Origin of the sequence: Stenotrophomonas maltophilia, assembly GCF_004920835.1 — a bacterium.
Lineage (GTDB): Bacteria > Pseudomonadota > Gammaproteobacteria > Xanthomonadales > Xanthomonadaceae > Stenotrophomonas > Stenotrophomonas maltophilia_AQ.
Genome location: NZ_QFHO01000010.1, coordinates 1 through 55415, shown reverse-complemented (window position 1 = coordinate 55415; position 55415 = coordinate 1). Strand labels below are relative to the sequence as shown.

At 64.5% G+C, this 55415-nt stretch carries 56 protein-coding genes and 1 pseudogene (1 of these 57 running past the window's edge); 24 read left to right on the top strand and 33 right to left on the bottom strand.

All coding sequences use genetic code 11. From position 1 onward, the window contains the following. Positions 1 to 190, bottom strand: the 5' end (the start) of a protein-coding gene (locus tag DI041_RS09410; RefSeq protein ID WP_046984491.1) for a GTP-binding protein. It extends 1136 nt beyond the left edge of the window; only the first 190 of its 1326 coding nucleotides appear in the window; the start codon lies at positions 188 to 190; its stop codon lies off the left edge, out of view. A 69-nt stretch (positions 191 to 259) separates the two neighbouring features. Between DI041_RS09410 and DI041_RS09405 the strand changes: the two genes are divergently transcribed. Beyond that, the gene (locus tag DI041_RS09405) at positions 260 to 631 is read left to right on the top strand and encodes a MerC domain-containing protein (RefSeq protein WP_046984490.1); all 372 of its coding nucleotides are present in this window, start codon (positions 260 to 262) and stop codon (positions 629 to 631) included. A gap of 28 nt (positions 632 to 659) precedes the next feature. Here the strand turns inward: DI041_RS09405 and DI041_RS09400 are convergent, their stop codons facing one another. After that, positions 660 to 944: a metal/formaldehyde-sensitive transcriptional repressor gene (locus DI041_RS09400; protein WP_136639946.1), complete on the bottom strand. Its 285-nt coding sequence runs from the start codon at positions 942 to 944 to the stop codon at positions 660 to 662. Positions 945 to 992: 48 nt separating this feature from the next. Between DI041_RS09400 and dmeF the strand changes: the two genes are divergently transcribed. Further along, complete coding sequence (gene dmeF / locus DI041_RS09395) at positions 993 to 1967, top strand: CDF family Co(II)/Ni(II) efflux transporter DmeF (protein ID WP_136639945.1); 975 nt, start codon at positions 993 to 995, stop codon at positions 1965 to 1967. Between the two features lie 88 nt (positions 1968 to 2055). Here dmeF and DI041_RS09390 read toward each other — a convergent pair whose 3' ends face one another. Continuing rightward, positions 2056 to 2331 carry a hypothetical protein gene (locus DI041_RS09390; protein ID WP_136639944.1) on the bottom strand — a complete coding sequence of 92 codons (276 nt, stop codon included), beginning with the start codon at positions 2329 to 2331 and terminating at the stop codon, positions 2056 to 2058. A 90-nt stretch (positions 2332 to 2421) separates the two neighbouring features. Here DI041_RS09390 and DI041_RS09385 point away from each other — a divergent pair, with 90 nt between their 5' ends. The 3 genes from DI041_RS09385 to DI041_RS09375 all read left to right on the top strand — a co-directional run bounded on the left by DI041_RS09385 (position 2422) and on the right by DI041_RS09375 (position 4195). Further along, positions 2422 to 2838, top strand: coding sequence for a hypothetical protein (locus DI041_RS09385; protein ID WP_136639943.1), 417 nt, complete (start codon positions 2422 to 2424; stop codon positions 2836 to 2838). 69 nt (positions 2839 to 2907) lie between these two features. Next, positions 2908 to 3288, top strand: coding sequence for a hypothetical protein (locus DI041_RS09380; RefSeq protein WP_046984485.1), 381 nt, complete (start codon positions 2908 to 2910; stop codon positions 3286 to 3288). Beyond that, positions 3269 to 4195, top strand: a complete 927-nt coding sequence (locus tag DI041_RS09375) for a class I SAM-dependent methyltransferase (RefSeq protein ID WP_440862129.1) — start codon at positions 3269 to 3271, stop codon at positions 4193 to 4195. The genes DI041_RS09380 and DI041_RS09375 overlap by 20 nt, the downstream gene beginning before the upstream one ends. A 3-nt stretch (positions 4196 to 4198) precedes the next feature. Here DI041_RS09375 and DI041_RS09370 read toward each other — a convergent pair whose 3' ends face one another. Then, a complete protein-coding gene (locus DI041_RS09370; RefSeq protein ID WP_136639560.1) occupies positions 4199 to 5167 on the bottom strand; it encodes a polysaccharide deacetylase family protein in 969 nt (322 codons plus the stop codon). A 70-nt stretch (positions 5168 to 5237) separates the two neighbouring features. Then, positions 5238 to 5897, bottom strand: a complete 660-nt coding sequence (locus tag DI041_RS09365; protein WP_136639559.1) for a hypothetical protein — start codon at positions 5895 to 5897, stop codon at positions 5238 to 5240. 133 nt (positions 5898 to 6030) lie between these two features. Between DI041_RS09365 and DI041_RS09360 the strand changes: the two genes are divergently transcribed. Then, positions 6031 to 6711, top strand: a complete 681-nt coding sequence (locus DI041_RS09360) for a hypothetical protein (RefSeq protein ID WP_136639558.1) — start codon at positions 6031 to 6033, stop codon at positions 6709 to 6711. Between the two features lie 91 nt (positions 6712 to 6802). Here DI041_RS09360 and DI041_RS21225 read toward each other — a convergent pair whose 3' ends face one another. Both DI041_RS21225 and DI041_RS09355 read right to left on the bottom strand, forming a co-directional pair. After that, positions 6803 to 6976, bottom strand: a complete 174-nt coding sequence (locus DI041_RS21225; protein ID WP_004139657.1) for a hypothetical protein — start codon at positions 6974 to 6976, stop codon at positions 6803 to 6805. A gap of 9 nt (positions 6977 to 6985) precedes the next feature. Next, the gene (locus tag DI041_RS09355; protein WP_136639557.1) at positions 6986 to 7798 is read right to left on the bottom strand and encodes an alpha/beta fold hydrolase; all 813 of its coding nucleotides are present in this window, start codon (positions 7796 to 7798) and stop codon (positions 6986 to 6988) included. 222 nt (positions 7799 to 8020) lie between these two features. Here DI041_RS09355 and DI041_RS09350 point away from each other — a divergent pair, with 222 nt between their 5' ends. Next, positions 8021 to 8500 (top strand): nuclear transport factor 2 family protein, encoded by a 480-nt coding sequence (locus DI041_RS09350; protein ID WP_136639556.1) that lies wholly within the window; start codon positions 8021 to 8023, stop codon positions 8498 to 8500. A 75-nt stretch (positions 8501 to 8575) separates the two neighbouring features. Next, the gene (locus DI041_RS09345; protein ID WP_136639555.1) at positions 8576 to 8968 is read left to right on the top strand and encodes an XVIPCD domain-containing protein; all 393 of its coding nucleotides are present in this window, start codon (positions 8576 to 8578) and stop codon (positions 8966 to 8968) included. Between the two features lie 28 nt (positions 8969 to 8996). Here the strand turns inward: DI041_RS09345 and DI041_RS09340 are convergent, their stop codons facing one another. The 9 genes and pseudogenes from DI041_RS09340 to DI041_RS09300 all read right to left on the bottom strand — a co-directional run bounded on the left by DI041_RS09340 (position 8997) and on the right by DI041_RS09300 (position 19321). Further along, positions 8997 to 9692: a hypothetical protein gene (locus DI041_RS09340; RefSeq protein ID WP_046987003.1), complete on the bottom strand. Its 696-nt coding sequence runs from the start codon at positions 9690 to 9692 to the stop codon at positions 8997 to 8999. Between the two features lie 204 nt (positions 9693 to 9896). After that, positions 9897 to 11042, bottom strand: a complete 1146-nt coding sequence (locus DI041_RS09335; protein WP_136639554.1) for a YncE family protein — start codon at positions 11040 to 11042, stop codon at positions 9897 to 9899. A gap of 165 nt (positions 11043 to 11207) precedes the next feature. Next, positions 11208 to 12134: an XVIPCD domain-containing protein gene (locus DI041_RS09330; protein ID WP_136639553.1), complete on the bottom strand. Its 927-nt coding sequence runs from the start codon at positions 12132 to 12134 to the stop codon at positions 11208 to 11210. A 196-nt stretch (positions 12135 to 12330) separates the two neighbouring features. Beyond that, positions 12331 to 13011: a helix-turn-helix domain-containing protein gene (locus DI041_RS09325; RefSeq protein WP_136639552.1), complete on the bottom strand. Its 681-nt coding sequence runs from the start codon at positions 13009 to 13011 to the stop codon at positions 12331 to 12333. A gap of 125 nt (positions 13012 to 13136) precedes the next feature. Then, complete coding sequence (locus tag DI041_RS21220) at positions 13137 to 16490, bottom strand: XVIPCD domain-containing protein (RefSeq protein WP_169050360.1); 3354 nt, start codon at positions 16488 to 16490, stop codon at positions 13137 to 13139. Positions 16491 to 16521: 31 nt separating this feature from the next. Further along, positions 16522 to 17163, bottom strand: coding sequence for a DUF1629 domain-containing protein (locus DI041_RS09315; RefSeq protein ID WP_136639551.1), 642 nt, complete (start codon positions 17161 to 17163; stop codon positions 16522 to 16524). Between the two features lie 93 nt (positions 17164 to 17256). Next, positions 17257 to 17901 (bottom strand): imm11 family protein, encoded by a 645-nt coding sequence (locus tag DI041_RS09310; RefSeq protein ID WP_136639550.1) that lies wholly within the window; start codon positions 17899 to 17901, stop codon positions 17257 to 17259. Positions 17902 to 17988: 87 nt separating this feature from the next. Next, positions 17989 to 18630 carry a DUF1629 domain-containing protein gene (locus tag DI041_RS09305; protein WP_136639562.1) on the bottom strand — a complete coding sequence of 214 codons (642 nt, stop codon included), beginning with the start codon at positions 18628 to 18630 and terminating at the stop codon, positions 17989 to 17991. Positions 18631 to 18728: 98 nt separating this feature from the next. After that, positions 18729 to 19321, bottom strand: a pseudogene (locus DI041_RS09300) (imm11 family protein). Positions 19322 to 19542: 221 nt separating this feature from the next. On the opposite strand from DI041_RS09300, the gene DI041_RS09295 reads away from it, so the two are divergent. The 4 genes from DI041_RS09295 to DI041_RS09280 all read left to right on the top strand — a co-directional run bounded on the left by DI041_RS09295 (position 19543) and on the right by DI041_RS09280 (position 21439). Then, on the top strand, positions 19543 to 19752 hold the full coding sequence (locus tag DI041_RS09295; protein WP_136639549.1) for a hypothetical protein: 210 nt from the start codon (positions 19543 to 19545) through the stop codon (positions 19750 to 19752). 91 nt (positions 19753 to 19843) lie between these two features. Further along, the gene (locus DI041_RS09290) at positions 19844 to 20269 is read left to right on the top strand and encodes an energy transducer TonB family protein (RefSeq protein WP_136639548.1); all 426 of its coding nucleotides are present in this window, start codon (positions 19844 to 19846) and stop codon (positions 20267 to 20269) included. A gap of 452 nt (positions 20270 to 20721) precedes the next feature. Further along, positions 20722 to 21090, top strand: coding sequence for a hypothetical protein (locus DI041_RS09285; RefSeq protein WP_136639547.1), 369 nt, complete (start codon positions 20722 to 20724; stop codon positions 21088 to 21090). Between the two features lie 22 nt (positions 21091 to 21112). Continuing rightward, complete coding sequence (locus DI041_RS09280; RefSeq protein WP_136639546.1) at positions 21113 to 21439, top strand: hypothetical protein; 327 nt, start codon at positions 21113 to 21115, stop codon at positions 21437 to 21439. 419 nt (positions 21440 to 21858) lie between these two features. On the opposite strand, the gene DI041_RS09275 is transcribed toward DI041_RS09280, so the two are convergent. The 4 genes from DI041_RS09275 to aceE all read right to left on the bottom strand — a co-directional run bounded on the left by DI041_RS09275 (position 21859) and on the right by aceE (position 27389). After that, entirely contained in the window at positions 21859 to 22272 is a 414-nt protein-coding gene (locus tag DI041_RS09275; RefSeq protein WP_136639545.1) for a hypothetical protein, read from the bottom strand. A 12-nt stretch (positions 22273 to 22284) separates the two neighbouring features. After that, positions 22285 to 23103, bottom strand: a complete 819-nt coding sequence (locus DI041_RS09270) for a TdeIII family type II restriction endonuclease (RefSeq protein WP_136639544.1) — start codon at positions 23101 to 23103, stop codon at positions 22285 to 22287. Then, positions 23103 to 24368 carry a DNA cytosine methyltransferase gene (locus DI041_RS09265; protein ID WP_136639543.1) on the bottom strand — a complete coding sequence of 422 codons (1266 nt, stop codon included), beginning with the start codon at positions 24366 to 24368 and terminating at the stop codon, positions 23103 to 23105. The genes DI041_RS09270 and DI041_RS09265 overlap by 1 nt, the downstream gene beginning before the upstream one ends. A 333-nt stretch (positions 24369 to 24701) precedes the next feature. Then, positions 24702 to 27389 carry a pyruvate dehydrogenase (acetyl-transferring), homodimeric type gene (gene aceE / locus DI041_RS09260; protein WP_136639542.1) on the bottom strand — a complete coding sequence of 896 codons (2688 nt, stop codon included), beginning with the start codon at positions 27387 to 27389 and terminating at the stop codon, positions 24702 to 24704. 545 nt (positions 27390 to 27934) lie between these two features. Between aceE and DI041_RS09255 the strand changes: the two genes are divergently transcribed. Beyond that, complete coding sequence (locus DI041_RS09255; RefSeq protein WP_136639541.1) at positions 27935 to 28495, top strand: PadR family transcriptional regulator; 561 nt, start codon at positions 27935 to 27937, stop codon at positions 28493 to 28495. A gap of 59 nt (positions 28496 to 28554) precedes the next feature. After that, positions 28555 to 29352 (top strand): siderophore-interacting protein, encoded by a 798-nt coding sequence (locus DI041_RS09250; protein WP_136639540.1) that lies wholly within the window; start codon positions 28555 to 28557, stop codon positions 29350 to 29352. 73 nt (positions 29353 to 29425) lie between these two features. On the opposite strand, the gene DI041_RS09245 is transcribed toward DI041_RS09250, so the two are convergent. Then, positions 29426 to 30259 carry a hypothetical protein gene (locus tag DI041_RS09245; RefSeq protein ID WP_136639539.1) on the bottom strand — a complete coding sequence of 278 codons (834 nt, stop codon included), beginning with the start codon at positions 30257 to 30259 and terminating at the stop codon, positions 29426 to 29428. 206 nt (positions 30260 to 30465) lie between these two features. Here DI041_RS09245 and DI041_RS09240 point away from each other — a divergent pair, with 206 nt between their 5' ends. After that, positions 30466 to 30867, top strand: coding sequence for a hypothetical protein (locus tag DI041_RS09240; protein WP_136639538.1), 402 nt, complete (start codon positions 30466 to 30468; stop codon positions 30865 to 30867). Positions 30868 to 31005: 138 nt separating this feature from the next. On the opposite strand, the gene DI041_RS09235 is transcribed toward DI041_RS09240, so the two are convergent. Together DI041_RS09235 and DI041_RS09230 are read right to left on the bottom strand one after the other, a co-directional pair. Then, on the bottom strand, positions 31006 to 31713 hold the full coding sequence (locus DI041_RS09235) for a YceI family protein (protein WP_136639537.1): 708 nt from the start codon (positions 31711 to 31713) through the stop codon (positions 31006 to 31008). A gap of 86 nt (positions 31714 to 31799) precedes the next feature. Next, positions 31800 to 32390: a malonic semialdehyde reductase gene (locus DI041_RS09230; protein ID WP_136639536.1), complete on the bottom strand. Its 591-nt coding sequence runs from the start codon at positions 32388 to 32390 to the stop codon at positions 31800 to 31802. Positions 32391 to 32517: 127 nt separating this feature from the next. Here DI041_RS09230 and DI041_RS09225 point away from each other — a divergent pair, with 127 nt between their 5' ends. The 6 genes from DI041_RS09225 (at position 32518) to DI041_RS09200 (ending at position 36467) form a co-directional block, all read left to right on the top strand. Further along, a complete protein-coding gene (locus tag DI041_RS09225; protein ID WP_136639535.1) occupies positions 32518 to 33477 on the top strand; it encodes a mitochondrial fission ELM1 family protein in 960 nt (319 codons plus the stop codon). Positions 33478 to 33632: 155 nt separating this feature from the next. Further along, positions 33633 to 33863: a hypothetical protein gene (locus tag DI041_RS09220; RefSeq protein ID WP_046984459.1), complete on the top strand. Its 231-nt coding sequence runs from the start codon at positions 33633 to 33635 to the stop codon at positions 33861 to 33863. Positions 33864 to 33911: 48 nt separating this feature from the next. Beyond that, positions 33912 to 34763: a DUF2145 domain-containing protein gene (locus DI041_RS09215; protein WP_046984460.1), complete on the top strand. Its 852-nt coding sequence runs from the start codon at positions 33912 to 33914 to the stop codon at positions 34761 to 34763. 19 nt (positions 34764 to 34782) lie between these two features. After that, on the top strand, positions 34783 to 35286 hold the full coding sequence (locus DI041_RS09210) for a hypothetical protein (RefSeq protein WP_046984475.1): 504 nt from the start codon (positions 34783 to 34785) through the stop codon (positions 35284 to 35286). A gap of 32 nt (positions 35287 to 35318) precedes the next feature. Continuing rightward, positions 35319 to 35831, top strand: coding sequence for a hypothetical protein (locus DI041_RS09205; protein WP_046984461.1), 513 nt, complete (start codon positions 35319 to 35321; stop codon positions 35829 to 35831). A 75-nt stretch (positions 35832 to 35906) separates the two neighbouring features. Then, complete coding sequence (locus DI041_RS09200; protein ID WP_136639534.1) at positions 35907 to 36467, top strand: queuosine precursor transporter; 561 nt, start codon at positions 35907 to 35909, stop codon at positions 36465 to 36467. Between the two features lie 98 nt (positions 36468 to 36565). Here DI041_RS09200 and glnE read toward each other — a convergent pair whose 3' ends face one another. Continuing rightward, a complete protein-coding gene (gene glnE / locus DI041_RS09195; protein WP_136639533.1) occupies positions 36566 to 39361 on the bottom strand; it encodes a bifunctional [glutamate--ammonia ligase]-adenylyl-L-tyrosine phosphorylase/[glutamate--ammonia-ligase] adenylyltransferase in 2796 nt (931 codons plus the stop codon). A gap of 387 nt (positions 39362 to 39748) precedes the next feature. Here glnE and DI041_RS09190 point away from each other — a divergent pair, with 387 nt between their 5' ends. Further along, positions 39749 to 41263: a succinyl-CoA:acetate CoA-transferase ScpC gene (locus tag DI041_RS09190; RefSeq protein WP_046984464.1), complete on the top strand. Its 1515-nt coding sequence runs from the start codon at positions 39749 to 39751 to the stop codon at positions 41261 to 41263. 119 nt (positions 41264 to 41382) lie between these two features. Here the strand turns inward: DI041_RS09190 and hglS are convergent, their stop codons facing one another. From hglS to DI041_RS09140, 9 genes are all read right to left on the bottom strand, one after another. Continuing rightward, positions 41383 to 42747: a 2-oxoadipate dioxygenase/decarboxylase HglS gene (gene hglS / locus DI041_RS09185; RefSeq protein ID WP_136639532.1), complete on the bottom strand. Its 1365-nt coding sequence runs from the start codon at positions 42745 to 42747 to the stop codon at positions 41383 to 41385. A gap of 205 nt (positions 42748 to 42952) precedes the next feature. Then, positions 42953 to 43441, bottom strand: a complete 489-nt coding sequence (locus DI041_RS09180) for a hypothetical protein (protein WP_136639531.1) — start codon at positions 43439 to 43441, stop codon at positions 42953 to 42955. Between the two features lie 31 nt (positions 43442 to 43472). Beyond that, positions 43473 to 44225, bottom strand: a complete 753-nt coding sequence (locus DI041_RS09175; RefSeq protein ID WP_004139358.1) for an HAD family hydrolase — start codon at positions 44223 to 44225, stop codon at positions 43473 to 43475. A gap of 95 nt (positions 44226 to 44320) precedes the next feature. After that, entirely contained in the window at positions 44321 to 44731 is a 411-nt protein-coding gene (locus DI041_RS09170) for an EF-hand domain-containing protein (protein WP_004139214.1), read from the bottom strand. Between the two features lie 232 nt (positions 44732 to 44963). Continuing rightward, entirely contained in the window at positions 44964 to 45335 is a 372-nt protein-coding gene (locus DI041_RS09165; RefSeq protein WP_046984467.1) for a hypothetical protein, read from the bottom strand. Between the two features lie 296 nt (positions 45336 to 45631). Continuing rightward, complete coding sequence (locus DI041_RS09155) at positions 45632 to 46345, bottom strand: M15 family metallopeptidase (protein WP_046984468.1); 714 nt, start codon at positions 46343 to 46345, stop codon at positions 45632 to 45634. Further along, a complete protein-coding gene (locus DI041_RS09150; RefSeq protein WP_136639530.1) occupies positions 46278 to 47828 on the bottom strand; it encodes a serine hydrolase domain-containing protein in 1551 nt (516 codons plus the stop codon). The genes DI041_RS09155 and DI041_RS09150 overlap by 68 nt, the downstream gene beginning before the upstream one ends. A gap of 27 nt (positions 47829 to 47855) precedes the next feature. Continuing rightward, positions 47856 to 50855: a TonB-dependent receptor gene (locus DI041_RS09145; protein ID WP_136639529.1), complete on the bottom strand. Its 3000-nt coding sequence runs from the start codon at positions 50853 to 50855 to the stop codon at positions 47856 to 47858. 51 nt (positions 50856 to 50906) lie between these two features. After that, positions 50907 to 52397 (bottom strand): transglutaminase-like domain-containing protein, encoded by a 1491-nt coding sequence (locus DI041_RS09140; RefSeq protein WP_136639528.1) that lies wholly within the window; start codon positions 52395 to 52397, stop codon positions 50907 to 50909. 132 nt (positions 52398 to 52529) lie between these two features. Between DI041_RS09140 and DI041_RS09135 the strand changes: the two genes are divergently transcribed. Together DI041_RS09135 and DI041_RS09130 are read left to right on the top strand one after the other, a co-directional pair. After that, positions 52530 to 53966 (top strand): C40 family peptidase, encoded by a 1437-nt coding sequence (locus DI041_RS09135; protein WP_136639527.1) that lies wholly within the window; start codon positions 52530 to 52532, stop codon positions 53964 to 53966. Next, positions 53967 to 55061: a dipeptide epimerase gene (locus DI041_RS09130; protein WP_004139139.1), complete on the top strand. Its 1095-nt coding sequence runs from the start codon at positions 53967 to 53969 to the stop codon at positions 55059 to 55061. The last annotated feature ends 354 nt before the right edge of the window (positions 55062 to 55415 follow it).

Genomic DNA, 55415 nt, shown 5'->3' with positions numbered 1-55415 from the left:
GCTCGGCGCCACCTTCGCGCACCAGCTGCGCATCGATGTTGACCTCGCTCATGTCGTTGACGATGACCGCCACGCGCAGGCCCTCGCGGTTGCGCAGGATCTGGTTGAGCAGGGTGGTCTTGCCGGCCCCCAGGAAGCCGGACAGCACGGTGACCGGAAGGCGACGGTCGGCGCGGGAAACAGTGTTCATGTCGGAGCGGGTTGGCTGCGGAACGGAAATGTTACTGTATAACAATTGTCGCGCAAGGAACCTCCCCCGATGAAGTCGCCTTCTGCCGCCCTGCTTGATGCCGGCGCGGTCGCCCTGTCCAGCCTGTGCCTGCTGCATTGCCTGGCGCTGCCCCTGCTTGCCGCCGCGCTGCCGCTGTTCGGCACCTGGGCCGAAGCGGAATGGGTGCACCTGCTGTTCGTGGCCATCGCCCTGCCGCTGACCGGCTACGCGCTGTGGCGGGCCGAGCGCCGTCACCCGCTGCCGGTACTGGCCTGGGCCACCGCCGGCGTGGGTCTAGGCCTGCTGCTGGCCGGCGCGCTCGCGCTGCCAACGCATGCCTGGGAAACACCGATGACCGTCACCGGCAGCCTGCTGCTGGCCGCCACCCATATCTGGAACGCGCGGCACCGGCACGGGTAGTGCCGGCCGCTGGCCGGCACTACCCCTGCTATTTGCCGTAGCGGCGCAGCAGTTCCACCAGCACTTCGGCCTCGTCCGCCCGCTTCTGCGGGTCGTCGGCACCCACTACGTGTTCCTGCAGGTGCTCGTGCAGCAGCTCCATCAGCAGGCTGTGGGCTGCACCGCGCACGGCGGCGACCTGCACCAGCACGTCCGCGCAGTCACCCGCTTCCCCCTCGGGGGTGTCCAGCGCCTGCTCCAACGCCGCCACCTGACCCGCGATACGGCGTACCCGTGTCAGCAGCTGCTTTCGATTCTTGTGTACATGGGCCATGGCGGGATCATATACCCTATGGGGGTATCCACTCCAGCTCCCACCGCCATGCAATTGGACGCCCTCGCCGCCGCCCGCCGCCACGAACACCGCTTCGACGATGGCAACCCGCTGGCCGAACGCAATACCCGCCGCGCCCTGTGGCTCACCGTCGCCATGATGCTGGTAGAGATCGTCGGCGGCTGGTGGTTCAACTCCATGGCCGTGCTCGCCGACGGCTGGCACATGAGTTCGCACGCGCTGGCGCTGGGCCTCTCGGTGTTCGCCTACCGCTGTGCGCGGCGCTACGCACACGATCCGCGCTTCGCCTTCGGCACCTGGAAGATCGAGATCCTGGCCGGCTACACCAGCGCCATCGCCCTGCTTGGCGTCGCCGCATTGATGGCCGTGCAATCGCTGGAACGGCTGTGGGTGCCCGCCCCCATCCACTACAACGAAGCCATCGCCATCGCTGCGGTGGGCCTGGGCGTGAACCTGCTCTGCGCATGGTGGCTGCACAACAGCCCGGGCCACGCGCATCATCACCACGGGCATGACCATGGCCATCATCACGGGCATGACCACGAACACCACGATCACGGCCATGCACACGGTCACGACCTCAACCTGCGCTCGGCCTACGTGCACGTGCTGGCCGACGCCGCCACCTCGGTACTGGCCATCGTCGCCCTGCTCGGCGGCAAGCTGCTCGGCCTGACCTGGCTGGACCCGGTGATGGGCCTGGTCGGCGCCGTGCTGGTTACTGTCTGGGCGATCGGCCTGCTGCGTGACAGTGGTCGTATCCTGCTCGACGCGCAGATGGATGCACCGGTGGTGGCCGAAGTCCGCCAAGTGATCGAACAGGGTCCGTGGCCGGCACGTCTAGCGGACCTGCACGTCTGGCAAGTGGGTCGCGGCAAGTACGCGGTCAGCGCCAGCGTGGTCACCAGCGACGTCAGTCTGGATGCCGATACCGTGCGCAACGCGCTGGCGATTCATGAGGAGCTGGTGCACGTGACGGTGGAGATTCACCGCAGCGCATGATCCACGCCGGGTAGTGCCGGTCGCTGGCCGGCAACCTCATGAACGACGGATGCACCCGGTTGGTGCCGGCCAGCGGCCGGCACTACCGCTAGAGCTTCAACATCATCCGCAGCAGGTACATCAGCAGCGGCAGCGCGCTCAGCACCACGCCGGCAATGCCGATCCACGGCCAGCGCTCACCGCGCACGCGCGAAGCTACTGCCAAGCCACCGCCCACCAGTGCCGCGCCCAGCACGCCCACGCCCAGCCCCGCCGCCAGGCTGTTGTCTCCCGCCGCCTGCGCCGCCAACGTGCCCGCGCCCCAGCCCACCACGATCCCCAGCCAACTGGCCACGCCGCACCACGGTGCCTTGCCCTGCGCCATCCGAAAACCCCTTTGCGCTTGCCGAATTTCTGTACGGACCGTGCCCGTGTGCTGCCTACACTAGCCGCACCTGCCCCGTCGGGACATCCCATGCGCACGCTCCGCCTGCTGCTGCCCGGTGCACTCCTGCTGCTCACTGCCTGTAACGGTGACGCCGGGCTTCCCTTCTCCGCCGACCCACTGCAGGGCTGCTTCGCCACCAGCGCGCGCAAACCGGCCGACTTCCGCATCGAGAAGGAAGGCGGCCAGTACTTCGTCTCCTTCAGCCGCGGCGACCAGTGGCAGCGCGAGCCGAATGCCCTGCACAAGGCCACCCGCAGTGAAATCAGCCGCTACTTCCGCGACGACGCCGAACAGATCGACAGCGCCTTGATCCGCATGGCCGGCGGCTTCGGCATCTTCCACTTCAACAAGGGCGCGACGCTGAAGGGCAAAGCCAGCGACAGTGACTACATGGCGTTGATGCTGATCGGGGCCGGGCCGGTGTATGCAGTGAAGTGCCTGTAAGACGCAATGATTCTGATGGCGGCGCAGGGCACTATGGGTACAACCTGTCTTCTTTGAGGAGCGATGCCAATGCTGCTGTTTCTGCTGCTTGCGGTAAGCGCGCCGAAGACCCAGGGCGCCTATGACGAAGTCCGGCAACTGCCCGATGGCCAGACCCTGATCATGCGCACACTTGACTGGGATCTCGGTGATGGTCGCCATGAGCGCGTTACCGTGCATTGGCTGCTGCAGGAAGACGGCAGCCTGCGCTATGACTTTGATCGGCAGCCACCGGAAACCCAGGAGGTCCATCGTCGGTCGTGCGCGCTGCAGGGCATGCAGCCATCGCGTGGCGTCGGCATGATCTCAGGGGAAGGAGCCACGCACGGCTTCAGCTGTACCAGCGGTAGCGTCGGGCCTACGCTCGACTCCTCCCTGCCTGCATCCACGCATGGCGTGGATCTACTTTGACATCGGCTTGGCTCTACAACAGCTGCGGTACCATGCCCTCCCCCGAACCGCCCCGGTACCCGCCGTGCCCCATTACACCGGCCCCCTGCTGACCCGCGACAGCGCTGACACCCTGCGCCGTGCCCATGACAAGGGCGCTGCCGACTGGCAGGGATCGCTCGACCTGGGCCGGAGCCAGGACACCGTGGCCCTGAACACCGACGGCTTCCACTTCCGTGGCCAGGCCTACCCGTGGCCGGGCAAGCTGAAGGACCGCACGCTGTACTACTGGGACGGCGAGGACTTCGCGCCGATCTCGCGCTACAGCGGTTCGCTGATCAAGCTGGTGCCGACCGAATGGGGCGCACCGACCTTCGAGATCGACGGTATCAAGATGCTGCCCACCTCGAAGCTGTCACCGTTCGAGGACGCGCGCCGCAAGGTGGAGCTGGTCGCCCCGGCCGGGAAGGTCATCCTCGATACCTGCGGTGGCCTGGGCTACTTCGCCGCCTGCGCGCTGGAGGCCGGTGTCGGCCAGATCCGCTCGTTCGAAAAGAACGCCGACGTGATGTGGCTGCGCACGCTCAACCCGTGGTCCCCGGATCCGGATTCGGCTGCCACCGGTGGCCGCCTGCAGTTCAGCCATGGCGATGTCTCACAGCAGATTGAACAGGTGGCCAGCAGCAGCGTCGACGCGATCCTGCACGACCCGCCGCGCTTCGGCATCGCCGGCGAACTGTACTCACAGGTGTTCTACGACCACCTCGCCCGCGTCATCCGCAAAGGCGGGCGCTTGTTCCACTACACCGGCGCGCCGAACAAGCTGACCAGCGGCCGCGACGTGCCGCGTGAAGTGGCCAAACGCCTGGAAAAGGCCGGCTTCAAGGCCGAACTGGCGCTGGACGGTGTGCTGGCCGTCAAGCGCTGAGCCTCACTCCGAATCCACCTTCGCCAGCTTCATCACCCACGTCGGCACCTCGGGTTCACCAGCGTAGAAGTCCTTCGGCTTCTTCTCCGCCATCGCCCAACGGTGCAGCCAGCTCGGTCCGTAGCGACCGCTGTAGCCCTCGGCACCACGCGCGTAAGCAGGATCGCGCATCGCGTCCTCCAGCGAGATGAAGCGGTACCCGCGGCGCTTCGTCGCCGCCACCAGTTCGGCAAACGTGGCTGCATTGAGTTCGTTGGCATGCATCAGCCACACCTGCGGCAGCGCATAGCCCAGCAGCGCCTGCGACTGCTTCTCGTAGTAGTCCAACTTGTTCAGCATGTAGGGCACATAGCCCTTGCGCAGCTGCGCCAGCGTTGCCTCGCGTTCGGGTGAGTCAGGCTGTTCGTTCATCACGTTGGCATAAGCGAACGCCCACACCCACTCACCGTTGTCCACCGTCACCGGCGCCACGCGGTAGCCATGTGCGTTGAAGAACACATCCATCTCCGCGCGTTGTTCCGGCGTGCGCCCGGCACGCAGATAGGGGTGACGCATCCACTGCGGTTTCAGCCCGCGCTCGGCCAGCAACGGCCGCAGCACCGTTTCACCACGCAGGAAGTCCTGCTGGAACGCAGGTACGCCCTTGGCATTCAGATCCATGTGTGAGTACGTGTGGTTGCCCAGCGCGTAGCCGGCGTCCAGCCAGTCGCGCAGCATCTGCACCCGCGCCGGCTGCACCTGCCCGTCGATCTCGAGCTTGTTCTCGTTGACGAAGCCGACCACCGGCACGCCCGCCTGGCGCAGCTGCGCCATCAGCGCTTCATGACGTGCCTGCAGGTCCGGCGGCACGATCTCATCCACCCGTGCCCACGGCAGGTCGTCGATGGTCACCGCAATCCGGCGGTCCACTTCGGCGGCGTGTACCCCCAACGAACACAGCAGCAACGGCACAGCACGCAGCAACCAACGCATCAGCACATCCTTGCAGGAGCGAAGTGCTGACTTTAGCGCGATTGCGGGCGCGTGGTTGGTCACACACCCGCTATGGGCTGGGCGACGGCACCTGACGTTCGCGCACGATCGCCCGCCACAGCATGAATCCTGCAGTCATCGCCATCAGCATCAACGCGACCAGCACCAGGGCAAGGTCATCAGGGTTGCGCAGCAGCGGCGCATGCTCATGGGTGAGGATCTCGAACACCACCTGCTGCGCCTGCGCCAGCGGCAACCTGCCCTGCTCACCCAGCTCAACCATGCACGCCGCAGGAGACAGTGTGGCTACGCTGGTCCATGCCGTGTCGTACAGACGCAGCGCCCAACTGGCCAACGCCAGTATCACGCCATGCAGTGCCATCATTCCCCAGTTGGCCAGGCGCAGTCTCCCCGGCAGGCGCCCGAGCCGATAGAGACTGATCGACATCGCGCCCAGCATGGCCAGTGTCACGCCGGCCAGCGGAATCCAATGCAGCGGCTGCCAAGGCTCAAGCGCCAGCGAACGGGCCATCAACTGCTCCGCCACCTGCATGCGTGCCACCGGATCCGGGCCGCCGCAGGTTTCATCCACCGGCTCCAGCAGCAGATCCACGCGGTAATGGAAGAAGCCGGCTGCCAGCGCCATCGACAGCAGCGCCACCACCTGCAGCACCATCAGGATCGGGCCGGGACCACAGATACGACAGAAGCGGGTAGCAGCAGAGACCATCGGTTCATCCGTGACAACAAAGGATCATCCTAACCAAGCGCCCTGTGCCTGTCGGCTGGCGGATACGACAACCGCCGCGCGGTCCCGGTAGGATGTGGATGAGCATGGATGGTCGTCTGTAGAGGTGTTGTGGATGGTCACGCTGTATCTGTGGGTGCGAACGCTGCTTCCGCTGTTGGCGTTCGTGATCGCGTGGATGCTGCTGTCGCGCCTGATCAAGGCCCGCGCAGCGCGCCTTCCACGGGTTCCGTTGAACCTGCCCGAGCACAGCAGCAGCCCGCGCCGGAAGGACCGGCGCACCTACGCGCGCAAGCTGCGACGCAAACCGGGCCTGCGCACCGCAACTCGCCCGGCCACCGCGCCGCACAGCTGGAACCTCGCGGCAGTGCTCGTTTCGCTCTCCGCATTGATCGCCGCCGTGCTCGTCATGCCGGATGGTGCGCGCTTCCAGGTCATGGTCGAGAGCATCACCGGCTACACGGCCACGATTGCTGAAGTACATGTACCCGCTGCCAGACAGCCTCTCGTGCTGCAGGCGTGGCAGCCAGCACTGGCGCAGCTGTCACGGCCGGTAACGATGCGCTACCCGATCGGACGCACCGGCGGCGAGCATGACGCGCACGCTACGCTGCCGGTACAGGTGAGGCATCAGGGTGATCGGCTGCAGGTGGCTACGGCCGTGCCGGTGGACGCCGAATGGCTGCGTGCTGAGCTTGCGCGCTTGGCTGGGGTACCGGTTGAGGCAATCACCGTCCGTCAGGGCAAGATCTCACCCTGGTGGAAACCCGGCTGGATGCCGCTGGCCGACCTGTAGAGCCGAGCCCATGCTCGGCTGCTGTTGCAGTAGATCCACGCCATGCGTGGATGGATGCAGAGCGGAGTCGAGCATGGCTCGACTCCACAGATCAGGATCCGCGTGGCAGCTTCGCCGCCCACATGTTGTCCACCAGATTCGGATAACGCCGCCCGTTCTCTTCCGCACGCTGCCGCGCCGCCTCCTTCTGGGCGGCCGACAGCGGTTGCGATGTCTGGCCCTTGGGATTGGGCTTCTTCCAAGGCGGTGTCTTCGGTTCGCGCATCGCGGCAGCTTACCGTTTCAGGAAGTTCAGCAGTGCCAGATTGAAGTGATCAGCATGGCTGGTGTTGCAGCCGTGCGGCGCACCTTCCAGGATCACCACTTCGCTGCCCGGAATGGCTCGGTGTGTGCGCTCGCCAGAACCTTCAAACGGCACGATGGCATCGCTGTCACCGTGCAGGATCAAGGTTGGTAACGCGATCTTCTTCAAGTCTTCGCGGAAGTCGGTGGTAGCAAACGCCTTCATGCACCCCAGCGCCGCCGTCTGATCGGACTGATGGCACAGCGCGATCGCCGCCTGACGCGTCTCTTCGGTCACCATCAGCTGGCCATTGGCACTGAAGAAATCGCGGGTAAAGCCATCGAAGAACGCCTCGCGATCCTTCTCCAGACCGCTGCGCATTTCATCGGCCTTTTCCTGGGTGAGCGGCCCTTCCGGATTGTCGTCACTGCGCAGCAGATACGGCGGCACCGCAGCAGCAAACACCACGCTGTGCAGGCGATCCTGCCCGTGATTGGCCACATAGCGCGCCACCTCACCGCCGCCCATCGAGAAACCGACCAGGGTGACGTCGCGCAGGTCACGCTCCTCGATCAACCCGGCCAGGTCCGCCGCCAGCGTGTCGTAGCCGTAGCCCTCGGCCGGCTTGTCGGAGCGGCCGAAGCCGCGGCGGTCGTAGCTGATCACCCGATACTGGGCATCGCGCAGGATCGACACCTGCGTCTTCCAGGCATCGGCGGACAGCGGCCAGCCGTGGATCAGGATGACCGGGCGACCGTCGCCACCGGTGTCTTCAACGTGCAGGCGGATGCGGGAAGCAGGCATGGGAGCTCCTGTGGAAGGGGAGGCTTTCAGGCTATTGGCCGCCGCCTATCGCGACCGTGATGGAATCGTCGGTCGCCATGACATCGCCTGCACAGGCGACGCCGCCTCGGCCGGGCCGCCAATGCGGGCATTCGCTCCGCGGAAAGCCCGTTTCGTCGCAGACCTGCTGCAGCGGCCCAGATGCCATGCGAGCTTGCGCGAACCATCCTTGGAGCTTCCGCCATGCTGCTGCTCACCCTGCCCCTGCTGGCTGCCGGCCTCGTCGCCACAGCGCCGTCCACCGATGACCTGCGCGAACAGATCCGCCAGGCGGATACACAGTTGTTCGCAGTGGCGTTCGAGGCCTGCGACGCCGACAAGGCCGCCGCGATGACCACCGAAGACATGGAGTTCTTCCATGACAAGGACGGCAAGTCGGCCAGCAGCCGCGAGGACTTCCGCCGCAGCGTGGCCAACATGTGCAGCAATGCGCGCAAGGGCGGCTGGAGCCTGCGCCGTGAACTGGTGGAACCTTCGTTGCAAGTGTTCCCGCTGCACGACGAACGGGCGCTGGAGATCGGCGACCACCGCTTCCATGAACGCGGCAAGGACGGCGTGGAGCGCTGGGTAGGCCAGGCCCGCTTCATCCAGGTCTGGCGCCGCGTGGATGGGCGTTGGCTGGCCGAGCGGGTGATCAGCTACGACCATCGGCCGGCGGACTGACCCCTCGGGCGCGCTACACGGGCCGGATCTATACTGACCGGGCCCACCACGACCCACCGCTACCGTTCGATCGCCATGGCAGACATCACCCCCAATCACCCCGACTATGGCCTCAACCAGCAGGTCCGCCAAGGCGTGGCCGCACTGGACGCCCAGCACGGCCGTCCGTTCGACCAGACCAGCGAGCGCCTGACTGCCAGCCTGACCGTGCTCGCCCGCGAACAGGGCCTGCAGCAGGTCGACCATGTGCTGGTCAGCAATGCCACGGCCAACCAGCCGGCCGGGCACAACATCTTTGTGGTGCAGGGCGACCCGGCCAACCCCGCGCATCTGCGGGCGATGATGCCGACCGCTGTGGCGGCGCAGACGCCGGTGGAGCAGTCGATGCAGAAGCTGGGGCTGGCGGCGCAGCAGCAGGTCGAGCCGGAGGCCCAAGAAATGCAGAATCCCGCGCCGCGGATGGGGTAAGCAGGCGCGGAGGCGGTTGCTCTCTCTGCTACTTGAACTCCGGAACGAACAGCCCTTCCCGCTTCAGGATGTCTCTGGCCTGCGTGACATAGCTGCTCACCGTCAGTCGATCCAACGGAAACATCTCGCCCTTCTTCCTTGCCGGCAACAACCTGCCTGCCTCGGCAAGACGGCGTGCTTCGTGGTCCTTTCTGGCCTTGTCCCCGCTCACATCGCCGTGGACCTTCAGCAACTGCAGCGAACAGGCATAGAACATCTGTACCTTGCAGTCGGCAATGAACGCATCCAGTGACATTGCCTTATCCTGTCCCACAAAGAACGGCCGGAACTTGTTGTAAAGCGCCTTTGCATCGCGCGGCTCCTGCGCCCGGATGTAGTCCGCCAACGTCCTGTCAACATTGGATACGTTGTGGATGTACTGATTCCTGATCTCGGCAACGGCCAGAAACAGAGTCTTCTGTTTCGTGTCGACGTATCCAAGATCGCGCAGCAGCTCGATCCTTGATGCCTGCGTCATGTTGCTGACCACTCGCCGGGCCTTCGGCTCTCCCAGCGCTTCAACGATGGCGTGGGTGAAGGTGCCTTCAACCAGCTGCGCCAGCTTCGAGGTGAAGCTCCACGAGTTCTCTTCAGCGTAGAGGTCTACGACGAACTTCTTCGAGATCCCAAGCTCTTTGCTCAGCCTCTCAAATGCCAGTTCAATGAACTTCCTGTTGTCGCTCATAACGCCCCCGTTTCAGAAGCAGTGAAGCTACAGCCGCAAGACGATTACAACAAGCGGCCACCCCCTGCTTTTGCAACACTTCCTAATCCAACGCTCTACGAGCTACAACACTAGAAAGGGACCCGCTCCACGACCGAACTAGAAAGGGACCCGCTCCACGACCGACGGCCGAGGATGCGGGCCCCATCAATCCAGCGCGAACGCTTACAGCTGAATCCGCGCCACGCTCTCGTCAGCGCCCTTGTTGTCCTTCTCGCCGTTCTTGATGCTCACGAACAGCACGTTGTTCTTCGCATCCAGCGCCAGGCTGTTCGGGTGGGTCGGCACCGTGTACGTGGCCACCTTCTGATAGCTGTCACTGTTGTAGGCGGTCACCGTGCCGGCTTCGCGGTTGGTCACGTACAGGCGCTTGCGCGGTGCATCCAGCAGGATGCCCAGCGGGCCGGCATCGGTCGGAATGCTGGCCAGTTCCTTGCCGGTGCTGCGGTCCAGCACCAGTACGCGCTGGCCCGGATGCTTGCTGACCAGGCCGCTGCTCTTGGCCTGGTAGCCGCGCAGGAATTCCGAGCCCTGGTCGGTCACGAACAGGCGCTTGCCGGCCGGGTCCAGCGCGATGTTCATCGGCTGCTCGGCGGCGATCTTGTGCTGCGCCACCACCTTGTTCGAATCGGTGCCCACCACCACCAGATCGGCCAGCAGGTTGCTGGTGTAGACGCGCTTGTTGGCCGCATCCAGCGCCAGGCCCGGCGCCTTGGCATTGCCCAGGCCGTCGATGGTGTTGATCACCTTCAGCGTGTTGGTATCGATCACGAACAGCACGCTGCTCACGTCCGGCTGGCTGCTGTGGCCGGTCACGTACAGGCGGTTGGCGGCGCTGTCGACCACCAGCTCGCGCAGGTCGTGGGTGTAGGCGGCCTTGCCGTCCTTGCCGGTCTTCTTCTCCATCAACTGGATGGTGCCGACAGCCTTGTTCTGCGCGGTGTCGACCACGGTCACCGACAGGTCCACGGTGTTGCCCACGTACAGGCGGTTGTGGGCGTCATCCAGCACCACGCCGAACGCCTTGCGCTCCAGCGGGATGCGGGTTTCCACGGCCAGCGTGGTCGGGTTCAGGCGCAGCACCTGGGCCGGGCCGGCGTCATCGCCGAAACCGCCGGACGAGGCCACGAACACGGCGTTCTGCTTCGGGCTGTAGGCCAGTTCGTACAGGCCCTTGGCCACGGCCTGGCGCTGCACAGAGGCGGTGGCACTGGCGGCGGGTGCGTTGTCGGCGAACGCGGAGGGCGCGCCGAGGCTGAGCGAAACGGCAACGGCCAAGGCGGCCGAGCGGAAGAGAGGATTACGGAACATGCGAGCGTCCTTGAATGGGCACGGGAGGGTGTCCTGGCTCGCTGGGCCGTTCTACGACGGCCCGACCTGCATCTGTCTGCGCGGGGTGGGCTGGCTGGGTAGCGGGGGAATGGTAGCAGGTGGGGGGCGTGGCGTGCGCCGGCGCGCGTATGGCAGGCGCGCGGATTACTGCTCTTTCAAGCGCAGCGAATCGGCCACATCGGTCTTGGCCGCCACTTCGGTGGCGATGCTGGCACGGCGGTGCGCCGGGTCGTTGCGGTCGCCCTGCACGATGAAGATGCTTTCGGCGACATGGCTGTTCCTGGTCGGCTGGCTGAGCAGCACGTGGTCCACACGCGAGAGATTGTTCTGCTTGGCCAGCACCAGCAGGCTGGCACTGATGCGCTGGCTGGCCGCATCGAACGGGCGGCCATGCGCGGCGTCCAGCTCGGCCACTTTCTGGATCAGCTGCGCGAACAGGCGATGGTCCGGATGCGAGGGGTCCAGCAGCGTGCCGGCCACTTCAATCGGCGTCGGCGGCGGCTCATCGCTGGCGCGGTCGCCCTGGCGATGATGTTCGGCCTCGCGCTCGGGCATCGCATGATGGGTTTCGGCATTCAGATCGCTGCCCGGGAACGGTGCGGCAATGCACTGGATTTCCGGCAGGTTGAACAGCACCGCGAACTCGCCAAGATTGCTGCCGCCATCCAGCGGCGCCGGCAGCGGATGCAGACCAGCGTAATGCAACGCCGCCCAGACGAAATCGCTGCAGCGGTTGATGGTGGCCGGGCGATCCACATCGAATTCGAACTCGGCCGGTTCCTCAGCGAAGTCACGCAGACAGCCGTAATGCTCCTCGGTGATTTCCAGGGTGCGGCTGTAGTACGGGTCCAGATGCTCGTCGGCATCGTCGTGGCGCACCTGCGCGTACTGCACACCGGTGCGGGTTTCGCCTGGCGCATGGCGCCGTGGTGCGAAGCCGTAGCTGTGGGCCTCGTCGTCTGCGGCTACCTGCAGGTACATATGGCCGCGCGGCGAGATGCCCCCGCTCTTCAGTGGGGTGCCGGGGGCGGCCAGGTACAGCGTTGCGGTGTAGCGTGTTGCCTGCTCCATGCCTGTTCAGCCTTGATGGGTGCTGCGGTCCTGGCCGGATGATGGCATAGGTGGGATGGGGGGCAGGTGGAGAGGCCCAAGCTGCGGGATCGGCTTGCTGAATGTGTGAACCAGACGGCAATCCCGCGAGAGCGGGTACTGCAACCGGTGATCGTTGCGCCGGTGACGTGATTGCACGCCACCCAGCGCGGAACGGTCACTTTCGCGAGTGGGCGAACGTCTCCATGCGGATGTTCAGAAGATCGTTGGCAAAGCCACGAACCATCAGGGCTTCGAGATCATCGATCATCCCCGGGTCCACGTCGTACGCACTGAAGTACCCAGCCAAGTCGAACAGCTCGAGACTGACCCGTTTCGGCTGGCGAAGCTTTTCGTAGCCTGGCTTGAACTCCCGATTCCGATCAGGATGGCTAACCAGCGAGATGGACTGTACATCGCGCCGTCGATTGAAGGCCAGGTTAATTTCCTTCCAGAGCGATTGCTCACGAGCCTTTCCGACGTACAAGGCCTGGCCACGGGAATCATAGAAGATGTAGATGCCACAGCTATTTTCAAGCTCGGCCTTCACTCCCTGCGCATACTTGCTCGCGCCCGAACCACCGTTGAAAACCTGCCAACTCTTCTCTTGCTTGGTCAGGCACCGGTCAATCGTATAGAACTCTACAATTGGCTGGATCGCCCTGAACTGCGACTCATCCACGGCCGCTTCCCGCGACTTCGCCAACGCGGAAGCCACCTGATTGGCACTAAGGTCCTCGTCGCGATTCTTCCAGTTGATCAGCGTTCCCACTGATACCCCCAGAGCAGCGGCCAGCTCACCCTGCGAGGTGGTTCCCAACTTCCGGGTCAACGATTCGATCAGATCTGTTGCTTTCATTGCGGATCCATCTGCATTCACAATTCATCGAAAGCTCATCGATGAGCTTCGGCCCCGCGCGCAACGCACGCGCGTAACGCCCTATCGGCAGCATCCACCTGAACTTGAGTGCACGTTCCATCGAATCACATACTCGCCGCACGAATCTGTATATCGTGCTGCACCCGTTGGTCTTCCAGCTGCTGATCCATCTGATTTGCAAGCGCGCGCTGATGCGCTTCACGGCTGACAGAGTCGAACTGCTGCAGTGACTCCTCCACCGGTGTCTGCGCCGCCATCTCGGTCGGAATCGCAGCGCGCTGATGGGCCGGATTGCTCGGCTCGCCCTGCACCACGAACAGCGTGTGCCCGGCAGAGTGCTCGTGCGTAGCGTTGCTCACCAGCACATGGTCCACCCGTTCCAGGTCGTTGTCCTTGGCCAGTACCAGAAGGCTGGCGGTCATGCGTTCGCTGACTTCATCGAAGCTGCGGCCGTGCTTTGCATCCAGCGCTTCCACGCCCTCGCGGATCTGCTGATACAGCGCATGATCGGGGTGACCGGGCTGCGTGGGGTCCTGCAGCGCCCGATTCGGGGCCGATGCCTCATCCGGTGCGGGTGCGGGCGCGGCCGGCTCAGGGCTTGGCGCTATCGTGGGCTCGGCAGGAACAGTGACAGCCGCAGTGACGGGCTGAAGGTCATCCAATGGAGCCGGTTCGGGCTCTGGCACGTGTTGTGCCGCTTCCTGCTCCAAAGGCCATGGATCGCGCGCAGGCTCAGCAGGCAGCGGCTCCTTGAAGGGCACCGGCTCGACCTCCTGAACTGCCATGTCCTGCTGTGGAGTGAGAGCAATCACAGGTGCAGCCATCTGCTCCGGCTCCGGCTCCGGTACCTGCTCTGTGCGCTGCGTGGGCACCGCCCGCGTTGCCGCTGCCAGAGGCGCGGCAGCGTGTGGCGTCGCGCGCTCAGGTGCGGCCGGGTGCGCCTGCATAGGCTCGGTGGGCTCCGGCGTCTGTGAGGCAGTACGGTTTTCGGTGGGCGCCTCGCTGTTTGGATGGGGCTGAGGTTGGGGCTCCGCCTCACGCCGCGGCGGATCGCGCTGCTCGGCGTGCCGCTGAGGCGCGGGCTTGTCCTGTGGCGCGGGCGTAGGTGGTGGTGCGACCGTTGTCGCTGGCGACGATGCCGCAACCGTCGCAGGCGCGATGGGCTGCGCAGTCGCCGGCTCTTCAGGCCGCGCTTCCACGTTCCCGCCCTGCTCCGATGGTTTGTCGCCATGTGCCACCTGCGCGGCCGCTCGTGCAGCCTGCCCTGCATCCACCTGTGCAGCACCTTGCCGATTGGCCTCCTGCAGTGCCTGCCGGTAAGCCTCCTGCTCACCCGCCGACAGCGCGGCAATGCGCAGCTCGGGCGAGTCCGGTAACGGCGCCTGCTCATTGGCACGCGTCCGCACCTCATTCCATGCGGCCTGCAGCTCCTGCGTGCTGGTGGTCGCGACGGCGCGCGCCACGCCATCCTGACCTACCTGGTAATGGGTGATGGGCCGGGAGGCGCCCGCGTTGCCCTCGGCTGCGGGCCCCAGTTCCTGCAGCGTGGGACCCGTAATGCCGTGCTGCTCGCGCGTGCGTGCCGTGGCCAGCGCAATCGCTTGCTCCCATGCCGGTGACAGCGCAACGCCCGCAGCGTAGTAGCTGTGGCGCAGCTCGTTCTGGTTCATCTCGCCTGCCGATGGCAACGGCCGCGCTTCCAATGCAGCGATGTTCTGGTTGAAATGCTCAAGCGATGGTTGCTGGATGGTGCGGGTCAGTTCCAGCTCCAGCGCCATGTTGCCTGTCGCTGCTTGGCCGGCGTGCGTCCATTGGCCAGCCTCATCGCGTTGGTAGCGCTGGTTGTCCGAGCCAAGAACGGCGTCGCTCTCGGCGCGGGCCTGCTCCACCGCTTCGGGCACCAGCGGCACGAAGTCGCTGGCACGGGTGGCGGCGCGCGCCTCCAGATAGCTGGCGGCGATGCCGGCCTTGCCATGGGCGATGTTGCTCTCGATGCGCTGCACTGCCTCGCGATTCAGCTCGCTGGCGCGTTCTGGGCTGGCGGTCTGCGTCTCGTAGACACCCCGGTCATTGGCACCGGACACACCGATCTTGACCTGGCGTGTCCATTGCTCGGTCTGCGCATCGCGGTGCCAGTTGGGATTGTCCAGGCGGCCCTCGCCGTCCCGCGCCGGGATGCTGAAGGGATCTTGCGGCGGCGGTGCCTTACCCAGCGCCAGCTCTACCGCTTTTACATGGGCATACGCGCCCAGCTCACGGGCCTTCTCGTAGCTGGCACCTACGCTGCGCTCGGCAGGATTGCCCAGGCCGTCGCCCGCACTGTCCATGGCCGCCTGGCGCTGCCAGTTGAGGCCATTGAACTGCCATGTCACGTCCGCCTTGTCGGTCTGCCGGTAGACGGCGCGGTTGTCGAGCAAATCGGCGCCCTTGTCGAACGCCTTGCTCATCAGCAGCGCATCGCCCGCGACGATGGCCGCAGGGACGAAGCTGGAGGTGCCGATCACCGATGCCGTGGCCATGCCACCGATCCACCCACCGCCGTTGCGCGCCAGGGCGTGGGTGAGCTCGGACTGAGCGGCGGTGCCGTTGCCTTCTTCCAGCAGTTGCGAGGTTCGGCGGGCGGTGATCACAGCGTCGGCGCCAGAGGCGAGCAGGCCGCCGGAGCGGATCAGTTGGCTGGTGGAGGCTTCGCCGAGGAGGAGGTCCAATGCAACTCCGCCGCGTTGCCCGACCGGAGCACGAAGGCGTGACGCGGCCTCTTCACCAAGAACAGATTCAACTACAAGAACGCCGCCCGGGGAAATTTGGAGACGCCCGGCGTGATGGGCATCAGCGATGGCATTCGACAATCCGTTGCGCTGCAGCTCGATGTTGCCGCCACGTATCAGCGGCTGTCCGGACCCTTGAAAGTGCTGGAGCGTGTATACAACGCGGCTCTCGTTGGGTGTAACGACGCTCCATTGCCTGGAAAGAACGGAAGACTGCTGGTGGTGCTCCAGCTGTCCAGAGTGCTGCAGGGCGTACTCCTCGGGCCTCCTGTAGAACTCCCTCGTCTGTGCACGCGCCTGATCGGTGCTTTGTCCTAAAGCAGTGTTCGTTCTCAGATCGCCGTTGACCAGGCCGACCTGTGAAATGTCGCTCAACCGATGAACTTTGGCAGCGATGCGATCCATTGCCTCCGGGTCGCCGGCCAGCGCTGCTCGGCCATCCCGGCTTTGCTCGAGGCGGGCAAGATTGGCTTCCAATCCGATTCGATACTCACGAATCGGTCCGCCGCTGTGAGGTGATACACCCAAGGCCTGCGCGAGCGCCTTGTCGTGGGGCATATTGATCAGGTTCTGATCGGCATCGATGTTGAAGCGACCCGCATCAGCCAGAGCCTTGAGCAAGCGACTATTGCCAAGCGTCTGTTGCTCAATGGCGTGATGTTGCTGAAAGCTGGGAACGGCTCGAGGCATCTGGAGGCTCCTTCCGTGCAGCCGCACTTAATCAGATATCTGATGCATCAATGAAAGATATTCCACTCGACTCCGGATCATCCGGCACTCCCGCCGCATGCACAGCATCCACGAACTGACGATCAGCGATTACGAACGTACTGAATGGCGTGAGGAAGACATGCGCTCCTGCCAGAACATCGTTCTTGAAGGCCAAGCTGGCACCGCCTGCAATCGAGTAGAACTTGCCATTGACGAAGTCATCGTCAATCTCAATATCAAGCCGTGAACGATCCTCGTCCACCGCGTCCAGCTCTCTCACTACGTCGCACAAAAAGTGACGTGGGCCCTGCGCGCCATCTGCAAAGCGAACATCACATTCGGCGAATGCGAAGGCACCTCGATCCAACGCGTTCATTACGCGCTGGAGCCGCTCCGAGACCAGCCAGTACCCGCTGAAACCACCCTCCAGATCCCGCGGCGCAGGCCCCTGAGAGGCATCGAACACAATTCGGGGCTTCTCCCGGAGCTCGGGAAATCCACCGTTCTCTGGCCTGAGGATTATCCGAGGTGGCGACAGCAGCGCCTGAACGTTCTCGAAGATCGCTCCTCTGAAACGACGATTGCTTTCCAATTCCGGCGCAAACAGGAAGAATCTTCCCGATTCAGGTTCATTGATTGCCATAGGTTCCATCGTCGTTTTCCTTTGGGCTTCCTGCAATGCGATCTGTGAGAGAGCTTACATCGATCACACTTGGACCTGACAGCAAGGCGGTGTGAAATTCGCTCATACTCTGAATACGTCCTTGAACCTCAGACCGCGCGTTTCTCTGTCACTTCCGATTCCCACATCCCTCATGGCATCCCGGAACATGCGATCGCAGTACACAAGATCGCCGGAGTACGGGCTCCTGAAGACATGACTATCCCTGATTACTTCCCTCTTGAACGCCAAGCTTGCTCCGCCACGTAGGTCGTAGAACTTCCCGCCCGGATAGCCCTCATCAACGATGACCCGGAACCTCGATGCCGCCTCATCGACGGCATCAAGTTCGCGAGCAACCTCACACAGGTAGTACGCTGGGCCCTCTGTGCCGTCCGGAAGCAGGTAATCACACTCCACGAACTCAAAGGCAACGGGATCGATTTCATTGAAGACCTTCTTGAGGCGCTCTGATACCAACCAGTAGCCACTCATTCCTCCTTCGAGGTCCTGCGGTGGATCCCCCAGCATTGGATCGAGCACCAGACGCGGTCTCTGCGCCAGATGAGGAAAACCGCCTTCTTCCGGGCGTATGATCAGCCTGGGAGGCGTCAGCAGTGCGTCCTCATTTTCGATCTCAACGCCGTGCCCTCTTCCCCTTCGGGTCGTGTCAGGCATCAGCAGATAGAACTCGCCAGGCGCAGGCTGATTACGTTCTAACGTGGGCATGTGCTTGTTCCCTTCCGAATTTGAGGCATGTACCGCACTCCGCATACTTGCAGCATCGGTCACGAGCTTGGCGCCGACGGGACCGACTCAGCAGTTCACCACATCTTCAAACCAGAGCCCGTTGGATCTCTTGGCCGTGACGATGCCGGCAGCTTCCACCGCATCCTTGAACGTTCGGTCGCAGAAAACCCCGCCATGGAAGGGCAATCTGAACACGTGGGCCGATCCCAGCGCCTCGCGATTGAACGCCAACCGGACATCACCGGTCAGGCGGTAGTATTTTCCTGCCGCGTACTCATCGCTGATCACGATGTTGAGCTGGGACGCTTCTTCATCCAAGGCATCCAGCGTACGGACCACGTCGCAAAGGAAGTAGGTTGGTCCCTTTGAACCGTCTTCCAAGCGATAGTCGGTATCAGCGAAAACGAACGCGTCAGGGTCGATCTCTTCCATAGCCTGGCGCAGACGCTCGGAGACCAGCCAATAGCCGCTCAACCCGCCTTCCAGATCCTGTGGAGGTACACCCTGCCGCTCCCGATAGACCAAGCGTGGGGTTTCACGCAGTGGAGGGAGGCCACGGGCTTCGGGCAAAAGTATCAGCCTGGGAGTCACAAGCAACGCATCCTCGTTATCAAAGACCACCCCGTGGCCCTTCCCTCCTCGGGTAGCATCCGGTCGAAGCTTGAAGAACTCGCCCTTGCGCGGCTGATGGGTGGAGTCCGATCGCATGCTTTTCATCCCACGTTGTTGATGTGAATCGAAGGCGCTCATAAGCAATTGAAGCGAATATCAAAGGCGCCCAAAAGTCCGGCCTTCAGAACTCTGACTTAGATGCTGGCCGCGTCAGTGAACCAGAGGCCTCGCGATGCACGCGGCCCACCGATTCCAGCGTTCCACACAGCGTCGCGGAGCTCTCTGTCGCAGAAGACGAAGTTTCCCGAGTAAGGCGTCCGGAATATTCTGGCTTGACCTATGACCTGCTTGCGGAACGCCAGACTGGCTCCGCCCCTTAGGTCGTAGAACTTCCCACCTCGATAGCCTGCGTCAGTGATGATCCGAAGTTTCGAGGCTTCTTCGTCCACCGCATCGCGTTCACGGGTTACATCGCACAGGAAGTACCGCGGGCCCTTGGATCCATCGGCAAGGCGGTAGTCACACTCTACAAACTCGAAGCCAGCCGGATCTACAGACACAAGAGCACCGCGTAATCGTTCGGAGACCATCCAGTAGCCGCTCATGCCCCCTCCAGATCCTCTGGGAGGCTCCCCTTCTTTGCCGAGTAAACCAGCAGCGGCTTCTCCGCCATGGGGGGAAATCCCCCTTCTTCTGGTCGCAGGATCAGGCGAGGCGGGATGCGCAGCCGCTTCGCGTTCTCGAACACAACGCCGTGCCCCTTTCCCCCACGCGTGGTATCAGGCATCAGGAGGAAGTACTTGCCAGGAACAGGCTGGTTCGACTTCGATGCTTCCATGCTCTTCCGCCTTCTTTAGCTATGATGCGCCGTAGCGAGTCTGCCCCGTTCTACCCCGACCTTCCACCTCGTGCAATCAGATCACTGCGAGATTCGGAACCTGGTCAAGCATGCGTCCCACGCCTTGAGACGCGCTCCAGCCATCCTCCCTTTCCCCTCTGGAGGATGACATGACCAAGATCGACCCCGCATGGCTGGAAGCCTTCGACAGGGAACTTCTCCACCTGTTCGCCATCGACCACCGCGATGCCGGCATGGATGAGTACTTGCTGGGCTGCTACGCAGACCTACCGCCGCGCGAGGCGGCGCTGGCCTTCGGCAGCGACTACGACCTGGAGCGCGACGATGCGCTGTGGCCACGGCCGGCCGCGCCTATGTGATCCGCGCAGCAGTCCGGCACGCCGGCATTCAAGGCAAGCGATGCCAGGGCATGGCCGCTATGCTGGTAGCGCACCGGAATGGAAACCAAGTATGCCTCGTTTGAACACCCCCCTGGCACTGAACCTCGTTCTGATGCTGCTGGGCGCTACACCTGCCATGGCCATGGCGGCAGATCCGCAGGTTTCCATTGAAGTGTTCGTAGAGCGCGGTGACAACCCCACCTTCGAGCTGCGGCAGGCGCCTGCCGTTGTGTATTCAACGGCCCCTGCTACGCCGTCCGATGCCTTGCTGAAGGTTTCCATGGAGGTGCTGTTGGTTGCTCAACTGGATGAGCTGGGCCACGTTTCCAACGTGATGGTGGCGCAGTCCAGCGGACTGCGGGAGATTGATCGCGCGGCCTTTACCGCAGTGGACCAGTGGCGCTTCGAGCCGGTCGTGGTTGAAGGAGTCGCGCTGCATGCGCGGGTTCGGGTCCGTATGACCTTCGTGCCCACGGCCGAGGCGCAGCCCGGCTGAACTGCTGCTCCAATCTGTCGTAATTGGTCCTACGCCGTGGGCCTGGCTGTAGGCATCCTGCGCTTGGGGCCAATAGCGCCAAGCCCCTCAAGACCGTTGCGGCGCAATCGCTTGCCGGCTTAACACCGTGTGCGACAATCCCGAAAGCGTCAGGACTGGCAATCGTCAGCTCTGCAGTTTCTTGGCATCTGGCCTCTACGCGGGTATCTCTTGGCGTGCCACCGAAAAAGGGTGGCGCGGGACTCGAAAACCCGTCTATGTACCAGATGTATGCGCTTGCCGGCCGGCGTCACCTTTTGTGTGGCGCCGGCTGGCAATCCGTTCGCGTTCTATGGCGGGCGGTGCGTGGGGGCCTTCGTGCCCGCCGGTCTGGTACTTACCGGTTTTCGAGCCACGCACCGTCCGCCGCCTTTATTGGTGGCGCTGCTATCTGTCCTGTACGGAGCATTGCCATGAACACATCGGACTTCCGTTCCCTGCACGCGCAGTACGATCCGGACAACGCCGAAGCCGAGCGCGAACCGTCCGTCGATCCCAACACCTTCGTTGCCACGCTGCGCCGCATCGGAACCGGTGCTGCTGCGGATGGCCAGCCTTGGCCGGAACGGCATCAACTGCCGGGGCGTTGCCTTCAGTTGGCGGATGCGGATTGCGCGCTGGCTGGGCTGCGCGTGGTGGCGGAGCTGATGTTGGCTGCGGAGCGAACGCGGCAGAATGGTGCGCCTGAGGAGTACCTGGGGGATCGGGTGATGGAAGGGTTGAAGATGGCGTGTGTGGCGTTGACTGCGCAGGTGGCTGAGCGGTTGGCGGTGCAGGAGTAGCTTCCTGTTCTGAGGGCGAATCATGAAGCTTTTCACCCTTCCTCTTGCGCTTGCCGTCGCGCTGTTCATCGCGACCCTTGGGTTGGCAACCATGTCCCAAGCCCAGGTTGAGATCAGCACTTGTGAGCGAATCTCTGATGCCGAGTGTTCCACCATGCAAGAGGACGCAATCCGAATCTCAAGGTTCGCATCGCCGAACGAGTTGTCACTAGAAGCTGGACAACCCCATGGGAAGTTCTTCGAGCTAAGCATCGAAGGCAAACCCTACGTGCTGCTGGGCAATTCCAAATCGTTACTCGTCATAGTCTTCATTGACGGAAATCGCGATATGAGATCAGATCTTTGTTGAGAGAGCGCTGACCCACGCAGTTGAAGGCATTGGGAACTGGAGGATGACTTGCCATCTTCTCGACCGCAATCGGCTCATGACTTCGAGCCCTAACCCTCTGGCAGATTGAGTACACCGTGCTCCATATCGAACAGAAGCATTCACAGGCACAAGGCTTCACTGAAATCGAATATAGGCAATGGCCGATTAAAATGTGCATGCCGCGGGTAGACCAGCGCCATCTCCCCGTACCGCGTATGTAGCGCTGTCTATAAGCGAACATTGGGCAATAGCCCCACAGCTATAACCCACATTTTCCGCACGAAACGCCAGCCAATGGGAATTTGTTAGCCACAGCAATAAGCGAAATTCTCCCGCTCCCCATGCCGGGGCGTCGGCAGCGACATGGCTGGCGTTAGTGGTAACGCCGAACCTTCCCCCTATCGGATAGCATTACTTTCAACTGAAACACCAAATAACACCACCATTTCCATCAGGAGGCGTACGTTTCGGATAAAGTAAGGAAGTGCGCCAGATATGTACAGATCACCACGATCTGCCGAGGAAACTGCAGCGGGGAGTCCTCCTCCAGCTATCTCCAACCAGACTGCGAAGGTCGCTGATACTGCAACCGATACATCAAGTTCGTCATCGGGCGACCCGTGAGATTCTTCTAAATGAAGCTCCACTGCTCGCGTGCCATTCACTTCGCTGCGCAACACTACCCACGCCTCACGGCCGTCAGCCCCGACGCTGCTAACGCCCAGGGCAAAGCTGCGCGCCAAATAGCGATCCGAAAATTCTGGGTCATAAAAGTCGCTAGCAATCTCATTGAATCTCTCAAACGGAATCATGCAAACCCCCTCCTAGACATTGCCTTCCAATAGCTCAATCAGCTCTGCACGGCGACCCTCCGCAACCTGCAAAAAACAATCAAGCAGATCATCATATGTCTGATCGGACATACCAATAAAATTCCAAAACTCCCTCCCAACCAAAATATCTTTATCGAAATCCATAAAATACTTAGTGGTCGGCCAACCATAGTCTCCGAACAGACCATTGGGGTTGTATGGAAGGCCAACAAAGGCGCGAACCGAAGTCGGATGTCGTACAGCATGAAGCCGAAGGATTCTGCGTTTTGCGGCTCTCATCTGATCATAATTTGGCTTCGGCGTCTTGATTTCAACATGATTCTCAAAACCATCCATCGAAACATAAAAGACATCATCCTTCTCTCTTACGTTTTCGCGCGCTCCCGGGCCTGACGCACCAGCTAAAATCTGAGTGAGCTCATTGGCTGTGGAAGGAGAGCCGTGATCATCTCCACTTGTATAATCTGCACATAAAGCATCGATCTGCGCAGACGTCGCAGCGGGAATCTGCCCCGAGACAAAATATCCAACCTCAGCATTCCCGTGCGTCGCACGCGCTATGTCCCCAGCGATTTTGTCCCACCCCCACCCCAACGATGTATTAAGAGAGCGCTCCAGCATCGCAGCAAGTCGAATTTCAGGAAAAAGCGTCTTTATAAACGGGGATGCCTCCCCACTCCTCCCAGAACTCCTGAACGGAGAAACTATTTCAGAAAGAAATAGCCCTTTAACCATCCTTGAACCACTCTTCAATAGAGTGTCAACATTTAAATTCAACCGCCCGATAACAATATCTTTAGGCACTGTCATTAATTTTCCCCGGCAATAGACAAGACTGAAGAAACAACCGCCTGAGCCATTCGAACTGGCACCGCATTACCTATCTGCCGGTACCTGGAAGATTTTGAGCCTTCAAAATGATAGGACGCAGGGAAATCTTGAAGCTCCGCGTATTCTGCAATGGAGAGTGGGCGCTCGAAGCAAGGGTGGCAAAGACTAGATGCAAGTTGCTGCGGCTGAGCAGTAAGCGTTGGAACGGGAGAGTCCCAAGAAAGACGACGCCAAAACCCTTCCTTACCCCCACCCGAGTTAATTGCGGAACCCATGATTTCCTCCAAATATCCCGGAGGAAATAGATCCGGATTTTCACGTACAAACTTCCAATTTCTACCTGCGGGAATATTTTTAAATATTTCTGCACGCTCCGCACTATATGCATAAGTATCACTATGCAGTGGCTCCTTCTCGCCCATGTGCCCAATTGCATCGCGGAGGGTTCGCCATGGCTTTATTGGAGGATACGGTGCGAGGCGATGATGAGTCGCAGGAACCAGGTCATTAACGGAAAGCTCGCGCCCCGTGATCTTTCTAAAGACCCCCGAACGCAGCTCCTTATCTCTGCTGCCAATGATAAAAACTCTATGACGTACTTGCGCAGTACCGTAGTCTGCGGAACAAAGCAATCCGTATGCGACCTCATAACCGAGACTTTTGAACGTCGGCAAGACAAGCAAACGCATCACCGAACCCAACTGATTTTCTTCACGCTGCGCAATTTCCTGCGGGTGCTTCCGCTCACTCAAAGGCAAGTGCTCAAGCGCAGCAGATAATAGCCCTCTAACGTTTTCGAAGAGAAAGAAACGTGGTCGAAGATGCCGAACCATCTCAAAGTAAGAATGCACTACTCTTCCCTGGGGGGTCTGGACAGACCCTCTCGATCCTGCCGTACTAAATGCTTGGCACGGGGGCCCCCCCGCCAAAAGAAAGGTTTCTTCTGGGGACAGCTTGGCGGCGGCCATTAATTCGATAGGACTGACATTCTCGATATCACCGAAGAGTGAGCCAGTTTTCTCTGACGCCATCTTGTTCTTCACCAGAGTGCGCCTGCAATCAACGTCAGCTTCTACCCAGGCGCGAAAATCAAACTTTCCCTTTCCTGCCTTTTTGATTCCAAGATCGAGGCCACCCGCACCGGAAAACAATGAAACGACTGGCAACATAATTTTAATTCCCGTGTGTAATTGAATCGCACGGAGGAATGATCGCAAGATCGCGGTATCAACTTCGCACGACAAGATTTCTGATTCAAGCTCTCTTGAGCTTCAACGGTGCATTGTGCAAATTCACAGTCTTAGAACCTGCGAATAAGCAATGGTCGCAGTGGCCTATAGTGCACGGTTCAGCTGAAGTTAGGGCTCCACCTCACTTCAGATCAAGCAGTCGCTGCCCAGGGAACTCAGTTCCAAGCAGTCGTCCAGCCATAAACGTTCACAAAAAATACTTCAACCGCCTTGCGGAATAGCTCGAAAGGAAGAGGGCCGCAAAATTGACGGCCCCCCTCTTCTCCAATGCAGACCACAAATCAGGCGGTCTAGAGAAGATGTGAAAACTTCTCTACCTCGCTTCCTTCAAACCCCAACAGGATTAGCCTTCTCCGGATCAATCTTGTACTGCTTGATCGCCCGGGCCACATCCTTCGCGGTCATCTTCCCTTCCTTCGCCAGCGCTGCAATCGCGGCATGCGCGATGTAGTACCGGTCAACCTCGAAGAACCGACGCAGGTTCGCACGCGTATCCGAACGACCGAAGCCATCCGTACCCAGTACGGTGTACGACATCGGCACGAACGCACGGATCTGGTCCGCATACGCACGCACATAGTCGGTGGCGGCAATTGCCGGGCCCTGGCGACCTTCCAGCAGCTCGGTCACGTAGGCCTTGCGCTGCTCACCTTCCGGGTGCAGGCGGTTGGCACGTTCCACGTCGAAACCATCGCGACGCAGTTCGTTGAAGCTCGGGCAGCTCCAGATATCGGCGGTCACGCCGAAGTCCTTGTCCAGCAGCTCGGCCGCGGCAATGGCTTCGCGCAGGATGGTGCCCGAACCCAGCAGCTGCACGCGCAGCTCGCCCTTCTTCGGCTTGCCGGCGTCGGTCAGCAGGTACATGCCCTTGACGATGCCTTCGGCCGCGCCTTCCGGCATTTCCGGGTGGGTGTAGTTCTCGTTCATCAGGGTGACGTAGTAATACTCGTCCACCTGGTCTTCCATCATGCGCTTGGTGCCGTGCTGCAGAACCACGGTCACTTCGAAGCCGAAGGTCGGGTCGTAGCTGCGCACGTTCGGGATGCCACCGGCCACCAGATGGCTGAAGCCATCTTCGTGCTGCAGGCCTTCACCGTTCAACGTGGTGCGGCCAGCGGTGCCACCCAGCAGGAAGCCGCGGGTACGCATGTCGGCGGCCTGCCAGGCGATGTCGCCCACGCGCTGGAAGCCGAACATGCTGTAGTAGATGTAGAACGGCAGCATCGGCACGTTGCTGACCGAGTAGCTGGTACCGGCCGCCATCCACGAGCTGATCGCACCCGGCTCGCTGATGCCCTGCTGCAGCACCTGGCCGCTCTGGTCTTCGCGGTAGAACATCAGCTGGTCGGCGTCGACCGGCTTGTACTTCTGGCCGAACGGCGCGTAGATGCCGATCTGGCGGAACAGGCCTTCCATGCCGAAGGTACGGGCTTCGTCGGCCACGATCGGCACGATGTGCGGGCCCAGTTCCTTGTCGCGCAGGGTGATGTTCAGGCTCTGCACGAAGGCCATGGTGGTGGAGTAGCTGCGCTCGCCGCTGCTCTTCAGCAGGCGGTCGTAGGCTTCCAGCTTCGGCGCCACGAAGGTCTTGTCGGCCTTGCGGCGGCGCTGCGGCAGGTAACCGCCCAGCGCGGCACGGCGTTCCTGCAGGTACTGCACTTCCGGCGAACCCGGGCCCGGGTGGTAGAACGGCACCTGGCCGTCGGCCAGCTGCGCGTCGGTCACCGGAATGTTGAAGCGGTCGCGGAAGTGGCGCACCGCCTCATCGTCCAGCTTCTTGGTCTGGTGGGTCGGGTTCAGTGCCTCACCGGCGCTGCCCATGCCGTAACCCTTCACGGTCTTGGCCAGGATGACGGTCGGCATGCCCTTGGTGTTCACGGCCTGGTGGTAGGCGGCGTACACCTTGTGCGGGTCGTGGCCACCACGGTTCAGGCGCCAGATGTCGTCGTCGCTCAGGCCGGCAACCATCGCAGCGGTTTCCGGGTACTTGCCGAAGAAATGCTCGCGGGTATACGCGCCGCCGAAGGCCTTGCAGTTCTGGTATTCGCCGTCGACGGTTTCCATCATCAGCTTCTTCAGGACGCCGTCGCTGTCCTTGGCCAGCAGGGCATCCCAGTAACCGCCCCACAGCAGCTTGATCACGTTCCAGCCGCCGCCACGGAACACGCCTTCCAGTTCCTGGATGATCTTGCCGTTGCCGCGCACCGGGCCGTCCAGGCGCTGCAGGTTGCAGTTCACCACGAAGATCAGGTTGTCCAGGCCTTCACGGCCGGCCAGCGCGATGGCACCCAGGGTTTCCGGCTCGTCGCTCTCGCCGTCGCCGATGAAGCACCACACCTTGCGGTCGGACTTCTCGATCAGGCCACGGTTTTCCAGGTAGCGCATGAACTGCGCCTGGTAGATGGCGGCCAGCGGACCCAGGCCCATCGACACGGTCGGGGTCTGCCAGTATTCCGGCATCAGCCACGGGTGCGGGTACGAGGACAGGCCACCGCCGTCCACTTCCATGCGGAACTTGTCCAGCTGCTCTTCGCTGATGCGGCCTTCCAGGAAGGAACGCGCGTAGATGCCCGGAGCGCTGTGGCCCTGGATGAACAGCAGGTCGCCCGGGTGGTTTTCGCTCGGGGCGCGCCAGAAGTGGTTGAAGCCCACGTCGTACAGGGTGGCGCCGGAGGCGAACGAGGCGATGTGGCCGCCCAGGTCACCTGGCTTGCGGTTGGCGCGGACCACGGTGGCCATCGCGTTCCAGCGGATGATCGAGCGGATGCGCCATTCCAGCTCGGCATTGCCCGGGCTCTTGGCCTCGAGCTGCGGCTCGATGGTGTTGACGTACTCGGTGGTGGGAGAGAACGGCAGGTAGGCGCCCGAACGACGGGTCAGTTCCACCATGCCTTCCAGCAGCTGATGCGCGCGCTCGGAGCCCTCGACATCAATAACGGCCTTCAACGACTCGATCCACTCCTGGGTTTCCACAGGATTCGGGTCGTTGTTCAGCACCTCGTTCAACCAGTTCATTAGCGCTCCCATAACCGCACGCACGCGCGCGACTGTTGTATAGATTTCTAGACCGCAAAGTGTAGCGCACCAAGGGCTTTCGTCACTTGGCTACGCAGGCGTATGGATGCAACCGGCCAGTGTCCGCAAGGGACTTGCCGGACCCGCTGAAGGCCCTGCGGCGGGCCTTGTTGGCTGCGCGGGCTGTCGCTTGCGGGCCGCTGCGCCCATGTGCAGGACGCAGTGTTACCGCTGCCGATGACGGTTGTGGGGCAGCTCCACGCCCCTGCGGTATCAGCAGCGCGAGCCGGCGCTGAACCGGCGACAACGTGTCGCACCCGCCTCTGGATCGGCGCTGGCATTGAGCCCAGGGTAGACCGTGAGTGAGGGGCCTGGCCGCCCCGCTCCCTTCCACAGCATCGCCGGGGCGCCTCGCAAGGGGCGCCCCTTTTGCTGTGCGCGGGGCCGGCCGTGGCCCAAAACGGACCTGCTTGTGGCCGGATCGATGATTGTCGGCTTCGATATATCGATATATCGTTTGCACACTCGTTTACCGATATATCGAAATGAGCCGTACCGCTTCTCCCAGAGCCCGTTCCACCGATCCGGCAGTGCCGCGCCGCAACGGCCAGCCGCGGGTGCTCAGCCGCGGCGACCTGCGCCTGCTGGTGCTGGCCCTGATCGGCGAGCAGCCGCGCCATGGCTACGAGCTGATGCAGCTGATCAGCAACCAGTTCATGCAGGCCTACACGCCCAGCGCCGGCACCATGTACCCGCTGCTGGCCAGCTTCGAGCAGGCCGGCTGGATCGAGGCCGAGGAAGTGGATGGCAAGCGGATCTTCCGCATCACCACCGCCGGCGAGTTCGAGCTGAAGGTGCAGCGCACCCAGGTGCGCCTGGCGCAGCGACGCGCCTTCGACCGCGCCCGCGAGATCACCAAGGCCTCGCTGCCGCCGCCGCTGGCCGGCGCCCTGCGCGAGTTCAAGCGGGCGCTGGTGCATCACCACGGCCGCTGGGCCGAGGGCGAGGCGGAAGAAGTAGCGGCGCTGCTGACGCGGGCGTCCGCGCTGCTCAACGGTACGGCCGGTAGCGAGACCCAATCCTTTTCAACGACCCAGCCAGACTGAATCCAGCCAGGTCGCCCCTACGCCGCGCGCCCCCGCGCGACACCTTTACAGGTAGCCCCATGACCGAACACAACAACACGCGCCTGCGCCTGGATGTGCGCTTCCGTGAACTGACCGTGCTGCGCACCGAAGAGGTCACCCCGCACATGCGCCGCGTGGTGCTGGGTGGCGACGATCTGGCCGGCTTCGATTCGCCCGGCGCCGACGACCACATCAAGCTGTTCTTCCCCAACAGCAGCGGCGAGATGGTGCTGCCGGTGCTGACCGCCGAAGGCCGCAGCTACCCGGACGGCAAGGAGCCCTCGCCGGCCCGCGACTACACCCCGCGCTGGTGGGACCACGAAACCGGCGAGCTGGCCATCGACTTCGTGCTGCACGACCAGGGCATTGCCGGGCCGTGGGCCGAGCAGGCGCAGGCTGGCGATGTGCTGGTGATCGGCGGCCCGCGCGGCTCGTTCGTGGTGGCCGACAGTTACGATGCCTATGTGCTGATCGGCGATGAAACCGCGCTGCCGGCCATCGCCCGTTGGCTGGACGTGCTGCCGGACGGCGCCGAAGTGCAGGCCTTCGTTGAAGTGAGCGACGAGGCCGAACGCCAGGCCCTGCCGCAGTACGAGAACGTGCGCATCCACTGGCTGGAGCGCAACGGCTTCCCGGCGGCCAGCAGCACGCTGCTGGAAGACATGCTGACCGACTTCGAGGCCCCGGACGGCGACGTCTTCTACTGGATCGCCACCGAATCGCGCCGCGCGCGGATGATGCGCAAGTTCATCGAAGGCCACCTGGGCGTGCCGCGCGACTGGATCCGCTCGACCGGCTACTGGAAGGCCCACCCGGACGAAACCGACGGCGATTGAGCAAAAGACGGTAGGTGCGGACCGTTGGTCCGCACGCCTTCGAATGGGTAGTGCCGGCCGCTGGCCGGCAACCTCATGAACCTTCGGCAGGTACCCGCAGCTGCCGGCCAGCGGCCGGCACTACCGTGCTGGACGCCACCTGCCGCGTCCATCCGGACCGCTGCGCGGCCCAGATCTCCAGCGCCACCAGCAGCGCAATGATCAACAACGGCAACAGCAGCCCGAAGTACACGCCGGGCATCATGCCGTTGATCTGCGCCTTCACCAGCCGCAGCACGCCACGGGTGTGCAGCAGCTCATCCACATGCATGGTCAGCGCCTCGCGCACCACCTTGGGCTCCAGGCCGATCGTGCCGGCCTTGTCCACCAGCGTGTCTTCCAGCATGCCGCGCAGCAGTCCCTCGCGCACCTTGCCGATCACCCATCCCGCGCCACGTGCCAATGGGCCGTCACCGAGACGATCGAGGCCGGGCAACGGATGTTCGCTCAGATAGGCCGAGGCAATGGTGTCGGCCACATCGCCCACCGTGCCCTGGCTGCGCAATGCCTCGCGCATGCGCGGGTTGTCCAGTGAATCGGTAAAGCCTTCGCTCCAGCCTTCCACCAGGGTCTGCAGGTGCGGCTGGAAGTGATCGAGCTGCTTGAACAGTGCGCGGTGTGCGCCGGCAGTAAAGCCCAGCTGCAGCCCGAAGAAGGCGGTGGCCAGCGGCAGCAGCACCACGTAGCTGGCCAGCAGCCAGTGATGCCAGCGTCTCTGCCGCTGCAGCCAAGCGCGGCGATGCAGCCAGCGCCAGGCGAAGATGCCCAGCACCAGGCCAAGCAATGTGCCGAGCACGCTGCCGCCCAGCAGATCGAGCACGCTCAGGCCCGTCCAGAATTCGTTCAACCAGTACTGCGTGTCCTGCATGGGTCTTCCTTCCGTGGATGAAAAGCAGGCCATTGTAGAGCCGAGCCCATGCTCGGCTGCTCCTTGCATCAGGTGGATGCGGACCCGCCGACCGGTGGGTGCGGACCGTTGGTCAGCACACTCCCATGCAATTGCCGGCCAGCGGCCGGCACGACCCGGCAAGCAGTGCGACAATCGCGCTCCTTTCCTGCAGCAACGAGGCCCACATGGCCAAACTGACCCTGGCCAGCGTGGATGCGCTGCGTACCCGCTTTGCCGATGACGCCGCCTGCGACGCGGCACTGGCCACCTTCGCCGACCCGGCCGCGCTGCGCGCGCCGCTGCGTGAGCTGGTGGAGGCACAACACCGCTACCTGCAGGCCGAATTCGAAGTGGCACAGGTGGCCGACGTGCTGCGCCGCGACCAGAAGTACGCGCCGGTGGGCCGACCGTCGATCAACATCGTGCAGCTGCGCAAGCAGCAGGCCGCGACCAAGCAGGCAGCGCTGATCGCGCGCCAGGTGGTGGCGCAGGCCGCGCAGACCTTCGCGCGCGTGAGCGGGATGACGGTGAAGGCCAAGCAGAGCCCGAGCGAGGCGTGCGTTGCATGGTTGGGCGCGTTGCGCTGAGGGATCGTGCGGACCAACGGTCCGCACCCACCGAATCCAGGTCCGCAGCCGGCCAGCGGCCGGCTCTACCAGAACCCAAAAAGAAGGCCCGCTTTTCAGCGGGCCTTCTGCCTTCTCACGACGAGTGAGTGGGGTGCATCAAGCGGCCGGCTTTTCGCCGGTGGCTTCGGTGGTGATGCGGATCTTCACTTCATCGCTGACGTTCGGGGCATACGCGCCGACGCCGAAATCGCTGCGCTTCAGGGTGGTGGTGGCATCGAAGCCAGCGGCCGGAACCTTGGCCATCGGGTGCTCGCCGCCGCCATTGACGGTCACGTCCAGGGTGACCGGCTTGGTGATGCCCTTGATGGTCAGGTCACCGGTCACGCTCAGCTTGTTGGTGCCAGCAGCTTCCACCTTGGTGCTCTTGAAGGTGGCATCGGCGAACTTGGCGGCGTCGAAGAAGTCGGCGCTCTTCAGGTGCTCGTCGAACTTGGCGGTGAAGCTGTTCAGGCCGCTCAGCGGCAGCTTCACTTCCACGGTGGACTTGGTCACGTCTTCGGCGTTGTACACCAGGGTGCCTTCAACGTTGCCGAAGTGTGCGCTCGGGTTGGAGAAGCCGAAGTGGCTCCACTGGGCCAGCACGTCGGTGTGGGTCGGGTCCAGCTTGTAGGTGCCCGAGGCGATCTTGATCGCTTCGGCGGCCGGCGCGGCAGCAGCGGCATCGGCGGCCGGGGTGGCGGCCTGCCCGGTGGTGGCCGGGGCGGCGGCATCGGCGGCCGGGGCAGCGGTGTCGGCCGGCTTGGAGCAGGCGGCGATGGCCAGCGTCAGGGCCAGCGGCAGCAGCAGTTTACGGGTGGCGCTCATCTCAGGAACTCTCCGGATCGTAGGGTGGGTACACGGTGTAGCAAGAGCCCGCCGCGGGACGGCGGGCCCGAAACCGATACAACGACTTACGCGATGCGCGCCGCTTCGTCGAACGACAGGCGCGGCAGACGCGGGAACAGGCCCGCCGAGTCACCGTAACCCAGGTTGACCAGGAAATTCGACTTGATGGAGGTGCCGGCGAAGAAGGCTTCATCCACCTTGGCCGCATCGAAGCCGGACATCGGACCGGCATCCAGGCCCAGCGCGCGCGCGGCCAGGATCAGGTAGGCGCCCTGCAGGCTGCCGTTGCGGATGGCGGCTTCGTGGCGGCCTTCCTGCGGGCCGTCGAACCAGGCCTTGGCATCGGTGTGCGGGAACAGGTACGGCAGCTTCTCGTGGAAGTCCAGGTCGAAGCCGATGATGACGGTGACCGGGGCGGCCATGGTCTTGTCATGGTTGCCTTCGGACAGGGCCGGGGCCAGCTTGGCCTTGGCTTCCTTCGAGGTGACGAAGACGAAACGGGCCGGCGTGGTGTTGGCCGCAGTCGGGCCCCACTTCACCAGGTCGTACAGTTCCTGCAGCAGGCTGGCCGGGACCGGCTTGTCGAGGAAGGCGTTCTGGGTGCGGGCAGTGCGGAACAGCTGGTCGAGGGCAGCAACGTCGAGCGCGTGGGACATCAGTGGATCTCCAGGGCGGCTAAGGGAAGGTCAGTGCCCGCGGGCGGCGCGGGGCGAATCGACGAGCCGCAGTGTAGAGTGTCGCGACTGTTGCAACACCCAGCAGGACTGAAACGAATTAATGCCAATGGTGAAACGATCGAGCGCGCCTTGGACGGTCACTGACGGCCGTGCCGGCAATGTCCGCCAGGCGGTCGCGCTGGCCTCGGCGCTGCGTCTGGGTACCCATCAGCCACTGGTCCTGCAGCCCCGTGCGCCCTGGCGCTGGCTGTCGCCACGGCGCCTGCCGGGCGATGTGGACGGCTACGGCGAGGCATTTGCGACGCTAGCTGCGGACGCCCCGCCGTTGGCGATCGGCTGTGGCCGCCAGTCCGCCGGCGCCCTGCGCGTGCTGCGTGCGCGTGGCAGCCAGGTGGTGCAGATCCTCGACCCGCGCATCAGCGCCCGCCACTGGGACATGGTGGTGGTGCCCGAGCACGATGCTCTGCGTGGCAGCAATGTGCTGACCCTGCTCGGCAGCCTCAACCCGGTGGACGACGACTGGCTGGCCTGGGGTCGTGCCGCGTTCGCCAGCTTCAGCACCCTGCCCGGCCCGCGCACCGCGTTGCTGGTGGGTGGACCGACGCCGCTGGCCCCGTGGGACGAGGCAGCGATGGTGGGCGTGTTCCAGGCGCTGGCCGATCAGATCCGCGCTGAGGGCGGCAGCCTGCTGGCCACGACTTCGCGGCGCACGCCACCGGCATTGGCCGAGATCCTGCGCGCGAAGTTCGCCGATCTGCCACATGTGATCTGGGGCGATGGCGGCGACGGCGTGAACCCGTACGCGGGCCTGCTGGGCTGGTCCAACCGCGTGGTCGTCTCGCCCGATTCGGTGAACCTGCTTTCTGAAGCCTGTGCCACGCGCATGCCGGTGACGGTGGCGCTGGCTGATACCGCGCAGGGGCGGCTGGCACGTTTCCAGCAGCAGCTGCGCGAGCGCGGGCGGTTGCAGCCGCACTGGCTGGACTGGCAGTACGACCGTATCGAGCCGCTGCGCGAAACCGCGCGGATCGCCGCGCAAGTGAAGCAGCGTTTGGCATTGAGGTAGTGCCGGCCGCTGGCCGGCAACGCTATATGCATTACCGAAGCCCCTGCCATTGCCGGCCAGCGGCCGGCTCTACCCCGTTCGTCCAGCGATTTCTGAACATTTGGATCCGCCTGCACGGTTAGAGTCCAGCTTCCCCCATCACACTGAACGTCTTCATGCGTACCCTGCTCCTGCTGCCCCTGGCCCTGCTCGCTGCCTGCTCCACCACGCCCACCGAGCTGGACCCGATTTCTTACCAGTGCCAGCAGCAGCTGGATGCATACCGCGAACAGCCAGCGCTGCGCGATCCGAAGACTGGCGAGCGCCCACCGCTGCCGATCGCGCCGATCAGCGACGCCTGTGACCGGGAACTCAAGCGCAAGGGCGTGGACCGCCCGCTGCGCTGACCGGCGTATGATCGGCGCGCGGGCCTGCCCGCCGTTGAAGGTATCGACATGGATCGTTTTTCCCGCCTGCCCCGCGCCGCGCTGCTGATCGCCAGCCTGCTGGCGACCGCACCGGCATGGGCCAACAGCACCGAGTGCCGCGAGCGCTACCCGAGCGTGGCCTCGCAGGCGGCGATGCTGGACGTGGCCTGGACCACCGCCGAGCGCCTGGACGCGCTGCCCGATGTGGACGTGGTGGTCGCCGCACGTGGTGGCCAGGACCTGAGCCGCTACGGCCTGCGTCACAGCCATCTGGCCTTCCTGCTGCGCGAGGACGATGGCCGCTGGCGCGCGATGCACCTGCTCAACCGCTGCAAGACCGACAGCTCGCAGCTGTACCACGAAGGGCTGGGCAACTTCGTCGGCGAGAGCGGTGGCCATACCGATCTGCGCATCGGCGTGCCATCCGCACCGTTGCGTGCAGCACTGCGCGCGATGCTGGTGTCACCGTCGATCCAGCCAAAGGCGCTGCACGAAACCAGGTACAACGTGGTCGCCTACCCGTTCGCCACCGACTACCAGAACTCCAACCAGTGGGTGCTGGAAGTGCTGGCGGCGGCGATGGCGCAGGCCGATGGCGCGCCGGCCATCGTCAAGCGTGAGCAGGCCCAGCAGTGGCTGCGCCAGCAGAAGTACCAGCCCAGCGTGCTGCATATCGGCCTCGGCAAGCGCGTGGGTGCGCGCCTGTTCGTGGCCAACGCCACCACCACCGACCATCCGGCCGGCGAGCGCATCTCCGGCAACTATTCGGTGGTGACGGTGGAATCGGTGTTCGATTTCCTGCACCAGCGCAGCCAGCTGCAGCAGGAACTGGTGATCCCTCACGTGCCGGTGGCCGGTGCCGCCGCAGCCAGCCCCTGAATCCCGCAAGGAGAACGAGATGCGCCTTTCGCACGCTGTCCTGATGCCGCTGTTGATTCTCACCGGCCTAGCCTGCTCGACCGCCGCCCACGCCGAACGCCGCATCGTGATCATCCACGACCCGGGCCCGCAGGGGCCGAGCCTGGAGATGTCCACGCAGATGGTGGCGTCGGCCCGCGCGGCAGCGGCGAAGGAAGCCCAGGATGCAGCCGACGCGGGTCGCCCATTGGCCCGTCAGCAGCAGATCAAGCTGCCGCAGATGCAGGTGAGCGCCATCGCCACCACCGTGGATGGCCGCCGCGAAGTGCTGCTGCGTGATGCCAACGATCCGCAGAACACCGCATCCATGCAGTACCCGCGCGGCATCGGCGATCCGGCCGTGCAGTTCACCGTGGGCCAGACCGTGAACTTCGAGCCGACCGGGGCCGACCAGGGCTGGCAGCTGAAGGACAACCAGGGCCGTCCACTGGAATACCTGCCCGAGGCCACCGGCCCGCGCGACATTTTCGATACCCGGCGCTGAGCCGCCGTCCCCACCCTGACCAGGAGGTCTCCATGTTCCGTTGCCTGCGCATTCCCGCCACTGCTCTGCTGCTTTCGGCGCTGATGGTGCCCACCGTCCACGCTGGCGCTGCGCCGCAGTTGAACAGCAGCGAGGCCAGCGTGCTGATCACCTCGCTGATCGTGGTGTCAGTGCCCCTCGCTGCGTCGGCGGGCTTGTCTGAATTGTCGAAGGCGCCGTTCAAGGCCAGCGAGCGCCGTGAGAAAGCCCACCGCACCAAGGCGGTGCCGCTGCCACCGATGGAAGTGAAGAAGGTGGAGACCACGGCGGCGGGCGAACGCCAGGTGCAGCTGCAGGTGCCCGACAAGGCCGACCAGACCGCCACGCTGCGCTGGCCGGCGCGCGTGCATGAGGACCAGACGGCGGCCTTCGTGGTCGGCCAGCAGGTGCATTTCGACCCCACCGAGGCCGGTGCCGGCTGGACCGTGAAGAGCGCGCAGGGCCAGGCGCTGGCCTATGTGCCGACCGCCTACGCCGCCGGCGACGTGATGAGCGAAGCGCTGTAAAGCTGAACGACCGGTTTTGGCTTTGCCGCAGCCCGGGCGGATAATGGGCGATCCCCTTTGTCCCCCTGGCTCGCCATGTCCGTGCGTCCTGCCCCTGTGTTTGCCCCGTTGACCGCCCGCGCCCTGGTGCTGGCGGTACTGGCGATGGGCGCGGTGGTGCTGCTGTCCAACGTACTGGTGCAGTACCCGATCAACGATTGGCTGACCTGGGGTGCTTTCAGCTACCCGGTCGCGTTCCTGGTCAGCAATCTGATCAACCGCCGCTTCGGCCCGGGCCCTGCCCGCCGCGTGGCGTGGATTGGTTTTGCGGTGGCGGTACTGCTGTCGATCTGGGTGGCCACCCCGCGCATCGCGATTGCCTCGTGCTCGGCCTTCATCGTGGCGCAGCTGCTGGACATCACCGTGTTCGACCGCCTGCGCCGTGGCAGCTGGTGGCGCGCACCGATGGTAGCCACCACCTGCAGCGCGACGGTGGATACCACCATTTTCTGGTCGATCGCGTTTGCCGGTTCGACCCTGCCGTGGGTGAGCTGGGCCGCCGGCGACCTGGCGGTGAAGCTGGCGATCGGCGTGTGCCTGCTGGCCCCGTTCCGCGCGTTGTTGTGGAAGATGGCGCCGCTGCGCGCGGCCGGCTGACCGCTGTCGCTCTGGTAGGTGCCAACCTTGGTTGGCGCTTTGCGTTCATGCCAACCAAGGTTGGCATCTACCAACTGCAGACCTCCGCCATCCGCCGCTCAGGCGAACGGCAACTCTGCAGCTCTGCACGCCGCCGCAATCGCGGCACATGCATCTTCAATCGCCGGCGTCGTCGGTGCCAGTCGCGGCCGCCGGTCCAGCGTGCAGGCCAGGCCCACGTCCAGCAACGTGGCATGCGCTCCATGCAGCGCCTGTGCGGTGTCTTCCGGCAGGAAACCAACAACCGCCAGCGCATCGATCAACGACGGCGTGTCGCGCGGCTGCAGCAACGCTACATGCTGCGCGCTACGCGCCAGCACGCCGGTCTGCAGCAGGAACTCCAGGTCCACCACGCCACCGGCACCCTGCTTCAGGTCCAGCCTCGCGGCATCGCTGCGGTCCAGTTCGGTGCGCATGCGGCCGCGCATCTTCAGCACGTCCGCATACAGCACACCGGCATCGCGTTCGCGCCCCAGCGTCTGCGCACGCACCTGTTCGAAATCGGCCAGCAGACTGGCATCACCGGCCACGCCCCGCGCGCGCACCAAAGCCTGGTGTTCCCAGGTCCACGCGCGCTCGCGCTGGTATTCGGTGTAGCTGGCCAGCGAAGAGACCAGTGAGCCCTTGCCGCCATCCGGGCGCAGGCGAACGTCGATGTCGTAAAGGCGGCCGGCGGCGGTGACTGCACCGAGCAGCGCCATCACCTTCTGCGCAAGGCGTGCGTACCAGCGCCCCGGTTCCAGCGGCCGTGCCCCATCGCTGGCATCCACGCCGGCCGGGTTGTCGTGCAGGAACACCAGGTCCAGATCGGAGCCGAAGCCCAGCTCCAGTCCACCCAGGCTGCCGTAGCCGATGATCGCGAAGCGCCCGCCGGGAATCTCGCCGTGTGCGGCGCGCATGTCCGCCTCGGCCATCGCCAATACGGTAACCACCACCGCCTGCGCCAGTTCGGCCAATTGCCGGGTGCTGTCGACCGCGCCCTGGCGGCCATCCAGCGTGGCCATCGCCATGCGGAAGCTGAGTGCCAGCCGCGTTTCATTGAGCCAACGCAGCGCGGATTCGGGATCTTCCACCGTCAGCACCTGCTGGCACTCGGCCAGCATGCCAGCGGCATCCGGCATCGGCCCGGACACGCGCACGTCCAGCAGTTCGTCCAGCAGCAGCGGATACGCTGCCAGGCGCTCGGCCAGCAACGCGCTGCGCGCCAGCACGTCTACCAGCCGCGCCAGTGCGCTGGGCTGTTCGTCCAGCAAGGCGAGATAGCTGGTCCGGCGCAGCACCGCCTGCAGCAGGCCAAGCACGCGCTTCAGCGCGGCATCGGGCTGTGGCGAGCGCGTGGCCGCATGCAGCAGCGCAGGCAGTACGCGATCCAGCCGCGCACGCGCGGCATCGGACAACGACTTCACGCCGGTGCCCTGGGCGAAATCGCGCAGCGACTGGTCGGCGCCGTTGGCATCGAGGAAACCGGCTTCGGCCAGCAGTGGTGCATTGCTGCCTTCGGGCAGGCTGCGCCAATAGTTGGCCAGCGCGTCGGGCGCGGCCTGGCCCTTGCGCGGCGCCAGCAGCGCGGCGAATTCAGTACTGACCCGCTGCTGCTGTTCCGCCAGCGCCGCACGCAGCACGTCCCAATCCGGATAGCCCAGACCCACGGCGATGCGTTCGCGGTCGAGTGCATCATTGGGCAGCACATGGGTCTGCGCGTCACGCAGCATCTGCAGGCGGTTTTCCAATCGGCGCAGGAACAGGTAGGCCTCGCGCAGCGCGCTGCCATCCTCGGGCGCGATCTGTCCGGCGGCCACCAGTGCGTCCAGCGCCACCAGCAGGCGACGCTCGCGCAGTGCCGGTTCACGGCCACCGCGGATCAGCTGCAGCGCCTGGCACAGGAATTCGATTTCGCGGATGCCACCGGCGCCGCGCTTGATGTCGTCGTGCAGTTCCCGGCGCGCGACTTCGGCGGTGATTGCCGCCTTCATCTCGCGCAGGCCGTCGAGCGCGGTGAAGTCCAGGTAGCGGCGGTACACGAACGGGCGCAGCGTCTGCAGCCACGCCTCGCCGGCATCGATGTCGCCGGCCACCGCGCGCGCCTTCAACCAGGCATAGCGTTCCCAGTCGCGGCCCTCGCGCTGGAAATACTGGTCCATCGCCGCGAACGACAGCGCAACGCGGCCGGCGCTACCGAACGGACGCAGGCGCAGGTCGACGCGGTGGCTGAAACCATCGACGGTGGTTTCGTCCAGCAGCTTGGCCAGGCGCTGGCCGAGGCGGGCGAAATACTCTTCGGCCGCCAACGGACGCGGTCCATCGGATTCACCGCCCTGCGGATAGGCGTAGACCAGGTCCACATCGGAGCTGAAGTTGAGCTCGCCACCGCCGAGCTTGCCGAGGCCAAACACCACCAGCTGCTGCGGCGTGCCGTGTTCATCGGCGATCACACCGTGGCGCTGGGCGAATTCCTGCTGCAGGGCGTCCAGTGCCAGCCGCAGGCAGTCCTCGGCGAGGGTGGTGGCACCGGCGAGGGTCTGCGGCACGTCGTCGAGGCCGGCCAGGTCACGCCAGATCAGCCGCGTGGACATCGCAGTGCGCCAGCGCCGGATCTGCGCCGGCCAGTCACTGGGCTGCAGCGGATCGAGCACCGGCGCCGGGATCGGCGGGCAGCCGGGGGCGGCCAGCTGTGCCAGCAAGGCCGGTTGCCGCACGAGGGTGTCCAGCGCGAAGTCGCTGGCCACCGCCAGCTGGTTCAGCAACGGCAGCAGGTCGGCCGGGACGGGCTCGGGCAGGACCTGGGCCAGACGGGCCAAAGCGCGGTCGACAAGGGGCTGCAGGGAGGCGGGCAGGTCAGCGGGGGCGAGGGTCATGGGCTGATTCTCACGGGGTCGGATCCCTTTGCCAACGGCGAAGGGCTCTGACCCCGAGATGCCGCCGGTTGATGCCGCTGGTGGGGTCAGAGCCTTTTGCCTGTGGCAAAAGGATCCGACCCCCGATGGGAGCCGCGCATTCATACTGGGCGACAGGCAATAAAAAAAGCCCGCTTGCAGCGAACTGCCAGCGGGCTCTGCTCCCTCCCCCACGTCGGGATGCAGGTCCATCGTGCGGGCTGCGAAAGCACTTTGCACGCTGCACTGCAAAACAAAACCGGCGGGTTTGGGTGACCCCTGCGGGAAAAGCCATTCCACGAAGGTAGAACCCCCCGTACGGCGGGGGATGGCCGATAATCGGGATTCCCCCCAGCAACACGTGTCGTCATGTCTGTTGATCGCATCGCCAACGCGCGTCTCCGTGACCGCGTGGTCTCCGCAGAGGCCGCAGCCGCGCTGATCCAGCCCGGTGAAACCGTGGCCATGAGCGGCTTTACCGGCTCTGGTTACCCCAAGGCTGTTCCCGTCGAACTGGCCCGCCGCATCGAAGCGGTGCACGCCCAGGGCCTGCCCTTCCAGATCAGCCTGATGACCGGCGCCTCCACTGCGCCGGAACTCGATGGCGCGCTGGCCAAGGCCGATGGCATCGCCATGCGCATGCCGTTCCAGAGCGACCCGGATGCGCGCAACCGCATCAACGAGGGCAAGCTGGACTACATCGACATCCACCTCAGCCACGTGGCCCAGCATGTGTGGTTCGGCTTCTATGGCGAGATCGATACCGCCGTGATCGAAGTCTCGGCCATCCGCGAAGACGGTTCGCTGGTGCCGTCCACCTCGGTCGGCAACAACAAGACCTGGCTGGACCTGGCCAAGAAGGTGATCGTTGAGGTCAACGAATGGCAGCCGGCCGGCGTCGACGGCATGCATGACATCTACTACGGCACAGCGCTGCCGCCGCACCGCAAGCCGATTCCGCTGGTGAACGCCAACGACCGCATCGGTGACACCGCGCTGCGCTGCGACCCGGACAAGATCGTGGCCGTGGTGCGCACCAACGGCCCGGACCGCAACAGCCCATTCAGCCCGATCGATGTGACCAGCGAGCAGATCGCTTCGCACCTGATCGAATTCCTCAAGCACGAGGTGAAGAAGGGCCGCCTGCCGCCGAACCTGCTGCCGCTGCAGTCGGGCGTGGGCAATATTCCGAACGCGGTGTTGGCCGGCCTTGCCAAGAGCGGCTTCCGCGACCTGGCCGCGTTCACCGAAGTGATCCAGGACGGCATGCTCGATCTGCTGCGTGACGGCGTGCTGAGCTACGCTTCGTGCACCGGCTTCGCGCTGAGCCCGCAGGCCAACGAGACGTTCAAGGAGAACATCGATTTCTATCGCGAGCGCATCATCATGCGCACGCAGGAAATCTCCAACCATCCGGAGCTGGTGCGCCGCCTCGGCTGCATCGGCATGAACGGCATGATCGAGGTGGACATCTACGGCAACGTCAATTCGACGCACGTGATGGGCACGCGGATCATGAACGGCATCGGCGGTTCGGGTGACTTTGCGCGCAACGGTTTCCTGTCGGCGTTCCTGAGCCCGTCCACCGCGAAGAACGGCACCATCTCGGCGATCGTGCCGATGGCCAGCCACGTGGACCACACCGAACACGACGTGTCGGTGATCGTCACCGAACAGGGCCTGGCCGATCTGCGAGGGCTGACCCCGCGCAAGCGTGCGCAGGTGCTGATCGACAACTGCGCGCACCCGGATTTCCGCCCGCAGCTGCAGGACTACTTCGACCGTGCCAGCCGCGAAAGCTACGGCAAGCACACCCCGCACCTGCTGCCGGAAGCGCTGTCGTGGCACCAGCGTTGGCTGGATACCGGCACGATGAAGGGCTGATTGCCGTCGGGGTCGGATCCCTTTCCATTGGAAAGGGCTCTGACCCCAGGTACGGACATCGGGTAGTGCCGGCCGCTGGCCGGCTCCCCAGAACAGCCAGCCAGCGGCCGGCTTTACCCTCAAACGGCGCGCAGCGCCGCCAGCGATTCGGCCTGCAGCCGCTCGTAGATTTCGAACTCGTCATTCACCGCCACGCCCAGCGCCTGCTCGAAGGCCTCGCGGTTGGCGTGTGCGGCATACGCACGCTGTTCTTCACCGCCCAGGTTCGACTGGAAGATGCCTGCGGCACTGACCGGCAGGAAATCCTCGTAGACGATCGGGTCAGCCGTGGCCAGGCCTGCGGCCACCAGCACTTCGGCCGGCAGGTCGGCCACGCGCTCCGGTGCGGCGCGGCCGGCGTCGGTCAGCTGGTAGCGGTAGTAACCCAGTCCTTCCTGGCGCAGCGTGTCATGGTCATCCGGGAAGCTGGCGAACACCGCCTGCAAGCGCTGGCCGTAGCCGCCACCGGTGCTGCCTTCGCCACCGGCATCGCGTGCCTGCGACAGCAGCTGGTCGTACAGTGCGCGGCCCTTCGGGGTCAGGGCAAGGCCACGCTGTTCGATCTCGCCGAAGCGCGCGGTATGCGTACCGGCATCCCCCCCCTCACTGTCCGGGAAATGCACGGCTTCTTCCAGCGCCTTGAAGCTGGTCTGGCGCAGCAGGATCGGGCAGGCGCGGCGCGGCGGCCCTTCGATCACCGCCTTGGCCGCCATGCCGTGCTCGATCATTGCCGCCTGTGCGGCGTCGATGTCCAGCGTACGCGGGGTCAGGTGGTTGATGTGCGGGCCGCGGAAGCTGACCACGTCGGCCACCAGCCGGTGCGCGTTGTGCAGCGCGTGGTAGGTCGGCAGATCGACGGTGGCATCGCCGTGCCAGCGGAAGGTTTCCAGTGCTTCATCGACGAAGCGCCCGGCATCGGCCTGCGACAGGCCACCGTCACGCTCAGCCTGGTCGATCAGCGCCAGCGCGCCATCGGTAAAGATGCGGCGGCGGGCAAGGATCTTTGCCGATTCGGCGCGCAGTGCTTCGTCTTCGATCAGCTCCAGGCGCAGCAACGAGGTGAACACGCGGAACGGGTTCTGCGCCAGCGCCGCGCCGGTGAGCGGGCGGAATGCGGTGGAGTGCACCGGCACGCCGGCCACGGACAGGTCGTAGTAACCGACCGGGTACATGCCCATCACCGCGAACAGGCGGCGCAGCGTGGCCAGCTCCTGCACGGTGCCTACGCGGATCGCCCCGTGGCGCTCTTCGTCCAGGCGCGCACGCTCCTCGTTGCGCTGCAGCTGCGCGGCCAGCGCCGGGTCCTGCTCCAGCACCTGCGCGTTGATCCGCTCCACCAGTTCCACCAGCGTGCCGTACAACGGCACTTCGGTGCGGTACATGCGGGACATGGCCTGCGCGAACAGGCGGCGGATCACATCAGGCGAAACGAAAGAGGCGCTCATCAGTCACTCGATTACGGGAACGGGGAACAGCTCGAACCCGTATTGTCGCCGGAGCGCGCGGCGACGGCGATATGCAGAGCAACATGGCGCCCAGCCCGGTAGGCCTGGTGGGTGCGAACCTTGGTTCGCACTGGTCTGGGGGGGGAAGGAGCAAAAGGCGTGCGAACCAAGGTTCGCACCCACCAGAATCAGGCAGCGGCCAGCACTACCGCTTGAGCTGGCGCTTCAGGGTGGCATCCAGGGTGATCGGCCGGTCCCAGTGCTGGTAGCTGGCCACGATGGCGTGGCGCACGGCGCGGTAATGCAGGTTGTCCGGCTTGGTCGGCATGCGCTTCACCACCGCCTCCCAACCGCCCTCCGGGTCCTGACTGAAGGCGCGCACGCTGTCGCGGCAGGTCTGGCCGCTGGCCTTGGCCCAGAAGCAGGCGAAGTAGATGTCCCCGGCCTGCCAGCCATGGGTGGTGAACAGCGCGCTGATGTAGCCGCGCGGCACGCTGGCATAACGCGACACTTCGTCGAGGAAGGCGTCCGGGTAGCGTTCGGCGTAGTGATTGACGTCCTGCAGCTGGGCATCGACCCAGCTGTCGCCGGTTTCCACCTCGTAGGCCGCCGAGCGCTCGGCGGTCTGCTGGGCCAGCACGGTGGCCGGCGCCAGCAGCAGGGACAACAACAGTGTGCGCAGTCGGAGGTTCATGCCCCGATTCTGCCGCAGCCGCCGGGTCCTGTCAGGCCGCCGCCGAGGCCTTGGCCTCGATCGCCGCCAGTGCGGCCGGCCAATCGTGGGCGGTGTCGGCGGTGACCATGCGCGGTTCGTCATCGGCCACGCCGTGCTGGGTCTCGTGTGCCCAGGTCACTGCGTACGGGGTATGCACGCCCCAGCCGCCCAGGGTCACCACCGGCTCGATGTCCGAACGCAGTGAGTTGCCGACCATCACGAAGCGCTGCATCGGCAGGTCGAATTCGGCCAGCACGCGGGCGTAGGTTTCCGGGTCCTTCTCCGAGACGATCTCGATGCGCGGGAACAGCTCGGCGAGATTGGCGACCTTGATCTTGGCTTCCTGGTGGAACAGGTCGCCCTTGGTGATCAGCACCACCGGATAATCTTCGGCGATCGCAGCCACCGCTTCGCGCACGCCGTCGATCAGCTCGACCGGGTGGCGCAGAGTGTCGTGGCCGATCTCCAGGATGCGCTGGATGTCCTTGGCCTCGATGCGCTGGCCGGTGATGTCGATGGCCGCTTCGATCATCGACAGCGTCATGCTCTTCACGCCGTAGCCGAAGGTACCCAGATGGCGCTGCTGCACTTCCAGCAGGTGACGCGCGGTCTGGGTGTCATGCACGTCGACGTAGCGCGACAGCAGGTCAAGATAATCCTGCTCGGCCTTGCGGTAGTAGTCCTCGCTCTTCCACAGCGTATCGTCACCGTCAAAACCGACCAGGCCGATGGCGCGCGACGGCGCAGGCGTGGGGGTATTCATCGGCCAAGGATACAGGGGCAGCGATGACGAGAAAAACCCGGGCGGCCGCAGCCGCCCGGGTCCCCATGCACCGGTCTTCCCGAATCAGGCGTGGATCAGCGGCCCTGCGCCGCGCCGGCACCCGCACCGGCCTGCTGCGCGGCCACGTAGGCCTTGTACTCATCGGCGCTCAGTTCGCCGTCCTTGTTGGTATCGGCTTGGTCGAACACCTGGGCCAGGCCTGCGTTCACCTGTGCCTCGGTCTTGCTGATGGTGCCGTTGCCATCGGTATCGATGCTGGCCCAGGTCTGGCCACCGCCATTGGCCTGCGCCGAAGCCGCCGCGGCCGCATTGGTCGCCTGGTCAGCGGCCTGCCCTGCCTGCGCTGCAGACTGCTGCGCCTGTGCAGCCTCGTTCTGTGCCTGCGCGGCCTGCTGCTTGGCCGACTGGGCCATCGCCGGAATGGCCAGCACGCTGCCGGCGGCGACGATCAGGGCGATCAGGGGCTTGCGGTTGCGAATAGTCATCAGGGGTGTCTCCTACCAATTGGGTGGTGTTGCGCGGCGTGTTGTCTCCGCACGGCACCTACCCTGCCACCGCCTTTCTGAATCGATTTTGGGCCATGATCCGCCTCCACACGCACGATTAACCACTGGCTCGCGCGCATGCATTAGCGCGGTGGTTAGGGTGGAGTGAGTGGCTCATAAGCTGCGCATTCAGCGCACCCGGATTTAACCGGGTACCAACGAAAAACCTGCGTCAGTCGACGGTTTGTTCCGATGACCGCGAACTGAACATCACCCAGCCGAGGGCAACACCGGCGAGCGCACCGGCGATTTCCAGCACCACGCGGCTGCCGAGTTCGTTCGGATCGTGGATGGTGGCGAGGAACAGGCGCGCGTACAGCGGCGACTCCAGCCGCACGATGCCCATGTAGAACAGCTTCCAGGCATCGAGGCCGGCGGAGATGATCACGGCGATGACACACGACCAGCCGATCGCGTGGCCCACTGTCCAGTGCAGAAGCCGGCACAGTTGCGACCACAGGAAGTACACCAGCAGCCCGACCAGCAGGGCGATGGCGCCGGCTTCCAGGGTGCCGAGCAGGCCGAAGTGCAGGGGAAGGTTCATCGGGTGGGCAACGGTGGGATGGCGGCCAGTGTAAGGGTATTGGCAGGGTTGCACCCTGCACCTGCCGAGGCCTCAAGCAACAGCCAAAGCCAAAGCGGCATACTGAGGGTTGGCGGGGCACTGTGAGTGCGCGGGGCCGCCGTGAACCCATCCTTGGGGCTTGGTCGAGCTTACATGGACGTACTTGCAGCGTCCCACGCAACCGGACCCACTCCGCCATCCCACGGAATGCCAGCTGTTGCTTCGGCCGTTGCCGTTGCCTCTGCAGGTGCAGGGCGCAGCCCTGCCGATAACCCCTAAAGCACTGGCACGTCGTACGCGGTGCCGGGGTCCGGTTCGGGCTGCAGGGTGTAGTGCCACCACTCCTTCGGATAGTTGGCGAAGCCTCGCCGGGCCATCGCGCTTACCAGCTGCTGCCGATTGGCCTGCTGTGCATCGCTCAGTCCGCTCGTCTGCGTATGCGCACGCGGGCCAAAGAAATCGAAGTCGGTACCCATGTCCATCGGCTTGCAGCGGCCGTTGCGGCAGTCCAGCAGACCGAGATCGACCGTGGCGCCGCGGCTGTGGCCGGAGCGCTCGGCGATATAGCCGTCGGCCAGCAGGCGCGGCTTGTCCAGGTCCGGGTACTGCAGCGCCTTCCGCGAAAGCTCGCTGGGGTCGTTCACCCAGGCCATGAAGGCCTGCACCGAACGCACCGGCCGATAGCAGTCATAGATGCGCAGGCCAAAGCCATCCGCGCGCAGGTCCTGTTCCACATGCGCCAGCGCCTTCGCCACCGGCGCCAGCAGGTAGCAGGACGGCGCCTCGTAGCCCGGCACGCGCGCGCCGGTGAAGTTGTTGGCGCCGGCGTAGCGGATGTCCATCTCGATGCCTGGCGACAACGTGCGGATCTCCACCAATCCGGCGCTGGCTGCATCGGTGGCCGGTGAAACGCGCGGTGGCTCAGCGGCGCTGGCGCTCGCCGCCAGGGCAATCGCCAGTACGAGTGAAATGCAGGTCCTGGAAGTCATAGCTGAAGTCGATGTCCGGGTCGATGGCACGCAGGTCCAGCGTGGGCGGCGCACCGTCACCGGGCTGCAGCCACGCCTGCGCGTCTTCGCCCAGCGTATCCCAGCGCAACAGCCAACGCCCCTGCAGTTGCAGCACGGCACCCTGCAGCCGCGGCGATCTGTCCACGCTGAAGCGCAGGCCGTCCTTGCCCGGGCACAACGAGGCCGGGCCCAGCCAGGGGTCGGTGTAGCGGCCCTGCCAGTGCTGTAGATCGGACGCCGACGTCTGCCGCGCGTCCGACGTCACTGGCCGCTGATGCCCGGACGCTGCCCGCGTTGCCTGGTCTGCCTTCAATTCGGCCAGGTACTCCATCGCAGGCCGCGCACGGTCCGCTGCGGTGAAGCGCTTCAGCGCAGCCTGCATCAACGCCGTGCGCGCGTCCTCGCCTTCGCCATTGATCAGCATCACCACGCCCACCTTGCGATCGGGCAGCAGCGCCAGCGACGAATACATGCCCGACAGCGTGCCGGTGTGCGCCACCTTCCACTGTCCATCCATGTCGGACACCCGCCAGCCATAGCCGTAGCCATGGAAGTGCGCGTTGTCCCAGCGCCGCTGGCGCTCACCCAGCGGCATCGGCATGTGCAGGGTCCACAACGTGCGCCGCTGCTCGTTGCCCAGCCAGTCCGGCACCAGGGCAGGATCCAGCAGCACCTGCATCCAACGCGTCATGTCACGCAGCGAACAGCGGATGCCGCCAGCTGCCATCGACGGCAGGTCAGGGCTGGTCTCGCCGTCGGCGTTCACCACCTCATTGCGATCTCCGCGCCAGGCGTGCGGCTGCGCCACATTGCCCACGCGCTTCACCGACCATGCCCCCACTTGGCAGCGCGTCATGCCCAGTGGTTCAAACACCTGCTCGCGCATCAGCTGGTCGTACGGTTTGCCACCGGCCGCAGCAGCCACTTCACCGGCCACCACGTACATCAGGTTGTCGTAGGCATAGTGGCTGCGGAAGCTGCTGACCGGCTTCAGGTGCGCCAGTCCGGCGATGATATCGGCGCGGGTGAACGTGTTCGGCTCCGGCCACAGCATCAGATCACCAGCGCCCAGGCCGAGACCGCTGTTGTGGATCAGCAGATCGCGCACCTGCATCTGCCGGCCGACCCACGCGTCATGCATGCGGAAGCCCGGCAGATGCCGCTGCACTGGATCGTCCCAGCGCAGCTTGCCCTGTTGCACCAGCCGTGCCAGCAGCGCGGCGGTCATCGCCTTGCTGTTGGAGGCAATCTTGAACAGCGTGTCGTCATCGATGCGGCCTCCATCACCGCGCGCCCCTTCGGCATGGCGATAGACCACGCGCCCGTTCTCGACTACTGCCATCGCCAGTCCGGGCAGATGCTCGACGCGGACCACGGCGGCGATATCCGCATCGATGGATGCGGTATCGACCGCCGAAGCGGAAGGAACCGCCAACGCCGCCAGAATCAGCAGGCTGTACATGGGCGCCTTGATCTCCGGGACCTCAGCTCAGTAGGCCCAGGTCACGGTCAGCTGCGCATAGCGCGGCGACTGGAAGCCGGTACCGTAGCCATACATCGGATTGGGCGTGCCGATGCTGTCCTGTGGCTCGTAATCCTGGTCCACCGTGACCACGCGCTGCTGGTTCAGTACGTTGTACACCGCCAGCTTCAGACGAAGATCGGTGGGAATCGGCACCTTGTAGGACACGCTCACATCGAGGTCGTAGGTCCACGGCGTGCGGCCGTCGCCACCGCGCGGCGAATGCACGAAGACGCGCTCGGACGGCACCGTCGACTGGCAGTTGGACACGCACACGTAGTAGCTGTGGAAGTCGGTGTCGTCGAACGGGTTGCCGGCGCCGAAGCGGGTGATCGGGCTGCCCGACTGCACGCCCAGGGTCGCGGCCACGCTCAGGTTCTCGGTCAACGCGTAGCTGCCACGGAACTTGAACTGGTGGCGACGGTCGTTGGCCAGGTAGCCGTAGCCCCGGTAGTTGACCCACGGGTTGTCGAAGTTCTCGGTGCGGCCGGCATCAGCAAAGTCGGTATCCGAATTCACCGGTCCTTCGGCGTTACCGCGGCCATAAGCCAGGGTGTACGACGCATTGAAGCCCCACTTGCCGTCCCAGGCCCGGTCGACCTGCAGCTCCAGCGCCTTGTAGTCACGCTTGGGCTTCACCCAGCCGCGCTGTCCCACGTAGTTGCCATCGTCGTCGTACAACGCCCAGCCTTCCTTGGAGGTATCGATGTCGATCCAGCCATCGTTGCTGCCATCGCAGTTGGTATCGCCCCACACCCTGTTGGTGCGCCCCGGATTGCCCATGATCCACACGCCGTCGATCGCACCACACTGACCGGTAGCAGTGATGTTCATGTCATCGATGGCGTTGTGCAGGCGCCGGTAGGTGACACTGGCGGCAACCGACCACGACGCGCTCAGCATGTGCTGGAAACCCAGGATGGCTTCATCCTGGTAGACCGGGTCCATGTCGCGGTTCACTTCCGCACGCAGGTCCGGCACGCTGCCATCGCCCTGCGAGTTGTCGACCGGGCCGATCTGCGCGCCCAGGTTGGGAATGTTGTTGCTGGCACCGGTGTAGCCCAGGAACTCATACCAGGTGCGCTCATCGAGGAAGCCGCCGGCCTGCTTGATGTTGATGACGTTGGCCACTGGCAGGTAGTAGCGGCCCAGGTTGCCGAACACCTTGGTGGTGCCATCGCCACGCACATCCCACGAGAAGCCCAGACGCGGCGCGACCATGTTGTCGATCTTGATGTAGCTGTCGCCGTCGCCACCCTTGTTGTCAAAGCTCTCCACCCGTGCACCGATGTTGAGCAGGAAGTTCGGGGTGACCTGCCAGTTGTCTTCCAGGTAATACGCCGAGTTGATGGTCTCGAACGAGCCGGCCACTTCATAGCGGCGCGTGCGTGCCACCAGGCCGCTGGCCGGTACCGTACCGCCATTGAGCGGGCTGCCCGGCGTGCGGTAGTAGATGTCATAGCGCAGGCCACCGGGGCCAGGATAAGCGCGCTCGTAGTCAGAGGTATTCTCCTCGCGATCCAGGCCGAAGCGCAGCAGGTGATTGCCGATGGACCATTCAAAGTCGGCGCGGGCCGCCTTGCGCGTATCCAGCGCCGATTCCAGCTGCGAGCTGCTGGTGCAGCTGCGGTCACCCTGAAGGCTGGGCGGAATGCCGTCGGCCGCGGTGCGGTTGTCGAACACGCGGTTGCAGTTGTCGTCCATCAGCGAGCTCTGCACGCGGTTGCGCTTGTTCTCGCCATACATCAGCTTCATGGTCAGATCGTTGTTGACCTGCCAGCTGTAGGTGCCCGACCAGTTCTTTCCGCCCACGGTATTGACGACCTGGTTGCTGCGCTCACCGATGATGTCGCCGCTGCCGTAGTCGTAGCGATAGACATCGGTGAGGGTCTTGTTGCGGTCGGAGAAGCCGAACAGCGACAGCATCTGGTTGTCGGTGATCTGCCAGTCCAGCTTGCCGCCCCAGAAGGGTTCATCGGCCTTGCCCTGGTTGAGGAACGTGCCGGCATCGTTGGTGGATTTCGGCCGATAGTCACGGGCTTCGTACATGCCGAAGAAGAACAGCTTGTCCTGCACCAGCGCGCCGGAGGCGAACACGTTCAGCGCACTGCGGCTGTAGTCGTCCTGGCGAGCACTGATGTAGCGGCTGCCGGTGCCGTCATAACGATCGCGTGCCTGCGATTGCCACGCGCGCGGTTCGAACACCAGCTCGGCGCCCGCCTTGAACTCGTTGCTGCCCGAGCGGGTAACAGCATTGATCACGCCGCCGGTGCTGCGCCCGAACTCCACCGAGTAACCGCCGGTCTTGACCTGGAATTCCTGGTAGAAGGCAAACGGCACTGACGAGAAGCCGACCCGGTTGTAGAAATCGGTGACGTTCAGGCCGTTGATGTAGACCGTGTTCTCGGCCACCGACGAGCCGCCGAATGAGATGCCCTGGCCGCCCAGTGAGCCCTTGCCCTTCACTGCGCCAGGCGCCAGCAGCGCCACTGCGGTGATGTCACGATCCACCGGCAACCGCGCCAGCTCCTCGCGGGTGATGTTGGTGGCTGATTCGGTGGACTTCACGTCCACCATCGACACTACCTGCGGAGCGCGCACCTCGACCGTGCCCAGCGTGCTGACCGCACCCAGCGGCACGTTCACCGTGGTTGCACTGCCCAGGCCGACCGTAACCTGGCCCACGCGGCTGGCCGCGCCGCCCGGCAGGCTCACCTCCATGTCGTAGGTGCCGACCGGCAGCAGCGGGATACGGTAGCTGCCCTTGCTGTCGGCCTGCACGGAACGCACAAAGCCGGTTGCCGGATTGCGTACGGTGACCGTGGCGCCTGCGGGTACGCTGCCGGCGTCGCTGGTAAGGCGACCGACCACGGCACCATCCTGTGCCAGTGCGCTGGGTGCCAGTGTTGCCAGGCACGTGCCGAGGGCGATGCACAAGGCCGCCCGCTTGATGGTGTAAGCCTTCATCCCCTGCTCTCTCCTGCAAGAATTGAATGGTGGTGTGGGTGGTGTGTCGCGCTAGCGTTGCCCGGCTGGCAGTACCCGCCACTGGAAGTCGTAGTTCCATTGGTCGAAGTACAGGTTGCCGCCTGACCACTCGGCCTCGCCGCGCTGCGAGTCGACCGTTTCCGAGCGGTAGTACTGCTTGGCCGGCACCAGGGCCTGGCCGAAATCGTCGTTGAAGGCGATGCGGTAGCCGTCGAGGCCACCGAGGTAGAAATCACGCAGGGCGGGCGTATCGCTGGCCAGCGCACCAGTGGTCACGTCCATCGGCAGCCAGCCATACGGCGCCAGGTAGACCTGCCCCCAGTCATGCAGGTTGTTGTAGCCGCTGCCATCGTCGGAGAACACCATGCCCGACTGCCAGCGCGCGGGAATGCCGTTCATGCGCAGCAGCGTGATCAGCAGCAAGGTTTGTTGTCCGCAGTCGGCATGGCCGGCGCGCAGTGCGTAATCGCTGATGTTGCTGATGGTGGAGTATTCGCGCGCGCCGGCCCACGGAATGCGATCGACCGCGGCGAACAGCCTGCGCACCACTTCGTATGGGCGTGTTTCACCCTGCAACACCTGGTCGGAAAACAGCTTCAGCGCCGGGGTGAAGCGCACATGCGGCAGCTGCTCGGACAGGTAGGGTTTCAGTGCCGGGTCGGCCGGTGTCGGCTGCACCTTGGCCGGATCGATCGCGGTGTGGCGCGCGAAGATCGTCAGCGCGTAGCGGATCTCGAAGCGCATCGGCTGCCCAGCCACCGCCTTTGCTTCCAGATAGGCGGTGCGCTGCTGCGTGCTGGCCGGTGCCACGCGCGCCCTGCCGGGGGTGCTGCCCAGCCACTGCACCTGCTCCTGCTGGCCAGGAATTTCGCGCGGGTATGGAATCCACGCTCGAACCATTTCGCCGGCAGGCACCGCATCGGCCTTGACCGTCAGCGACTGGGTGAATTCGATGCGCTGCGGCAGCACCGAGGCCTGGCCACTCTGTTCTGCCGCCGCGATCACGCGCGCATGGTGAGCATTGAGCACTTCGTTCGGGCCGGGCGCCGGCATGGGCGCATCCGCGCGGCGGCGTGCGCGCGCTTGGTCGCTGAGCAGGAACAGGTTCGACGGTGCGCGTTTGAAGTACCAGCGCGTGCCGTCGATATCGAGATGTTCGATCAGGCCAAGCTGGTCCCAGCGTGCGAATTCTTCGTCAGTCAGGTCGGGAATCCAGCGCCGCACCGCCGCCTTGGCAGCGGCTTGGTCCAAGGAGAAATCCAGGCGGATTCGCCGCATGCGCTCCTGCTGGAAGGCGATGTCCTGTTCGCTGACGCCAGGCTCGGCTGCGTCAGCAGCCGACCAGGTATCCAGTTCGCTGCCGGCTTCGGAGAACCGCCCGACATCGATCAGCTGCACCAACTGCGCGAACTGCGTGGCCGACGGCGGTGGCTGCGCTGCTGCGGACCACGCGCACAGCAGCAGCGCGGCACTCAGGCCGGCAGCAGCAGGCAGACGCAGTTTGCGAACGGCAGGATCCACAGCGACACTTCCCAAGCGCGGGTGGTAACGGCTGTGTAACACGGGCCGGGAGACCGGTCAATAATTTATTCTTGCTTTCGACGCCGAAAGGAATAAATATTCCAACAGGCATTCGAGGAGGGTGTGCAGCGCATGATCCTGGCTTCCCGCGAACCGCGCTGGCACTGGCCGCGCCGGTTGACCCTGGCCCTGTGCGTGCTGGCCGCCCCGGCCTTCGCACTCGCTGCCCCGACGCCTGATCCCGGCGCGCCACTGCCCTATGTGATCGGCCTGCACGAGGCCTACCTCACGCCGGACTACTGGGCAGCACGGCTCGAGAACGCCGACACCCCGGTCCTCGACCGCACGCAGATCGACGCCCAGAACGCGCGGATGCGGGCGCAGGACAGCCACATCCAGGACATCGCCGTGCTGCCCGCACAGCTTGATGCGGCGGCGGTGCGCGGCAGCATCACCGCACTGTCGAGCTGGCCCGCCCGCACTCTGTACAACGACAAGGGCCAGGCCATCACCCCAGCACTGCGCAGCGCAATCGAAGCCAACCTCGGTCTTGATGCGATTCCCGCGCAGACGACACCGCAATACGGGCTGGTGGTGAAGCGCGCCGCACTGCGCACCTTCCCCACCCGCGAGCGCGTCTTCAGCACCGTCGGCGACACCGACATCGACCGCTTCCAGGAATCGGCACTGTTCCCCGGCGACAAGGTCGCCGTGGTCCATCGCAGCGCCGATGGCCGTTGGCTGTTCGTGCACAGCGAACGCTACAGCGCGTGGATCGAGGCCGATGCCATCGCCAGCGGCGACAAAGCCACCGTGCTCGGCTACGGCGCGAAGGGGCCGTACCGGATCGTCACCGGCGCCACCGCACAGACCACCTACGCCCCGGAGGAACCCCGCGTGTCGCGCCTGCAGCTGGACATGGGCGTGCGCCTGCCGGTGCTGGCCGAGTGGCCGGCCGCCGAGCCGGTGAACGGCCAGCAGGCACATGCCGCGTGGGTGGTGCAGCTGCCGGTGCGCGAAAGCGATGGCCGGTTGAAGCTGGTGCCGGCGCTGCTGCCGCGTTCGCAGGACACCGCAGCCGACTACCTGCCGCTGACCCCGCGCCTGCTGTTGCAGCAGGCCTTCAAATTCCTCGGTGAACGCTACGGCTGGGGCCACGACTACGACACCCGCGACTGCAGCGGTTTCGTTTCCGAGATCTACCGCAGCTTCGGCGTGCTGCTGCCGCGCAATACCAGCGCGCAAGCGGTCAGCCCGGCGCTGGACCGCTTGCCGTTCACCGCCAAGGACGGCAAGGCCGTGCGCGACCGCGCCGTCAGCGATCTGCAGGTGGGTGACCTGGTCTACATCCCCGGCCACGTGATGATGGCCATCGGCCACGTCGATGGCCGCACCTGGGTGATCCACGATACCGCGGGCGGCAGCTGGTTCGGTGCCGACGGCAAGCGCGTGCAGGCCCATCTCAATGGTGTTTCGGTCACCCCGCTGGAGCCGATGATGGCCAGCGACAGCGTCCGCTACATCGACCGCATCACCAACATCCAACGCCTGCGTGCCAAGACCCCCTGAATGAAGATCACTGCCATCGAACTGGGCATGCTGCGCGTGCCGCTGAAAACACCGTTCAAGACCGCCCTGCGCACGGTAGAAACCGTGGAAGACGTGGTGGTGCTGATCCGCACCGACACCGGCCACACCGGCTACGGCGAAGCGCCGGCCACTGCGGTGATCACCGGTGACACCCACGGCTCGATCATAGAAGCGATCCGGCACTTCATCGCCCCGCGCCTGATCGGCCAGGACGTGGTCAACCTCAACCATCTATGCACGTTGGTGCAGACCGCGATGGAGCGCAACAGCAGTGCCAAGGCGGCGGTGGAGATCGCGCTGTACGACCTGTGGGCACAGCTGCATGGCGCGCCCCTGTACCAGATGCTGGGTGGCGGTGACCCGGTGATCACCACCGACATCACCATCAGCGTGGACTACATCGACAAGATGGTGGCTGACTCGCTGTCGGCGATCGAACGCGGCTTCGAGTCGCTGAAGATCAAGGTCGGCAAGGACATCGGTCTGGACATCGAACGGGTCAAGGCGATCCACGCCGCCGTGGAAGGCCGCGCCCTGCTTCGCCTGGACGCCAACCAGGGCTGGACCGCCAAGCAGGCCGTGCACGCAATGCGCACGCTGGAAGAAGCCGGCGTGGTGCTGGAACTGCTGGAGCAGCCGGTAAAGGCGGCCGACATCAGCGGCCTGAAGTACGTCACCGACCGCGTCAACACGCCGGTAATGGCCGACGAAAGCGTGTTCAGCCCGAGCCAGGTGATGGACCTGATCCAGCAGCGCGCGGCCGACATCATCAACATCAAGCTGATGAAGACCGGTGGCCTGTCCAACGCGATCCGCATTGCCGATATTGCCGGCATCTACGGCGTGCCCTGCATGATCGGCTGCATGATCGAATCGAGCATCAGCGTGGCCGCCGCGGTGCATCTGGCTGTGGCCAAGAGCGATGTGATCACCAAGGTCGACCTCGACGGCCCATCGCTGGGCCAGTTCGACCCGGTCAGCGGCGGCGTGCATTTCAACGAATCGGAGATCAGCATCAGCGACGTGCCGGGGCTGGGTATCACCGAAGTGCGCGGGCTGGAGATGCTGGGTTGATCTCTGCCTTGCGGCTGGCCTGGCGTACAACTGACTTTGGGTCGGGCGTTACTTTTCTTTTCGCGAAAAGAAAAGTAACCAAAAGAAACGCTCCGCCGGCCGCGAGCCGACGTGCTGCGCACGCCGGTGCCCTGCGCTCCTCGGGCCGCCGAGGGACAGCGCGGAACTCGCTGCGCTCAGACACCCGCGCCTCTTCGCCCTCGCCGGACCTGCGGTGCTCGGCTCGCTTGAAGGCGGACTCAACGTCAAAGGCAACAACTGCACCCCGTAGATCCACGCCATGCGTGGATGCTCCTGCTTCTGCTCTACCCCGTACCCCCCTCGCGGCTGGCACGCGCGCGATCTATCCGGGGT

Excerpts from the sequence above, each read along its gene's own strand:
- DI041_RS09340 (WP_046987003.1), bottom strand. The coding sequence starts at position 9,692 with ATGAGCGACAACAGGAAGTTCATTGAACTGGCATTTGAGAGGCTGAGC.
- DI041_RS09295 (WP_136639549.1), top strand. The coding sequence starts at position 19,543 with ATGACCAAGATCGACCCCGCATGGCTGGAAGCCTTCGACAGGGAACTT.
- glnE (WP_136639533.1), bottom strand. The coding sequence starts at position 39,361 with ATGACCCTCGCCCCCGCTGACCTGCCCGCCTCCCTGCAGCCCCTTGTC.
- DI041_RS09285 (WP_136639547.1), top strand. The coding sequence starts at position 20,722 with ATGAACACATCGGACTTCCGTTCCCTGCACGCGCAGTACGATCCGGAC.
- DI041_RS09355 (WP_136639557.1), bottom strand. The coding sequence starts at position 7,798 with ATGCCTGCTTCCCGCATCCGCCTGCACGTTGAAGACACCGGTGGCGAC.
- DI041_RS09335 (WP_136639554.1), bottom strand. The coding sequence starts at position 11,042 with ATGTTCCGTAATCCTCTCTTCCGCTCGGCCGCCTTGGCCGTTGCCGTT.
- DI041_RS09365 (WP_136639559.1), bottom strand. The coding sequence starts at position 5,897 with ATGGTCTCTGCTGCTACCCGCTTCTGTCGTATCTGTGGTCCCGGCCCG.
- DI041_RS09350 (WP_136639556.1), top strand. The coding sequence starts at position 8,021 with ATGCTGCTGCTCACCCTGCCCCTGCTGGCTGCCGGCCTCGTCGCCACA.
- DI041_RS09145 (WP_136639529.1), bottom strand. The coding sequence starts at position 50,855 with ATGAAGGCTTACACCATCAAGCGGGCGGCCTTGTGCATCGCCCTCGGC.
- DI041_RS09305 (WP_136639562.1), bottom strand. The coding sequence starts at position 18,630 with ATGCGATCGGACTCCACCCATCAGCCGCGCAAGGGCGAGTTCTTCAAG.
- DI041_RS09130 (WP_004139139.1), top strand. The coding sequence starts at position 53,967 with ATGAAGATCACTGCCATCGAACTGGGCATGCTGCGCGTGCCGCTGAAA.
- DI041_RS09210 (WP_046984475.1), top strand. The coding sequence starts at position 34,783 with ATGCGCCTTTCGCACGCTGTCCTGATGCCGCTGTTGATTCTCACCGGC.
- DI041_RS09230 (WP_136639536.1), bottom strand. The coding sequence starts at position 32,390 with ATGTCCCACGCGCTCGACGTTGCTGCCCTCGACCAGCTGTTCCGCACT.
- DI041_RS09225 (WP_136639535.1), top strand. The coding sequence starts at position 32,518 with ATGGTGAAACGATCGAGCGCGCCTTGGACGGTCACTGACGGCCGTGCC.
- DI041_RS09150 (WP_136639530.1), bottom strand. The coding sequence starts at position 47,828 with ATGTACAGCCTGCTGATTCTGGCGGCGTTGGCGGTTCCTTCCGCTTCG.
- DI041_RS09375 (WP_440862129.1), top strand. The coding sequence starts at position 3,269 with ATGGCGTGGATCTACTTTGACATCGGCTTGGCTCTACAACAGCTGCGG.
- DI041_RS09165 (WP_046984467.1), bottom strand. The coding sequence starts at position 45,335 with ATGAACCTTCCCCTGCACTTCGGCCTGCTCGGCACCCTGGAAGCCGGC.
- DI041_RS09405 (WP_046984490.1), top strand. The coding sequence starts at position 260 with ATGAAGTCGCCTTCTGCCGCCCTGCTTGATGCCGGCGCGGTCGCCCTG.
- DI041_RS09175 (WP_004139358.1), bottom strand. The coding sequence starts at position 44,225 with ATGAATACCCCCACGCCTGCGCCGTCGCGCGCCATCGGCCTGGTCGGT.
- DI041_RS09345 (WP_136639555.1), top strand. The coding sequence starts at position 8,576 with ATGGCAGACATCACCCCCAATCACCCCGACTATGGCCTCAACCAGCAG.
- DI041_RS09190 (WP_046984464.1), top strand. The coding sequence starts at position 39,749 with ATGTCTGTTGATCGCATCGCCAACGCGCGTCTCCGTGACCGCGTGGTC.
- DI041_RS09390 (WP_136639944.1), bottom strand. The coding sequence starts at position 2,331 with ATGGCGCAGGGCAAGGCACCGTGGTGCGGCGTGGCCAGTTGGCTGGGG.
- DI041_RS21220 (WP_169050360.1), bottom strand. The coding sequence starts at position 16,490 with ATGCCTCGAGCCGTTCCCAGCTTTCAGCAACATCACGCCATTGAGCAA.
- DI041_RS09220 (WP_046984459.1), top strand. The coding sequence starts at position 33,633 with ATGCGTACCCTGCTCCTGCTGCCCCTGGCCCTGCTCGCTGCCTGCTCC.
- DI041_RS09135 (WP_136639527.1), top strand. The coding sequence starts at position 52,530 with ATGATCCTGGCTTCCCGCGAACCGCGCTGGCACTGGCCGCGCCGGTTG.
- DI041_RS09200 (WP_136639534.1), top strand. The coding sequence starts at position 35,907 with ATGTCCGTGCGTCCTGCCCCTGTGTTTGCCCCGTTGACCGCCCGCGCC.
- DI041_RS09255 (WP_136639541.1), top strand. The coding sequence starts at position 27,935 with ATGAGCCGTACCGCTTCTCCCAGAGCCCGTTCCACCGATCCGGCAGTG.
- DI041_RS09270 (WP_136639544.1), bottom strand. The coding sequence starts at position 23,103 with ATGACAGTGCCTAAAGATATTGTTATCGGGCGGTTGAATTTAAATGTT.
- DI041_RS09400 (WP_136639946.1), bottom strand. The coding sequence starts at position 944 with ATGGCCCATGTACACAAGAATCGAAAGCAGCTGCTGACACGGGTACGC.
- DI041_RS09280 (WP_136639546.1), top strand. The coding sequence starts at position 21,113 with ATGAAGCTTTTCACCCTTCCTCTTGCGCTTGCCGTCGCGCTGTTCATC.
- DI041_RS09330 (WP_136639553.1), bottom strand. The coding sequence starts at position 12,134 with ATGGAGCAGGCAACACGCTACACCGCAACGCTGTACCTGGCCGCCCCC.
- DI041_RS09325 (WP_136639552.1), bottom strand. The coding sequence starts at position 13,011 with ATGAAAGCAACAGATCTGATCGAATCGTTGACCCGGAAGTTGGGAACC.
- DI041_RS09290 (WP_136639548.1), top strand. The coding sequence starts at position 19,844 with ATGCCTCGTTTGAACACCCCCCTGGCACTGAACCTCGTTCTGATGCTG.
- DI041_RS09275 (WP_136639545.1), bottom strand. The coding sequence starts at position 22,272 with ATGATTCCGTTTGAGAGATTCAATGAGATTGCTAGCGACTTTTATGAC.
- DI041_RS09370 (WP_136639560.1), bottom strand. The coding sequence starts at position 5,167 with ATGCGTTGGTTGCTGCGTGCTGTGCCGTTGCTGCTGTGTTCGTTGGGG.
- DI041_RS09240 (WP_136639538.1), top strand. The coding sequence starts at position 30,466 with ATGGCCAAACTGACCCTGGCCAGCGTGGATGCGCTGCGTACCCGCTTT.
- hglS (WP_136639532.1), bottom strand. The coding sequence starts at position 42,747 with ATGAGCGCCTCTTTCGTTTCGCCTGATGTGATCCGCCGCCTGTTCGCG.
- DI041_RS09245 (WP_136639539.1), bottom strand. The coding sequence starts at position 30,259 with ATGCAGGACACGCAGTACTGGTTGAACGAATTCTGGACGGGCCTGAGC.
- DI041_RS09380 (WP_046984485.1), top strand. The coding sequence starts at position 2,908 with ATGCTGCTGTTTCTGCTGCTTGCGGTAAGCGCGCCGAAGACCCAGGGC.
- DI041_RS09215 (WP_046984460.1), top strand. The coding sequence starts at position 33,912 with ATGGATCGTTTTTCCCGCCTGCCCCGCGCCGCGCTGCTGATCGCCAGC.
- DI041_RS09170 (WP_004139214.1), bottom strand. The coding sequence starts at position 44,731 with ATGACTATTCGCAACCGCAAGCCCCTGATCGCCCTGATCGTCGCCGCC.
- DI041_RS09385 (WP_136639943.1), top strand. The coding sequence starts at position 2,422 with ATGCGCACGCTCCGCCTGCTGCTGCCCGGTGCACTCCTGCTGCTCACT.
- DI041_RS21225 (WP_004139657.1), bottom strand. The coding sequence starts at position 6,976 with ATGCGCGAACCGAAGACACCGCCTTGGAAGAAGCCCAATCCCAAGGGC.
- DI041_RS09310 (WP_136639550.1), bottom strand. The coding sequence starts at position 17,901 with ATGCCCACGTTAGAACGTAATCAGCCTGCGCCTGGCGAGTTCTATCTG.
- DI041_RS09315 (WP_136639551.1), bottom strand. The coding sequence starts at position 17,163 with ATGGAACCTATGGCAATCAATGAACCTGAATCGGGAAGATTCTTCCTG.
- aceE (WP_136639542.1), bottom strand. The coding sequence starts at position 27,389 with ATGAACTGGTTGAACGAGGTGCTGAACAACGACCCGAATCCTGTGGAA.
- DI041_RS09250 (WP_136639540.1), top strand. The coding sequence starts at position 28,555 with ATGACCGAACACAACAACACGCGCCTGCGCCTGGATGTGCGCTTCCGT.
- DI041_RS09205 (WP_046984461.1), top strand. The coding sequence starts at position 35,319 with ATGTTCCGTTGCCTGCGCATTCCCGCCACTGCTCTGCTGCTTTCGGCG.
- DI041_RS09180 (WP_136639531.1), bottom strand. The coding sequence starts at position 43,441 with ATGAACCTCCGACTGCGCACACTGTTGTTGTCCCTGCTGCTGGCGCCG.
- DI041_RS09155 (WP_046984468.1), bottom strand. The coding sequence starts at position 46,345 with ATGACTTCCAGGACCTGCATTTCACTCGTACTGGCGATTGCCCTGGCG.
- DI041_RS09360 (WP_136639558.1), top strand. The coding sequence starts at position 6,031 with ATGGTCACGCTGTATCTGTGGGTGCGAACGCTGCTTCCGCTGTTGGCG.
- DI041_RS09235 (WP_136639537.1), bottom strand. The coding sequence starts at position 31,713 with ATGAGCGCCACCCGTAAACTGCTGCTGCCGCTGGCCCTGACGCTGGCC.
- dmeF (WP_136639945.1), top strand. The coding sequence starts at position 993 with ATGCAATTGGACGCCCTCGCCGCCGCCCGCCGCCACGAACACCGCTTC.